This window comes from Jatrophihabitans fulvus (assembly GCF_054781375.1).
This window is the reverse complement of record NZ_BAAGUN010000001.1, coordinates 1,170,311-1,226,110: the sequence shown is the minus strand read 5'-3', so window position 1 is coordinate 1,226,110 and position 55,800 is coordinate 1,170,311. Positions and strand designations below refer to the sequence as shown.

Sequence of the window (55,800 nt, the reverse complement as noted above, 5' to 3'; positions counted from 1 at the left end):
CGATCTCGGCCGCGCCGGTGGCGAGGCTCGCCGCCGTGCCGATGCCGGGGACCGCGGCGCTCGCCCCGGACGCGCCGCCGATGCCGATGACGGTCTGCTTGTAGCGCTTCTCCAGCAGTTCGATCGTCTCGGCGGGGCTCATCCGCGGGTTCTTGTCCCGGACGCGCGCGAGGTACTTCTGCACCATGGGCTGCTGGATCTCCAGCGCCCGGTCGAGCGCGGCGTCGAGCTTCTGCTCGACCCCCTTGGGGATGGGAACGCGGGACAGCAGCGACTTCTTCTTCCGGGCCATGGTGAGGGGGTACCCATCAGACCTCGTCCTGCCGCCGCACCCAGACCTCTCTCACAAGCAGCAGCGCCGCGGCCGCGATCGGCAGGGCGAGCAGGGCACCGACGATGCCGGCCACCGCGCCGCCGACGAGCACGGCGATGATGGTGACGTACTCGGGCACGTCGACCGACGAGCGCATCACCCGCGGGTAGATCACGTAGCCCTCGAGCAGCTCGTAGACCAGGTAGAAGATCACCGCGATGACGAACGTGCTGGTCGAGTCGGCCAGCGCCACCAGGCACACCGTCGCCGCACCGAGGATGGCGCCCACCAGGGGCACCAGGTCGAGCAGTGCCACGAGGATGGCAGCGCCGCGGCGTACTCCCCCAGCCCGACGCTGAGACAGAAGATGGCCGTCACCGTGCCGGCGACGAGCGCGACGACGAACGCTCCGATCGCGTAGCGGCCGACCCGGTGCAGGATCTCGTCGCCGAGCGCGGCGACCCGCTCGCGGCGGCTGCCCGGCACCACCGAGTAGAGCGCCCGGGTGATCTGCGGACGCGCGGCGAGGAAGTAAAGCATCAGCACGTACACGACGACGGCGTTGACGGCGACGTTGACGAGCCCGAGCCCGAAGCCGAAGGCCCCGCCGAGGGCGCTGCGGACCGTCGAGGGGTTGCTGGCCTCGTCCTCGATCGTCGAGAGGATCTTGAATCGGTCGTCGAGGGACCGGACGGTCGCGTTCTCGCGCAGCCGCTTCACCAGGTCGGGCGTGTTGTCGACCAGGGACGAGATCTGCTCCTGCAACGTCGTGCCGAGCACGTAGACCACGGTGCCGAGGACGGCGACGCTGCCGATGCCGATGACGAGGACCGCCCACTGTCGCGGCACCCCTCGACGTCCGACGAAGCCGACGACCGGTTCGAGCGCGATCGCGAGAAAGGCCGCGATGAGCACGAGCACGAGCATCGCGGCGGCCGCCTGCACGGCGACGGCCACCAGCAGCGCCGCGAGGGCGCCGAGCGTCAGGAAGAACCCGCGGAAGAACGGCGAGTCGCGGTGGAGCGGACGTCCGGGCGGAACGTCGACGACCTCCTCGTACGTGTGCTCGGGCTCGTCGTGCTGCGCGGGCTCGGACACCGCCCCACCCTACGGCCGGACGCGTGGTGGGATGGGGATGTGCGTGCCCTGTTGCCCGGCCCGGTCGACGACGTCGACGTCCACGCCTACTACGCGGCGGGCTGGCTCGACCGCGCCGGCCTGCGCGTCAACTTCGTCGCCTCCGTCGACGGGGCGTCGGCGGCGGACGGGCTGTCGCGCGGCCTGCAGACACCGGGTGACAACCGCGTGTTCGCCGCGTTGCGCGACCTCGCCGACGTCGTGCTCGTCGGGTCGGGCACGGCGCGCGCCGAGGGGTACGGGCCGGTCCGCTTCGGCGACCGGCGCGCCGGCGTGCGTCGGGACCACGGCCTGCGCGAGACCGCCCCGGTGGCCGTGCTGAGCCGCTCGCTGCACCTCGACACCGACAGCGACCTCTTCACCGAGGCGTTGCCCGACGCCCGCACCCTCGTGCTCACCTGCGCCACCGCCGACGCCGAGCAGCGCCGGGTGCTCAAGCAGGTGGCCGACGTCGTCGACTGCGGCGACGAGACCGTCGAGCCGCGGCTCGTGCGCGCGGCCCTCGAGGAGCGTGGCCTCACCCGCATCCTGTGCGAGGGCGGGCCGTCGGTGTTCGGCGAGTTCGCCGAGACGAACGTGATGGACGAGCTGTGCCTCACCGTGTCCCCGGTGCTGGCCGGCCCCGGCCCCGGCCGCATCGTCGGCGGCAGCGAGTGGGGCGGCACCCGCGCGCTGACGCTCGCCGGACTGCTGGAGGAGGACGGCGCGCTGTTCTGCCGCTACCGTTCCGTGGACCCCGCGCCCGAGCGGTGACCCACGCCCTGCTGCCGCTGCTGCTCGCCGCGGCGGACGGCCGGTTCCCGGCCGAGGACGGCGGCGTCACCTGGCTGCCGGCGCCCGCGCCCGGACTCGCGGCCGCCGTCGCGTTCACCGCCCACGCCGTGATCTGCGCCGACATCGAACCGTTCGACGACCCGCCCGTCGACGGGTACGGCAGCGTCCACCGCCCGGACGTGCTGCTGCGGCTCGCCGGTGGGTTGGAGAACCCGATCGTCGGGGTGCTCGACGGCACGCTCGTGTCACGCGGCCTCGGCGGCGGCGCGCTGCCCCGCGTGCACGATCTGGACGACCACCCCCGCGTCCGCCATGCCCGAGCGATCCGCACGGACGTCCGCGTGCACGCCGACCCGCGCGGCCTGGTCACGGTCGCGCAGGGCCTCGCGGGACGGACGGAACTGTCGGTCGAGCTGGCCGACCCGTCCGCCGCGCCCGCCGGTGTCGGACGGTCACTGATCGTCGAGGCGCTGAAGCTGGTTCCCGAGGGCGATCCGGTCTTCGCCGCCGTCGCCCCCGGAAACACCCGCTCGCTGCGGGCCTTTCTCGCCCTCGGCTTCACGCCTGTCGGCAGCGAGGTGATCCTGCACTCGGGTCAGCGCGAACCCAGGCCCGGGACGATGTCGTCGAGGGCGTAGGTGAGCGGCTGCTCCAGCTGCTCGTAGGTGCACGACCCGGGCGTGCGGTCGTCGCGCCACCGCACGAAGTGCGCCAGGTGCCGGAACCGGGTGCCCTCCATGTGCTCGTACTTCACCTCGAGCACCCGTTCCGGACGCAGCGGCACGAACGAGAGGTCCTTGGTGGCGTTCCAGCGGCTGACGTTGCCGGGCAGCCGTTGGCCCTGATGGGCCTCGGAACTCGCCCACTCCTGCCACGGGTGCGTGTCGCCCTCGCCGACGAGCAGCGGTTCGAGCTCGGCGACCAGCTCGGCCCGTCGCTTGGCGGTGAACGACCCGACGACGCCGACGTGCTGCAGCGCGTTCTCGTCGTCGTAGAGGCCCAGCAGCAGCGACCCGACCAGCGGCTGCTTCTCGCTGGACGTCTTGTGCCACCGGAACCCGGCGAGCACGCAGTCGGCCGTCCGCACGTGCTTGATCTTGAACATGACCCGCTTGTCGGGCTGGTAGGTGCCGTCGAGCGGTTTGGCGATCACACCGTCGAGGTGGGCACCCTCCAACTCGACGAACCAGCGCTCGGCGACCTCGCGGTCGGTGGTCGCGGGCGTCACGTGGATGGGCGCGCGGACGTCCGCCAGTGCCGTCTCCAGCGCGGCGCGGCGCTCGGCGAACGGACGACCGGTGAGGTCGTCGTCGCCCAGCGCGAGCAGGTCGAAGGCGACGAACGACGCCGGCGTCTTCTCCGACAGCATCGTCACCCGCGACACCGCCGGGTGGATGCGCTGCTGCAGCGCCTCGAAGTCGAGCCCGTCGTCGGTGGCGATGACGATCTCGCCGTCGAGCACGCACCTCTCGGGCAGCTCCCTCTTCACCGCCTCGACCAGCTCCGGGAAGTACCGGGTCATCGGACGCTCGTTGCGGCTGCCGAACTCGACCTCGTCACCGTCGCGGAACAGCACGCAGCGGAACCCGTCCCACTTCGGCTCGTACGAGGCCCCGTCGGGGATCGTCGGCACGGACTTCGCCAGCATCGGGGCGACCGGGGGCATCACGGGCAGCTGCATCGGGTCATTCTGGCCGATCGCGGACCGTCGCCTATTCTCGTCGCGAACCGCACATCGTGAAGGGGGACGCATGGCCGCGACCGAGCCCGACGTCCCACCGGCGGTGGAGCCCCGCCGTCCCGCCCCGAATGCGATGAAGCCCCGCACGACCCTCCCGGCCCGCCGCGACCCGACCGCCGACCTCGTGAACACCGCGGGGGCCGCGATCGTCACCGTCGCCCGGGTCGGACGCCTGCTGGGCCGCTCCGGGTGGCGCATGGCCCGCCAGGTGCCCGCCGTCGCGCAGCTCGAGCGGCAGGGCCGCAAACTGGGGCACGCCGCGGCCGGCGAGCTGCAGCGGCTGCTCGAACCCGAGCAGGCACCCCCGAGCCTCGAGGAACAGCGGGCCGCGCGGCTGGCCGCGCAGGGCGCGAGCGACCCGGCCCCGTTGCGCACCGCCATGACCGAGCTGCTCGCCCGTTCCCACGAGGCCAGCGGCGCCCAGAGCCGGGAGTACCTGTTCGGCACGATCGTCAGCCAGCTCGTGCCGGACGAGGCCCGCATCCTCGCCGCTCTCGGCGACGGACGGACGTTCCCGCTCGTCGACGTCGAGGCGCGCAGCCGCTCCGGCGTCCGGCGGGTCCTCGCCGACGTGTCGCCGATCGGCGCCGCCGCGCAGGTGTCGCTGCCGGACGACACCGCCACCTACCTGTCCCGGCTCGAGGGCTACGGGTTGCTGCAGTACGGCCGCGAGGACGACCGCTTCGGCGGCGACTACCGCCGCATCGAGCACTCCGAGCAGGTGCGCTCGGCGCTGTCGGCGATCGAGCGGCAGCCCCGGGTCAACGGCCGCGTCGTCCGCCGCACGGTGGGGCTGTCGTCGCTGGGCCGCGAGTTCTGGGCCGCCTGCGCGCCGCGCCGCTGAACCGACTGTCAGGAACGGTCAGTAGCGTCGGACGGGTGATCCGCCGCCTGCGTCCCGTCGTGGGCACGATCGCCGTGCTCGTCCTCGCGGCGGCCTGCACCACCACCGACGGCAGCGGGTCGACCTCACGATCGGCCGATCCGTCGTCCGTCCCGTCCGCGGTGGCGCCGCCGAGCGGGTCCGCGGGGTCGGGAACGGGCTCCGCGCCGTCGCAGGCGCCGGCGCGTTTCACCGACTGCCGCTCCGCCTTCCGGCTCGACGCGCTGCCCTTCCCCGCCGGCCGCGCGCAGCAGCTGCAGTTCGGGTGCGCCCGCATCGACGTGCCGCTCGACTACTCGAAACCCCGCGGGCGGACGATCGCGCTGCAGCTCGTCCGCGTGCACGACCGGCGCAACACGTCCGCCGACCCGCGCAGCCTGGTGGTCAACCCCGGTGGGCCGGGTGCGTCGGGCGTCGAGCTGGCGGTGTCGCTGTCGGCACAACTGTCCGACGGCGTGCTGCGCCGGCTCGACGTCGTCGGGTTCGACCCGCGCGGCGTCAACCTGTCCAGCCCCGTCCGGTGCCTGACCGACGCACAGAAGGATGCTCAGAACGCGGCCTCGCCCGACGTGCTGACCACCGCCGGTTTCCGGCAGGCGAAGTCCCTGGCCGCGCAGACGGCAAGCGCCTGCACCCGCAAGTACGGCAGCGCGATCGCGCAGTACAACACCGTGAACACCGCCCGGGACCTCGACCGCATCCGGGCCTCGCTGGGCGACCGGCGGCTGACCTATCTCGGCTTCTCCTACGGCACCGAGCTCGGCGCGCAGTACGCGCACCTGTTCCCGTCCCGGGTCGGCGCCTTCGTGCTCGACGGCGCCGTCAACCCCGTCACCGGCGACATCGCGTCCTTCGCCAACCAGATCCAGGGCTTCGAGAACACCTTCGACCAGTTCGAGTCGCAGTGCAGCGCCCCGGCCTGCCGCGGCCTCGGCGACGCGCGCCTGCTGGTCGAGGGTCTCGCCGCGCGCACCCCGATCCCGTCCGGCACCACCGCCGACCCGCGCGAGCTCACCAGCTCGCTGCTGTTCACCGGGGTGCTGTCGGCGCTGTACTCGCAGTCGCTGTGGCCGCAGCTGGCCGAGGCGCTGACGGCGGCGCGCCAGGGGCGCGCCGAGGGTCTGCTCGCGCTCGCCGACCGCTACAACCAGCGCTACGCCGGCAAGTACACCAACATCTCCGACGCGAACACGACGATCGGCTGCAACGACCAGCGGCGCGGCCCGAGCGACGCGACCATCCGCGCGACGGCCCGCCAGTGGGTCGCCCGGTACCCGCTGTTCGGACGCTGGGCGGCCGCCGGCCTGTTCTCCTGTCAGCAGTGGCAGCCCGACCGCACCGTGCCCGCCCTGCCCACCGCCCGCGCCGCCGCGACGACGGTGCTCGTCGTCGGCAACCGCAACGACCCCGCCACTCCTTATGCCGGTGCGGTGCAACTGACCCGCACGATGGGAAAGGCCCGGTTGTTGACCTGGGACGGCGAGGGCCACACCTCGTTCCTGCAGGGCAGCGCCTGCATCGACCGATACGTGGACGCCTACCTCGAGCGCGCCACGCTGCCGCGCGAGGGAGCCGAGTGCCAGTGACCGACCCCGTCCTGTCCGTCGACCACATCCCCGACGATCCCCGGGCGGTCGCGCTGGTGCTCCACGGCGGGCGCTCGCAGAGCACCGCCGCGACGACGGCGCGGCAACTCGCGGTGCTGCGCATGCGCCCGTTCGCCACCGCGCTGACGCGCGCCGGACGCCGCCACGGGCTCGTGGTCGCGCGGCTGCGCTTCCAGGTGCGGGGATGGAACGGCGCGCAACGCTCCCCCGTCCCCGACGCCGAATGGGCCCTCGACCGGCTCGCCGAGCGGTTCCCCGGCCTGCCGGTCGGGCTGGTGGGCCACTCGATGGGCGGCCGCACCGCGCTGTTCGCCGGCGGTCACGAGGCCGTCCGCAGCGTCGTGGGACTCGCGCCGTGGATCGAGCCCGGCGACCCGTCCCGTCAGCTGGCCGGACGGCGCGTGCTGCTCGTGCACGGCGACCGCGACCGCATGACGTCCGCCCCGGCGAGCGAACGGCTCGCCCACCAGCTCGAGGGCGTCGCCGCGTCGGTGGCGTTCGTGTCCGTCGCGAACGAGGGCCACCCGATGCTGCGGCGGGCCCGGCTGTGGCACGAGCTGGCGGCCGGTTTCACCCTCGGCGCGCTGTGTGCCGTGTCGCCCGAGGGAACCGTCCGCGGCGACATCGCGAACACCGTGCAGCAGGCACTGGACGGTCGATCTCCCGTCGTAGTGTGAGCACCGGCAGCACTGATCAGGAGGAGCGCGCATGACGGCCACGCAGGATTCGGCGAAGACGGACGGCGCCGAACGCGCCGAGCGCCCGGTCGACGCCCGGCGATGGCCCGACATCGCCGCCGTGCCGCACCGTCCGGTGCGCGCCGCGATCGCCCGCCGGCTGTTCCGCCACGCGGTGCAGAAGCTGCCCCTGCGCGTGCTCGAACCGGGTGACCGCTGGAGCGGTGGTGGCACCGGCGACGACCCGGTGATGCAGCTGGTCGACCCCACCGCGTTCTTCGAGCGCGTCGGCGACACCGGCACCATCGGGTTCGGCGAGGCGTACATGGCCGGTGACTGGACCACCGACGACCTGACCGGTGTGCTGTCGGCCTTCGCGGCCAACATGAAGGACATGGTTCCGCCGGTGTTGCACAAGCTGCGCAACGCCGTGCTGAGCGTGCAGCCGTCGCGCCACGACAACACGATCGAGGGCGCGCGGGCGAACATCCACCAGCACTACGACCTCTCGAACGAGCTGTTCACCGCCTTCCTCGACGAGTCGCTCACCTACTCGTCCGCCATCTTCGACGGCGAGCCGGTCGGCAACCCCGAGTCGCTCACCGAGGCGCAGCACCGCAAGATCGACCGGCTGCTCGACCGCGCCGGCGTCGGCGAGAACACCCGTGTGCTCGAGATCGGCACCGGCTGGGGCGAGCTGGCGTTGCGCGCCGCCCGCCGCGGCGCCGACGTCACCACGCTGACGATCTCGACCGAGCAGGCCGAGCTCGCGCGGCAGCGCATCGACGCGGCGGGCATGACCGACCGCGTGCACGTGCTGCTGCAGGACTACCGCGAGGTGCAGGGCCGCTACGACGCCGTCGTCAGCGTCGAGATGATCGAGGCCGTCGGCGCGAACCACTGGAACACGTACTTCGAGACGATCGACCGCGTGCTCACGCCGGGCGGACGGGTCGGGCTGCAGGCGATCCTGCAGGACGACTACACCGTGCTCGCCACGAAGGACACCTACACCTGGATTCGCAAGTACATCTTCCCCGGCGGGCAGCTGGCGTCCGTCGAGGCGATCGAGCGCACCCTCGCCGCACACACCGACCTGCGCGTGTCGGAGCGGTTCAGCTTCGGACGGCACTACGCCGAGACGCTGCACCGCTGGCGCGCGACTTTCGAGCAGAAGGCGGACGAGATCGACGCGATCGGCTTCGACGAGACGTTCCGCCGCATGTGGTCGCTGTACCTCGCCTACAGCGAGGCGGGCTTCCGCACCGGGTACCTCGACGTCCAGCAGTTCGTGCTGACCAAGCGTTAGAGCGTCACCGCGAGACGCACCGCCGTCACCAGCATCACGACGGCGACCGACGCGTCGAGCATCCGCCAGGCCGACGGGCGGTCGAACAGCGGCGCGACCAGGGTCGCGCCGAACCCGATGGCGACGAACCAGGCGATGCTGGCGGCCATGGCCCCGGCGCCGAACCACCACCGCGCGTCGCCGTGCGAGTTCGACAGCGGCCCGACGAGGAACACGGTGTCGACGTACACACCGGGGTTGAGCCAGGTGAAGGCGAGGCACGCGGCGAGGGCGGTACGGGCCGACCCGGTGGCGCCGCCGGTGGCCGCTTCGCCGCCGGGTTTCGGTCGCCACGCCCGCCGCGCGGCGAGCGCGCCGTAGCCGAGCAGGAACGCGATGCCGACGATGCCGACGCCGACGACCAGCCACTGCCGGTCCCGCAGCAGCGCGCCGGCCCCGCCGACACCGCCCGCCATGAGCGCGATGTCGGACGCCGAGCACACCGCGACGACGAGCGCGACGTGCTCACGGCGCAGGCCCTGCCGGATGACGAAGGTGTTCTGCGGGCCGACGGCGACGATCAGCGAGAGGCCGAACAGCAGACCGGCGGCGAGAGCTGCGAACACCCCTTCACGGTGCCGTCCCCGACGGCATCAGCCAAGCTCATGATTCTTCAGGGTCATCAGTCGTGCTAATGTCACCGGATGCGGCCCGACCCGGACCAGCTCGCGGCGCTCGCCGCCGTCGTGGCCGAGGGCACCTTCGACGCCGCCGCCCACCGGCTGCACGTCACCCCGTCGGCCGTCAGCCAGCGCATCAAGGCGCTCGAGACCCAGGTCGGACGGGTGCTGGTGCGGCGCAGCAAACCGGTGTCACCGACGCCCTCGGGTGAGGCACTGCTGCGACTGGCCCGGCAGCTGCAGTCGCTGACCGCCGACACGCTGCGCGAGATCGGCGCGGACGCGAGAGTCACCGTCGTCCCGTTGGCCGTGAACGCCGACAGCCTGGACACCTGGCTGCTGCCCGCGCTCGCCGGCGCCGGCCCCGGCATCGCGCTCGACCTGCGGCGCGACGACCAGACCCGCACCGCCGACCAGCTGCGCCAGGGCACCGTCATGGCTGCCATCACCACGCTGTCGCAGCCCGTCTCCGGATGTTCGGTGCACCGCCTCGGCCGCATGCGCTACCGCGTGTGCGCCTCCCCGGAGTTCGCGCGGCGGTGGTTCCCGGACGGCCCGACCGTCGAGGCGCTCGCGTCCGCCCCGGTCGTCGTCTACGACCGCAGCGACCTGCTGCAGGACCGGTACCTGCGCCGCCGCACCCGGCGCCGGCTCGACCCGCCGCGCCACCACGTGCCCGGTTCGCACGCCTTCGCCGAGGGCGTCCGGCTCGGGCTCGGCTGGGGCATGCTGCCCGACGAGCAGACCGGCCTGCCCGACGCAGCCGGCGACCGGTTCGTCGACCTCGACCCGTCCCGGTCGGTCGACGTCACCCTCTACTGGCAGCAGTGGCGGCTGCAGTCCGCCGCCCTCGACGCCGTCGCCGAGCTCGTGCGCTCGGCCGCCGCGCGGCTGCGGTAGGTCGCGGCCGGCCTCAGGCGGACGCCTCGTCGGTCGGCTCCCACACAGTAGTCGGACGGGTGCGCCCCCGCAGGGTGACCTCGTCGACGGCGGTCCAGCGGCTGCGCTCGTCCTCGTCGGCGGCGTCGAGGGTGTCGTCGGACGCGAGCACGCGCCCGTCGCGCTGCTTGGCCAGGTCCGTGATGCGGGCGGCCTGGTTCACCGGGTCGCCGATGACGGTGTACTCGTACCGCTCGGACGTGCCCACGTTGCCGGCCACCACGGTGCCGAAGGCGACGCCGATGCCGGCGTCGAGCACGCCGCCGCGCAGCCGTTGCGCCATGTCTCGGGCGGCGGCGAGGGCGGCGGCTGCGGGACGGTCCATGGCGAGAGGCGCCCCGAACACGCAGAGCGCCGCGTCGCCGATGAACTTGTTGACCAGCCCGCCGTGGTCCTGCGTCGCACCGACGACGGCGTCGAAGAACTCGTTCAGCGCCTCGACGACCTCGCCGGGCGGACGGTCGGCCGCGAACGCGGTCGAGCCGATGACGTCGACGAACAGCGCGGCGGCGGTGCGTTCCTCACCGCCGAGGGTGACGCCCTGCTCGAGCGCCTGCCGCGCGACGTCGGTGCCCACCTGCCGTCCGAACAGGTCGCGCAGCCGCTCGCGCTCCCCCAGCCCGGCGGCCATCCGGTTGAAGCTGGCGGTCGCGTACCCGACCTCGGTCGCGTCGAACACCGGGACGGCGACGTCGTAGTCGCCGTCCTCGACCTTCTCGACCGCCGCGCGCAGGCGTTGCAGCGGGTCGGCGACGGCCCGGGCGAAACCGAGCGTGGCGCGAAGGCCGACCAGCAACGAGACGGCGCACAGCACGGCGACCGCGCGCACGAGCTCGCCGCGGTCGATGTCGGTGAAGGGGGCGAAGCCGACGAGGGCGAACACGCCGCCGAGCGGGACGACCCCCAGCGCCCAGGTGAGCAGCGCGCGCGGACGGACACCGGGCACCTCGCGAATGCGCGGCGGGGCGTCGGCGAGCACCAGCGAGATGCCGGAGCGCAACAGCAGCTGCGTGAGCTGGTAGGCCAGGCTGGCGGTCGGGATGCCGCCGAGCGCGGTGGTGATGGCGACCTCGGTCGCCCAGAGGCCGGACGTCGAGATGGCCGACAGCCCGAACACGACGGTGGCGATGCCCCACAGGGCGACCTGCAGCCACAGCAGCACGACCGGCAACCGCAGCACCGCGCGCCGGTCGTGCTCGTCGGGGTCACGGCCCGAGGCGAAGAACTCGATCACCGGACGGGCGGCCCGCAGGCCGGCCACCGTGCCGACCGCGACCGCGACGACCACGTAGGCGACCGCCCCGACCACGGCGCCCGTGCCGATGCCGAGGAAGCCTCCCGTCCGGCGGACCTCGGGCGGGCGGGGCAGGACGAAGCCGAGCAGGCCGACCACGACCACGGCGCCGATGACGTTCGCCACGACGATCGCGGCGACGATCAGGTCACGGGAGACCCGGGCGGTCTCGCGGATGCGGTCGCGCTCGACCTCACCGCGCAGCACGGCGCGGACGAGTCCCGCGCGCGACGCGTCCGGGGCGCCGCGGCGGGAGGTGGTCACGGCGGAATCCTGCCATCGCTGCGGCGCGAACCCCCGGGCGAGCACCCGTCCGACTTTCGCCAGCGACTGGAAAGAAAGACTTGCCCTGGGCTCACGCTTGCTTTACATTTCCGGAAACGATTTCGCACCCGCTCTAACTGAGAGGGAGAACTTTTCCGACATTGCCACCGTGATGTGGACAGGTTGATCGCAGCTTGGTTACACCGCCACTCGCGTGGGCATAGAGAACGCGTCATCACTCTCAGTAGTCCCCCATAACCCCCGCCACACGCCGACGGGTCCTACCCCCCACCTCGGGGCCCGGCGGCCAGTCTCACCCCCCGGAGACTCCCGATGTCCCAGCGTGACCGTGCCCTCGAGGAACTGACGTCCGAATTCCCGCTCATCTCGGCCAAGGTCGTGGTCGCGATGTTCCTGCGGTACATCGAGGCGACGGATACGCTCGCCGCCGCCGTCGCGGCGACGCGCGCCCGCATCATCGACGCCTGCGCCGTCTGCTGACCCGGCGCCCCGTCCGACTCAGTCGAGGCGGACGACCCCGCTGACCCCCACCACGGTGTCGCCGCCGACCCAGACGTCGTCGCCGACCTGCTCGACGTGCACGCGGCCACGGCGTCCCAGCACCGTGCCCTGCCGGGCCGTGTAGCGCTGCGGTGCGTACCCGGCCGCGATCAGCCACTGTCCGAGGCCGGCGTTCAGGCTGCCCGTGACCGGGTCCTCGCCGCCGACGTCCGTGGTGAAGGCGCGCACCTCGAAGTTGTCGTCGTCCCCGTCCGGGTACGCGCCGACGAGACCGATCTTGTGCTCGCCGAAGCGACCCCAGTCCGGGCGGACGTCGAGCACGGCGTCCGCGTCGCGCAGCAGCACGCCGGTCCACCCGGGTCCGTTGTCACACCACGCGGCGGCGACGACGTCGTCGCGGCCGACCCCGATCACGGCGAGGATGCGCGCCAACTCGTCCTCGGCGAGAGGTCCGCTGCGCAGCTGCGGCGGCGCCGCGAACGCCAGCCGGCCGCCGTCGTGCCGGATGCGGACGAGACCGGCGCCGCACTCCTGCACGAGGTCGTCCGCCTTCGGGTTCCCGCCGCGCGACAGCCAGGCGCGCGCCGACCCCAGCGTGGGGTGTCCCGCGAAGGGCAGCTCCCGCGCCGGCGTGAAGATGCGCAGTCGGTAGTCGGCGGACGGATCGGTGGGCGGCAGCACGAACGTCGTCTCGCTGAGGTTCGTCCAGCGGGCGAACGCCAGCATCCGGTCGTCGGGCAGCTCGGCGCCGTGCACGACCGCGACGGGATTGCCCAGGGTGAGGGTGTCGGTGAAGACGTCGACCTGGTCGAAGCCGAGCTCCGTCATCGCAACGCGCTGTAGTCGAGCCCGATCTGGCGGCGCACCTCGTCGAGCACCTCCATGATCGCCACGGTCTCGTCCAGCGGCAGCAGCGGCGACTCGGTCAGGCCCGCGCGCAGACAGCGGTGCACCTCCGCGGCCTGGTGCTCCATCCCGCGTCCGCCGGCGGGGGTCTCGTACCGCTCGATCAGCTCGCCGTCGCGGGAGGTCACCGTGAAGGTCGTCGGCGTGTAGAACCAGCCGTCGATCTCGAGTCGCGCCTCGGTGCCGTAGACGGCGGCCGGGTTGTCGGACGCCGCCGCGAGCGACGTGGTCAGCACCGCGTGCTGCCCGCCCTCGTAGCGCAGCACCATCGAGGTGGTGCCGTCGACGCCGGTGAACGCGGGCGTGGACACCGCGGTGATGTCGCTCGGCGTGCCGAACACGGAGTGGGCGAACGACACCGGGTAGATGCCGAGGTCGAGCAGCGCGCCGCCGCCCAGGGACGGCGCGAACAGACGGAACTCCGGGTCCTCGGCGAACCACTGCCCGTGCTCGGCGGTGAGGTAGACGAGGTCCCCGAGGGTGCCCGCGGCGAGGATCTCGCGGATGCGCGCGACGTGGGGCAGGAAGCGCGTCCACATCGCCTCCATGAGGAACACGCCCTTCGCGCGCGCCGCCGCGACCATCGCCCGCGACTCGGACGCGTCCATGGCGAACGGCTTCTCGCACAGCACCGCCTTGCCGTTCTCGATCGAGAGCAGCGTGGCGTCGTGGTGCCCCGGGTGCGGCGTCGACACGTAGATCACGTCGACGTCCGGGTCGGCGGCGAGATCCTCGTACGACCCGTGCCGGTGCGGCACGTCGAACTCGTCGCCGAACTCGTCGGCCTTCTGCTGGGTGCGGGACCCGACGGCCACCAGTTCGGCGTCGGGCAGGAGCTTCAGGTCGTTCGCGAAGGTGCGGGCGATACCGCCGGTCGCGAGCAGGCCCCATCGGATCGGTGTGGTCACCGACCCGATTCTGCTCCCGGTCAGTCGGACCAGTTGGCGGGGTTCTTGCGCGACGGCTGGACGCGGGGCGGCTCGCCCTCCTGCTTGGGAAAGTTCGGCGGGTAGGGCGCGTCACCGAGGCCGCGGTCGGCCTCGTCCCGCTCGGCCCACTCGAGCAGCGGCTCGATCGACCAGACCGCGTCGTCGATGCCGGCGTGCAGGTCACCCAGTTCGGCGAAGCGCGCGGGCATGGTGGCGATGGTGAAGTCGTCCATCTCGACGTCCGGGAGCTCGTCCCAGGTGACCGGGGCGGAGACCCGTCCGGCGGGCGTGCCCCGCACCGAGTACGCCGCGGCGATGGTGCGGTCGCGGGCGTTCTGGTTGTAGTCGACGAAGACGGTGCCGTCCGGCCGCTCCTCCTTCCACCACGACGTGGTGACGAGGTGCGGCACGCGCCGCTCGATCTCACGCGCGAACGCGAGTGCCGCGCGGCGCACCTCGCGGAACCCGAAACGCGGCTCGATGCGCACGTAGATGTGCACGCCCTTCGATCCGGACGTCTTCGGCCAGCCGACGGCGCCCAGCTCGTCGAGCACCTCGTGCACGGTGACGGCGACCTGCTGGCACTCGGCGAACCCGGCGCCCGGGCCGGGGTCGAGGTCGATGCGCCACTCGTCCGGCTTCTCGGTGTCGGCCCGCCGCGAGTGCCAGGGGTGGAACTCGACCGTCGACATCTGCACCGCCCACGCGATGTCGGCGGGCTTGGTGACGCACAGTTCGTCAGCCGTACGGCCGGACGGGAAGCGCACCTCGACGGTCTCGACCCACTCGGGCGCGCCCTTGGGCAACCGCTTCTGGTAGATCTTCTCGCCGTCGGTGCCGGTCGGGTAGCGGTGCAGCATGCACGGACGCTCGCGCACCGCGCGGACGATGCCGTCGGACACCGACAGGTAGTACTCGACGAGATCCATCTTCGTCTCGCCGCGCTCGCTGAAGTAGACGCGGTCGGGATTGCTGATGCGCACGGTGTGCGGCCCGACCTGGATCTCCTCCGCGGGCGATGAGGCCATGGTCGAACGCTAGCGCGAATCGCGGTCGAGGGCGCGCAGGTAGCGGTCGGTGATGCGGTCCTGGACGAAGGTGGCGACCGGCCCGCCGAGCCGCGCGTACCAGGTGGCGGGACGGGAGAACGCGGTGATGGTGAAGGTGAGCGTGCGGTCCGCCGCGCGGTCGATCACGAACGCCTCCTCCCCCGTCTCGGGGTGCCCCGGCAGCGTGCCGTAGGCGAAACCGCGGCGGTCGGGCTCGTCGATCACGTAGACGACGCGGCACGGGACCCGTACCCGGAGCGGTCCCACACCGAAGCCGGACTCGACCTCGACGCCGTCGGCCACCCGCGGTGTCGACGCCGGCGTCCGCAACCCGGCGCGACGGTGCGCCTGCCAGGTGAACAGGTCGTCGGCCGCGTCGTCGAGATCGCGCCGGTGCAGCACGCGCGAGCGACGGACGTGGCGGTATCCGGACGGCAGTGCGCCGCGGGTCGCGCCCACCTCGGCGTAGGTGAGCGTCACCGCTTGGCCCCATACGAGCGCCGCGCCGAAGATCCACTCACGACGCCCACGTGGGGCCAGGCGAGCCGGGACCACGCGAGCGTCACCGCTTGGCCCCATGCGAGCGCCGCGCCGAAGATCCACTCACGACGCCCACGTGGGGCCAAGCGAGCCGACACACAGCGTCACCGCTTGGCCCCATGCGAGCGCCGCGCCGAAGATCCACTCACGACGCCCACGTGGGGCCAAGCGGGCCGAAACACACCGTCACCCCTGCTCGCGCAGGGCGCGCAGGCCTTCCTTGAGCGAGCCCATGGTGGCGAGCACGGCCGTCGGTTCGTAGCCGCAGTGCGCCATGCAGTTGTTGCAGCGCGGGTCCTTGCCGCGGCCGTAGGCGTCCCAGTCGGTGGTCTCGAGCAGCTCGCGGTACGTCTTCACGTAGCCGTCCGCCATCAGGTAGCACGGCTTCTGCCAGCCGAGCAGCGAGTACGACGGGATGCCCCAGGCGGTGCACGCGAAGTCGCGCTTGCCCTCGAGGAAGTCGAGGAACAGCGGCGAGTGGTTGAGCCGCCAGCGCTTGCGGTTGCCGTTGCCGAACGCCTTGCGGAACAGCTCGCGGGTCTCGGTGACGCCGAGGAAGTGGTCCTGGTCGGGCGCCTTCTCGTACGCGTACGCGGGCGAGATCATCATGCTGTCGACCTCGACCTCGTCGTTGAGGAAGTTCAGCACGTCGATGATCGTCTGCGGTGTGTCGGTGTTGAAGAACGTCGAGTTCGTCGTGACCTTGAAGCCCTTGTCTTTGAGGAACCGGATGGCTTCGATCGCCTCGTCGAACACGCCCTCCTTCGAGACCGACTCGTCGTGCCGCTCGCGCAGGCCGTCGATGTGGATGGCGAACGAGAGGTACTCCGAGGGCTTGATGTCGAAGCGGTCCCAACGCTTGCGGACGAGCTCGGCGTTCGTGCAGAGCACGACGTACTTCTTGCGCTCGACGAGCGCGTCGATGATCTTGTCGATCTCGGGGTGCATGAGCGGTTCGCCGCCGGCGATGGACACCACCGGAGCGCCCGCCTCCTCGACGGCGGCGACGGCCTGCTCGACGGGCATGCGCTGGCGCAGCACGTCGTGCGGGTGCTGGATCTTGCCGCAGCCGTTGCACGCCAGGTTGCACGCGAACAGCGGTTCCAGTTCGACGACGAACGGGAACTTCTCGTTGCGCTGCACGTAGCGCTGGTTGATGCCGTACCAACCGATGCGCAGGGCCTGCTTGAGCGGGACCGCCATCTAGACCACTCCCTTCGGGAGGCTGAACGTGATCTGTTCCGTTGCGCTGACGCGCTCGTCGACGTGGACGTCGCCGAGTGCGCGCAGCGTGCCGACGATCTCGTCGACGAGGTGGGGCGGGGCGGACGCTCCCGCGGTGATGCCGACCCGCCCGGCACCCTCGAGCCAGCGCGGGTCGAGGTCGGTGGCGTCGTCGACCAGGTGGGCGGCGGCGCCCAGCCGCTCGGCCACCTCGACGAGGCGCAGCGAGTTGGACGAGTTGCGCGACCCGACGACGATCACGAGATCGCAGTCGGCGGCGATGTCGCGGACGGCCTGCTGCCGGTTCGTGGTCGCGTAGCAGATGTCGTCGGTGGCCGAGGACTGCAGCGCAGGGAACCGGCGGCGCAGCACGTCGACGGTCTCGGACGCCTCCTCGAGCGCGAGGGTCGTCTGCATCAGGAACGACACCCGCTGCGGGTCACCGACCTCGACGGTGGCCGCGTCGGCCGGCGTCTGCACGAGCTGGATGCGGCCGGGCACCTCGCCGAGCGTGCCCTCGGTCTCGTCGTGGCCGTCGTGCCCGATGAGCAGGACGGAGTCGCCGCGCCCGGCGAAGCGGCGCGCCTCGGCGTGCACCTTCGCCACCAGCGGGCAGGTGGCGTCGACGACCGACAGTTCGCGCCGCACGGCCTCGTCACGGACGGCCGGTGCCACTCCGTGCGCGGAGAACACCACGGTGGCACCGTCGGGCACTTCGTCGAGTTCCTCGACGAACACCGCGCCGCGATGCTCGAGGTCGCTCACCACGTGCGCGTTGTGCACGATCTGGCGGCGGACGTACACCGGGTGCGGGTAGCGCTGCAGCGCCCGCTCGACGATGTCGATGGCCCGCTCGACACCGGCGCAGAACGACCGGGGGGACGCGAGCAGCACCGTGCGCGGCCGCACCAGCCGCGACCAGGTCTGCAGGGCCGGTCCGAGCCGGCGCAGCGTCCGCAGCGCCCGCGCCCCGTTGGTGACGGTGGCCGGCCGCAGCAGCGGCGACGCGGCGGTGTCGACGACGACCCGCACGACCGCGGCGGGCACGCCGCGCAGTCCGCGCACGAGCGGTTCGGATTCCATGTCGACCGCCAGCGCTCCGGTCGCCGCGAGCCGGTCGCGCTCGTCCGGGTCGTCGACCAGCGTGGCGCTGGTCAGTACCGGTCCGAAGCGGACGCGCAAGCCCAGCCGCCGCAGCTCGGCGACCAGTGGTGCGGCCGCGCGCAGCAGCGTGCGCCCGCCCGGGCCGCGCACCTCGCTGGCCACCACGACGTCGCCGGGCCGCAACGACGGGTCGAGCCCGCCGGCCACGCCGGCGATCGCGACCGCGGTGGTGTCGTCGTGGCGGGCGCGCTCCGCCCAGGCCTGCGCACGGGCCGGGCCCATGCCGCAGTGCACGAGGCGCGCGTCGCCGACGCGGCCGGCGAGGGCGGCCTGCTCGGCGCGCAGCGCGGTGACGACGGTCAGACTCATCGCGCGTCCTCGCTTCGCTCCGGGCGACGCGACGAGGCACGAGGGACGCTGTGCCGTTCGTTCGCTCCGCAGGCGTCGCTCATCGGCGCCCCGACGACTCGACGTAGCGGCCGAGGGCGCTGATCGGGAACACCAGCCGGTACATCTCGTAGTTGATGTAGAAGTCGCCCGGGAAGCCGGTGCCGGTGAACTGTGGCTCGTCCCAGCCGCCGTCCTCGCGCTGCGTGTCGGACAACCAGCGGATGCCGCGCTGGACGGCCTGACCACGCTCGCCCGCCGCGAGCAGGGCGAGCAACGCCCATGCCGTCTGCGAGGCGGTCGAGTCGCCGCGTCCGATCCAGGCGTCGTCGACGTAGGAACGCAGGTCCTCGCCCCAGCCGCCGTCGGCGTTCTGGTGGTACTGCAGCCAACCGACCGCCCTGCGGATCGCGGGGTCGCGCGGGTCGACGCCCGCCGACACCAGGGCCGGGACGACCGCGCCCGTGCCGTACACGTGGTTGGCGCCCCAGCGGCCGAACCACGACCCGTCCTTCTCCTGCGCCCGCAGCAACCACTGCACGCCGCGCCGGCACTCGGCGCCGGCGGGGTCGTCGCAGCGGGCCAGCATCTCGACCGCGTGCGCGGTCACGTCCGCTGACGGTGGGTCGATGACCGCGCCGAAGTCGCAGAACGGCAGCTTCTCGACGAGGCGGCGGGTGTTGTCGGCGTCGAACGCGCCCCAGCCGCCGTCCTTGCTCTGCATGCCCTTCACCCAGGCGATGCCGCGTTCGACGGCCGACTTCACCTCGGGCATGTCGTCCTGCACGCGGTGCAGCGCGAGCACGACCTCCGCGGTGTCGTCGACGTCGGGGTAACCGTCGTTGGCGAACTCGAACGCCCACCCACCGGCGTCGAGGTGCGGGCGGCGCATGGCCCAGTCGCCGCGGCGGTCGATCTCCTCGCCGAGCATCCACGTGACGGCCCGCTGCAGCGCGGGGTCGTCGGCGGTGGCGCCCGCGTCGAGCATCGCGATCGCGGCCAGGCAGGTGTCCCACACCGGCGACTGGCACGCCTCGAGCCACCGCATCGGTCCCTCGGGGGTCTGCTCGTGCACGAGGAAGGTGTCGAGGCCGGATACGGCCTGGGACAGCACGGGATGGTCGAGCGGATAGCCGAGCAGGTGCAGCGCGAGGATCGAGTAGACCCATGGCGGCTGGATGCCTCCCCACCCGCCGTCGTCCTCCTGGCGGGCGATGATCCACTCGGCCGCCTGCCGCATCGCGACGCGGCGGCCCGGCTGCACCGGCGCCTTCTCGTACAGCTTCAGGCCCTTGTCCAGCAGGGTGAACGCGGTGCCGATCAACCCACCGCGGGACGCGCGGCGGCCCCCGGCCACGTGCAGTTCGGCAAGGGAGAAGGGCAGCGGACGGACGGGCCGCAGCGTCGCCACCACCGTGATCGGCACGATCGTCTGCCGAGCCCAGCAGCCCCAGTCGTAGACGTTCAACGGCGCCCAGGACGGCAGCAGGACGACCTCGGGCGGCATGGCGGGCAGGTCGTCCCACGACCACTCGCCGAACAGCGCGAGCCAGATGCGGGTGAACACACGGCTGGCCTCGATGCCGCCACCGGAGACGACGAACTCGCGCGCGGCGAGCATGTGCGGGGCGGACGGCTCGTCGCCGGCCAACCGCAGTGCGGCGTAGGCCTCGATCGTCGTCGAGAGGTCCCCGGGACCCCCCTCGAAGGTCGCCCAGGTGCCGTCGGCCCGCTGCTGCGAGCGGATCCAGCGGGCCGCCTGCTCGAGCTCGTCGTCGCGCAGGATGCCGAGGAACTGCCGCAGCAGCAGGTCCTCGGCGTCCATGGTGACGTTGGTCTGCAGCGTGCCCTTCCACCAACCGGCGCTCGACTGCAGCGAGACCAGGTGTTCGCGCGCCTTGCGCAGCGTCGTCGACGCGGAATTGCTCACTTTCACGACACCGGGCGTGCTCACGGTTGCGTCCCCTCGATTTGTCGCATCAGTGCTCATTCTCGTCCCGCCGTCTCACCAATTGCGGCGCACGAGGAAGCGGGCGACGTCGCGCAGGTCGGCAGCGGCGTCGGCGTCGGCCAGGTCGGCGGACTCGATGAGGTTCAGTGCCTCGGTCAGGTGCTGCTCCGCCTCTGCTCGCGCTCGGTCGAGTGCGCCCGACGCGGTGATCAGCCCGACGGCGTGCGCGACCTCGTCGTCGGTCTCGGGCGTGCGGGCGGTCAGCAGCGCGCCGAGCTGTGCGCCCGCGTCGGTGCCCGAACGCAATGCCATGACCACAGGGACGCTGCGCTTGCCCGCGCGCACGTCGGACGACGCCGACTTCCCGGTCGCGGCTGCGTCGCCGACGATGCCGAGCACGTCGTCGACGATCTGGAACGCCAGCCCGAGCCGGCGTCCGGCCTCGGTCAGCTGCTCGACCACGGGTGCGGGGGCGCCGGCGCCCGCCGCGCCGAGGGCGAGGGCGCACATGATCAGCGACGACGTCTTGCCCTCCTCCATCGAGAGCACCTGCTCGATCGACGCCGTGTCGTCGCCCTCGAGGACGATGTCGCGCGACTGGCCGCTGATGAGGTGCTGCACCGACGACAGCAGGATCGGCAGCGTGCGCGGTGCGGTCGCCGCGTCGGCGGCGAGGCTCTCGACAGCGGCCGTGAGCATCGCGGTGCCGGCGAGAATGGCCTGCCCCTCGCCGTACACGACCCACCCCGTCGGACGGTGCCGCCGCTCGACATCGCGGTCGATGATGTCGTCGTGCAGCAATGAGAAGTTGTGCACGAGCTCGACGGCCACCGCACCGGGCACGCCGGGCTGCGGGGACCCGCTCACCGCGCGGGCGGCGAGCAGCGCCAGCGCGGGTCGGACCGCCTTGCCGCGGCCCGACGCGTCGGCCTCGCCCGCCGCGTCCCAGAAACCCATCTGGTACCCGGCGATCAGGCGCATGCGCGGATCGGCGATGCCCTCGACGGCCGCACGCAACGGTGCGTCGAAGACCTCGCGGGCGGCGTCGATGGCGGCCGGTGGTCGGGTGCGGTCGAGTCCTGTGGTCATGACGGCTCCCTCAGATCCCTCAGAGCGGTTCCGGGCCGTGCCGCGTCGCGGTCGCCGGCCAGGGCCGCGGCGGCAGCTACCTCGCCGCTGCGCACGGCGCTCTCCATGGTGTCCGGCCAGCCGGTGTCGGTCCACGCCCCGGCGAGCAGCACGGCACCGAGCCCCGGGTCGGGTCCGGGGCGCAGCGCCGCGGTGCCGGCGGCCTGCCGGAACGTCGCGTGCCGCTCGCGTGTCACGAACGAGTCGAGCACCGTCGCGGGCGCGGCCGCGGGCAGCAGCGCCGCGAGTGCCTCGGTGAAACGCTTCCGCAGCACGGTCGTCGGCAGGTCGACGACGTCGTCCGCCGCCGAGACGGTGACCGCGAGGTACTGCGCGCCGGGACGCTGCCGGGCGAGCCCGGAACTCTCGGTGCGGTCGAAGAACCATTGCACCGGCGTGCCGACGCCGGCGGCGAAGGCCAGGTCGGTGACACGGCGGTCGTACACGACGTGGACGTTGACGATCGCCGACGTGGTCAGGCGTGCTGCCGCACCGGCGTCGGAGTCGGCCAGCGCCGGCAGCAGCCGGAACGCGACCCGTGGCGGCACGGCGAGCACCGTGCGTGTCGGACGCAGCACCACCTCGTCATCACTGGCCGCGGTGCGGTGCCGCGCCCGGACCTCACCGTCCGGGGCGACGGATTCGACGTGATGCGCGAGCCGGACGTCGACGCCCGCGTCGCGCAGCGATCGCTCCGCGGCGCCGTGGTGCAGGTCGCCCAGAGGCACCGTCGCGTGCCCGACGTCGCCGGCGGCGGCGTGGTCGAGCACGCCGGTGCGGAACACCTTCGCGGCGAGCGCGAGCGACGCGTGGTCCGGGTGCAGGTTGAGCGTGGCGGTGGCGAGCACGCCCCACAACGCGTCGACGACGGCGGGCGGCTGCCCGTGCCGCCGCAGGAAGTCGCCGAGCGTCTGCGTGTCGAGGCGCGGGTCGGCGGGGTCGAGCAGGCGCAGCGCGACCGCGGCCCGGGCGGCGCGTGCCCGGTCGAGCGGCGACAGCAACCGATAGCGGGCGAGCGCGGCGGTGAGGTGAGCGGGCGCGGGGACACCCGGCAGGCGCGACAGCCGTGCCGAGCGTCCGTCCGGTCGCAGCACGGGGATGTCGAGGCGGGGTTGCAGAAAGGTGCGTTCGGTGGCCCCGAGCCGTTCGAGCAGCCCGCGGTAGGCGTCGCAGCAGCGCAGGAAGACGTGCTGCCCGTTGTCGACCGTCACGTCGGCACCGGCGACCTGGCGCGCGAACGAGAACGCCCGCCCGCCGAGCCGCGGCCGGGACTCGACGAGGGTGACCCGGCGTCCCGCATCGGCGAGCCGCAGTGCGGAGGTGATGCCGGCGAGTCCCCCGCCGACGACCACGACGTCGGGCGCGGTCACGTCGTCACCCGGCTCGGGACGAACGATTGCGCGGCAACGCGCAATTTCGTGCGGACGGGCAGCGACATGCGCTCGCGCATCATCTGCGCCGGATCGGCTGCGATACGGACGAGCAGCTCGCGGTAGATGCCGGCCATCGCCCCGCAGCACGCGGCGCTGCGCCGGTCGAGCATCGGCAGCAACCGCAGCCCGCGGTCGTACCAGCCCCACGCGCGCGCGGATTCGAAGCGGACGAGTTCCGCCAGCGACCCGTCGCAGGGGTCGAGCGCCCCGTCGGCACCGATCGCGAGCCGCACCCCGAACAGCTCGAGGTCCTTGGCGGGCAGGTACACGCGGCCGATCAGCAGGTCCTCGCGCACGTCACGCAGGATGTTCGTGAGCTGCAGGGCCACGCCGAGGTCGTCGGCGAGCCGGTCCGCCTCGGCCCGCCGCGCGCTGTCGAGCTCGGGCGCGAAGACGCCGAGGGACAGCCGTCCGATGGATCCCGCGACGCACCGGCAGTACTCGACCAGGTCGTCGAGATCGCCGTAGGTGCGGCCGGTGACGTCCATCTCGCAGCCGTCGACGAGTTCGCCGAAGGCGTCGAGCGGCACGGGCAACCGGTCGGCGGCGTCGGCCAGCGCGACCGCGACCACGTCGTCCGGGTGCTCGGAGGGCCGGGTCGCCACGTGCCGGGCCTCGGCGAGCGCCGTCCGCTTCCGGTCGACGGGCAGCGTGCCGTCGCCGATGTCGTCGATGCGGCGCGCCATCGCGTAGACCGCCGACAGCGCGCGGCGCTTCGGCGTGGGCAGCAGGCGGATGCCCCACGCGAAGTTGCGCGCCTGCTCGCCGGTGATGCGCTCGCACTCGGCGTAGGCCTCGTCGACGGTCACGCTCATCGCGCCACCGCCAGTCGCAGCGCGTGCCGTGCCGTGCGTTGCTTCGACGGACGGACGTCGGTCGCCAGCACGTCGTGGGACGCGGCCTCGAGCGCGTCGGCGGTGGCCAGGCCGCCGGCCACGAACCCGGCGACGGCGACCCGGGCCCATCCGTGCAGCGAGCGGACGAGCGGACGGCCGGCCTCGAGCAGGTCGCGCGAGCGCAGCACCTGCTGCTGCACCACCGCGCGCAGTGCCGGGGTGGCGCGCTCCGCGACGAGGTCGTCGCGGGACACCCGCTGGGCCCGCAACGAGGTCGCGGGCAGGTACACGCGCCCCGCGAGCGCGTCCTCACGGACGTCCTGGCAGTGCTCGAGCACCTGCAGGGCGGCGCACACGTCGTCGGACCAGCCGATGCGCTCGGGCGTCGCCGCGGCGGCCAGGTGCAGGACGATGCGCCCGACCGGCGCGGCCGACAACGAGCAGTAGTGCATCAGCTCGCCGAACGTCTCGTGGACGGGTCGTTGCTGGTCGAGCCGGTTCGCGGCCACCAGGTCGTGCAGCGGCGGCCGCGGGACCGTGGCGTCCGCCACCATCTCGGCCAGGCCGCGCACCGGGTCGAGGCGGGCGTCGGGCAGCCGGTCGATGTCGGCGTCGATCTCGTCGAGCAGGGCGAGGCGCCGCTCGGACGGCAGGTCGTGGGCGTCGCCGACCTCGTCGACGAACCGGGCGAAACCGTAGACGGCGCTCAGCTGTGAGCGGACCTCGCGCGGCAGGACGCGCAGTGCGACCGGGAAGTTCTCGCCGCTCATGCGGGCGCCGACGGTACGGGCGAGCCGGGCGAGATCGGGCGTGCCACACGTGGTCACGCCCGCCGCCACCACCGATTCCGGCCGGCTCGTGATGTCGCTACCTCCCCGTCGGACACGTCCGGGGGAACCATGCTGGGCAAGCTCAGCATTCCCTCGGCTCCCAGGTATAGCAGATCCGGCGCCACCCTCCGGTTAGCGGCTCCGGACCCGTATCTTTCGTAGAGGCAAGCTAGTACGGGCGTGTGACAGCGACGTCTCGTCGCGCAGGAGGTGGCCGGTGGGCAGCGAGCCGTTCGACCTGCGCGCGCTGCTGGACCGGCGCGAGCCGGAACGCTACGAGCTGCAGCAGCGGTTGCTGAACCCGCAGCTGAGCGGCACGCTGCGCGCCATCGGTTTCGACAAGCACTACGTGCGCGGCGAGGGTTCCTACCTGTTCGACCGGGACGGCCGCGACTACCTCGACATGCTCAGCGGCTTCGGCGTCTTCGCCCTCGGCCGCCATCATCCGGTCGTGCGGCAGGCGCTCCACGACGTGATCGACGCCGGCCTCGGCGACCTCACCCAGTTCGACGCCCCTCCCCTCGCCGGGCCGCTGGCCGAGGCGCTGCTCGCGAAGGTGCCGCACCTCGACCGGGTCTACTTCGGCAACAGCGGCACCGAGGCGGTCGAGGCGGCTTTGAAGTTCGCCCGCTACTTCACCGGACGCAAGCGCATCGTCCACTGCGGCGGCGCCTTTCACGGCCTCACCGCCGGTTCGCTGTCGGTCAACGGCGCGTCCGACTTCCGCAAGGGGTTCGGGCCGATGCTGCCGTCGACCGCGGTGCCGTTCGGCGACGTCGACGCCCTGCGCCGGCAGCTGGTCAAGGGCGACGTCGCCGGGTTCGTGGTCGAGCCGGTCCAGGGCAAGGGCGTCGCGGTCAGCCCGCCGGGGTACCTCGCCGCCGCGCAGCAGGCGTGCCGTGAGGCGGGCACCCTGTTCATCGCCGACGAGGTGCAGTGCGGTCTCGGGCGGACGGGCGACTGGTTCGCCTTCCAGCACGACGGCGTCGAACCCGATCTCGTCGCCACCGCGAAGGCGCTGTCGGGCGGGTACGTGCCGATCGGCGCGACGCTCGGACGGGACGAGATCTTCCGGTCGGTGTACTCGTCCATGGACCGCGTGCTCGTGCACGACTCGACGTTCGGGTCGAACGCGCAGGCGATGGCCGTCGGGCTGGCCACCCTGCACGTGCTCGAGCACGAGGACGTCGTCGAGAACGCCCGCGTCACCGGCACGCAACTGAAGCAGCGCCTGGCCGACCTCGCGCAGCGCTTCGACCACGTGCACGACGTCCGCGGCCGCGGGCTGATGATCGGCATCGAGTTCGGCCCGCCGGAGAGCCGCCGGGCCCGGGCGAACTGGCGCGCGCTGCGCCTGGCCCGCAAGGGCCTGTTCGCGCAGACCGTCGTCCACGCGCTGTTCCACCGCCACCGCATCCTCACGCAGGTCAGCGGTGACCACATCGAGGTCATCAAGCTCATCCCGCCGCTGGTGATCGGTGAGCGCGAGGCCGACCGCTTCGTCACCGCGTTCACCGACGTCATGTCCGACGCGCAGCGCGGGGCCACGCTGACCCGCTCGTTCGGACGGTCACTCGTCGGGGGCACGATCTTCCGCCGCTGACCTACCCTGGGCGCGTGCGCACCGAGGACCGCGACGACGACGGCGACGTCGGCGACGTGGGCGAATGGACGTGGTCCGACCCCGCCCGCCGGCACGTCGTCGACGGGGCGTGGGGCCGCACGGCCAATCCCAACACCGCCGACGGCGAGCTGCAGAACCTCGCCGCGTTCGGCGACGGCCTCGCCCGGCTCTCGGGGCCGAAGCGCACCGCGGCCAAGATCGTCGTCTGGCTGCTGCTCATCGGCGTCGGCCTGACCATCGTCTACGGGGTCATCGGCATCGTCCGGATGTGGTGAACCGGACCGACGTCACTCTCCGGTAAGTACCAACAGCCGTCCGGACGGGACCTCCGACCGTCCGGATCCTGGTCGGTCCCCACGCACGATGGGTCGCGATCGCGGACGCCTCGGCACGAAGAAGCCGGACGTGCGCCGCGAGCACCCCGGGGGGGGGGGGGAATTCTTTGATGTCGTCGCTCCATCGCGCCCGCCTGCGCGCGCTCGTCGCCCTGATCGTGACGGCCGTCCTCGGCGTCGGCGTGTTCACCGCCGCCTCGCCCGCTTCGGCGTACACCAGTACGACGGACCTCGTGTACGTGCACGGTTACGGCGGCTGCAACGACGTGCTGGTCACCGGCGCCGGCCCGCTGCAGACCCAGTACTACTTCCAGAACCAGCCTGCGGACAAGCTGCACGCAGTCGCCTTCTACGGCTGCGACACCAACGGCGACCGCATCGTCGGCTACGGCCCGCGGAACAAGCAGTACTTCCCCAGTCCCGACAACGACGGTCTGGACACCGACATCCGCCACGTCGGGTACGAGCTCGCGTGGTACCTCTACGACAGGTTCACCGCCAAGGGGTTGCCGGTGAACCTGGTCGGCGGCTCGATGGGCGGCCTGATCATCGCGTTCGCGATGCAGCGGGTGAAGGCGCGCGACCCGCTGTTCCCGCCGCGACTTGCCGTCCGGACCGCGCTCACCTTCTCGACCCCGTTCGGGGGCGTCGACCTGCCGTGCACCCCGGCGACCGTCCAGTGCACCCAGATCCAGAAGGGCTCCCCCTTCATCAAGCAGGTGATCGCCGGCGGAGCCGCGCAGGTCGGGTCGGGGACCTTCTGGGTCGTCATCGGCAGCACCGGCTGTGACTTCGTTCCGCCGTCCTCGTCCGAAGCCCTGCCGGGCGCCGTGTGGGCCGTCGACTACACCTTCCCGTGCTACGACCACAACGGATACGTGTGGGACTCGTCGGCCGCGACGGACGCAACCGGCACCCTCAACGGATCGCCGTTCACCGGGGGCGTCCACTCGCTCGCCCTGATGCAGTGGGCGCTCCAGTAGGCAGATCGGGCGACGGTACCGACGACTGAGCCTGCGGGACCTTTGCCGCGATCCGGACAGCCCGGTCGCAACGAAGATGGAAGGGCTGAACGGGGGAACGTCCATGCACCGAACGACACCTGCGCCGAGCCGACCGCTCGACCGCCTGAGGGGCCTGCGGCGCCGCGCCGCCCTGGCCGCGCTCGCCACCACCGCCCACGCGCTCGGCGTCGTCGGCGGGCCGCCCGCCGACAACTGAAAGCGTGTCCGCTTCACCGGTGCACTGAGTACCGTTCCTGGCATGAGTCTGTTCTCCCGCCAGGAAGCCCTGCCGCCCGCGCCGGTGCAGAAGTCGGACGACGAGTGGCGGGCCGAGCTCTCGCCCGAGGAGTACGCGGTGCTGCGCGAGGCGGGCACCGAGCGGCCCTTCGTCGGCGAGTACACCGACAACCACCGCACGGGCGTGTACCGCTGCCGGGCCTGCGGCAGCGAACTGTTCCGCAGCGACCAGAAGTTCGACTCGCACTGCGGGTGGCCGAGCTTCTTCTCCCCCCTTGCGGGCGAGCGCATCATCGAGCGGCGCGACTCGAGCCTGGGCATGGTGCGCACCGAGGTCCTGTGCGCGAACTGCCACAGCCACCTCGGCCACGTGTTCGAGGGCGAGGGCTACCCGACCCCGACCGACCTGCGCTACTGCATCAACTCCATCTCGATGACCTTCGAGGAGGAGCCGGGCGCCTGAGCCCGGTTTGACGCGCGCGGGATGCGCGGAATGAATCAACACATGCCCGACGAGCCCGCCGACGCGCCCGACGACGCCACCCAGCATTTCCCGGCGCCGTCGCAACCGCAGACCGGGTGGGTGATCGGCGGGCGCTACCGCGTCACCGGCCGCCTGGGGTCCGGCGGGATGGCGGACGTCGTCCGCGCCCACGACGAGTCCCTCGACCGGGACGTCGCCGTCAAGGTGTTCCGGACGGCCGCCGCGGCCGACACCGCCGCCGGCATCGAGCGGCAGCGAGCCGAGCTCCACGCGCTGGCCCGCCTCAACCACCCCAACCTGATCACGCTGTACGACGGGTCGCTGGGCGAGCCGGGCACCGGCGAGCGCGCCTACCTGGTGATGGAGCTCGTGGAGGGCCCGAACCTCGGCGACCGGATCGACCGCGGACCGCTGCCGAGCGAACCCGAGACGCGGGTCGTCGGAGCCCAGATCGCCGACGCGATGGCCTACGTGCACGCGCAGGGCATGGTGCACCGCGACATCAAACCCGCGAACATCCTGCTCGGGGCCGGAACGGGCCCGGACGAGGTCCGCGCCCGGCTGTCCGACTTCGGCATCGTGCGATTGCTCGGCGCCGAACGCCTCACCCAGGCCGACTCCACGCTGGGCACCGCCTCGTACCTCGCGCCGGAGCAGGCCCGCGGCTCCGGCGTCGGCCCGGCGGCCGACATCTACGCGTTCGGGCTCACGCTCATCGAGGCCCTGACGGGCATCCGGTCGTTCGACGGGCCCACCCCGCTCGAGGCGGTGGTGGCCCGGCTCGACCGCGACCCGGAGATCCCCCCGAACCTGCCCGCGCCGTGGCCGGGCCTGCTGCGGGCCATGACCGCCCGCGACCCGGACGCCCGCCCCACCGCCCAGCAGGTGGCGTCCGCGCTGCGGGCGGGCACGGCCGGGTTCGCCGTCCCGCCACCGGTCGCGCCGGCGTCCGCGACCGCCGGTACGACCGTGATCCCGTCCGTGGCGCCCGCCGCCGCAGCCGTCGCGGCCGCCGGGGTGCCGCCGTCGCGGGTGTCCGAGCGGCTGCCGGTGCACGAGGAGCCCCGCCGCCGCAACGCCGGCCTCGTCGTCGGCGCGCTGCTCGTGCTGGTGTTGCTGGCGCTCGGCGCGGTCATCCTGATCGCGACGACCGGCGGCGACGACGGTCCCGGCGACACGGCCGACCCGTCCACCACGACGTCGCAGACGTCGCGCAGCACCCGCGCGCCGTCCAGCGAGCGGACGACCTCGCGCGAGTCCCGCACCCGGACGCGCAGCTCGTCGCAGAGCTCGACCGAGCGCAGCACCAGCAGTTCCGAGTCGCGCTCGAACCCGCAGCCGCCGCCCCAGACCGAGAGCTCGAGCGAGCAGACGAGCAGCTCGGCCACGGAGAACTCGTCGAGCAGCAGCTCGTCGTCGTCCGCGTCGTCCGCGTCGTCGGCGTCGTCCAGTTCGAGCCCGCAGGCGGCGGCGCCCGAGTCGAGTTCGTCGGACCCGGCCAGCACCGCACCCACGCAGTGAGCTACGGCAGCGCCTCGACCAGCTCGGCGACCGGGCGGCGCCGTCCGGTGTAGAACGGCACCTCCTCGCGCACGTGGCGCCGGGCGCCGGACCCCCGCAGGTGGCGCATCAGGTCGACGATGCGGTGCAGCTCGTCCGCCTCGAAGGCGAGGATCCACTCGTAGTCGCCCAGCGCGAAGGACGACACCGTGTTGGCGCGGACGTCCTTGTAGTCGCGGGCCATCTGGCCGTGCTCGGCCAGCAGCGCCCGGCGCTCGGCGTCGGGCAGCAGGTACCACTCGTACGAGCGGACGAACGGGTAGACGCAGACGTAGCCGCGTGCCTGCTCGTCGGCGAGGAACGCGGGCACGTGGCTCTTGTTGAACTCGGCCGGGCGGTGCAACGCCATGTTCGACCACACCGGGTCGAGGTGCCGGCCGAGCTCGGTGCGCCGGAAGCGCGAGTAGGCGTCCTGCAGCGCGTCGGCGGTCTCGGCGTGCCACCAGACCATGAGGTCGGCGTCGGCCCGCAGCGCGGACACGTCGTACGTGCCGCGCAGCACGACGTCCTTGGCCGCGAGCTGGTCGAACAGCTCCCGGACCTCACCGGCCACTGCCGTGCGATCGCCGTCGCCCAGCGGACGGGCCACCCGGAACACCGACCAGGCGGTGTAGCGCATGACGTCGTTCAGCTCGCGTGCGGTCCTGCCGTCGACCCGTCCCTCAGCCATGGGTCCATCATCCTCGCGGGTCCGGACCGGCGAGCACCTGGTCCACCGCCACCCGGGCGCTCGCGATGCAGGCGGGCACCCCGACGCCGTCGAACGCGGCGCCGCAGGCCGCCAGCCCGGGCACCGGTGCCAGCGCGGCCCGCGTCCGGGCGACGCGGTCGAGATGACCGGGCGGGTACTGGGGCAGCCCGCCGCCCCACCGGGTGACGACGGTGTCCAGCGGTGCGGACTCGATGCCGGTGAGCGCGGCGACGTCGCGTCGGACGATCTCACCCAGCTGCCCGTCGTCGAGGCGCAGCGCGTGCGGTTCGCCGAAGCGTCCGACCGACGCGCGCAGCACGGTGCGCCCGCCCGTCTCGATCGGCCACTTGCGGCTGGTCAGCGTGATCGCCTTGGTGGCGAGCCGCTCCCCCGCCGCGACGAGCAGGCCACTGCCCTGGGGTGCGAGATCGCCGGACGGGTCGTCGTAGGCGAACGACACGACGGCCATGCTGGCGTACTCGATCGCACCGAGCTCGCGAGCGGCGTCCGGGGCGACGCCGCCGAGCAGCCGAGCCGCTTTCGGGGCGGGCACCGCGACGATCACCGCGTCGGTGTCGAGCGTCTCGGACACCGGCACCGCGCCGCACTCGAGCGCGAATCCCCGCCCGGTGCGGTCGATACGTCGCACGGTCACCCCGGTGCGGACGGTGAACCGGCCCGAGGCGGCCAGCTGCTGCGGCAGCCGCCCCATGCCGCCGCGGACGGACGTGAACGGCGGGCGCGGGGCCGCAGCGGGGGCACCCGTGCCCGTGACCGAGGCGACGAGCTCGACCAGCGACCCGCCGCCGGCGAGCAGTTCGGCCAACCGCGGGACGGTGGCGCGCAGCGACAGGCCGTCGGCGCTGCCCGCGTAGACCCCGCCCAGCAGGGGGTCGACGAGCCGGTCGGCGACCTCGTCGCCGAGGCGGCTGCGGACGAGGGACCCGACGCTCACGTCCCGGGTCAGCGGCGGCAGGGGTGGCAGCGACGGCTCGGCCTCGACCACGCGCAGCGCGGCGTCCGACAGCGCGCCCGACTCGCGCAGCGCCTCGATGTCGCCGGGCACGCCGAGCAGCGTGCGCCTGGGCAGGGGGAAGAACCGTCCGCCCGCCCGCACCCGCGCGGCGGTGGTCACCGGGGCCACGGTGTCGAGACCCACCTGGCCGGCGAGGGCCACGCCCTCGGGACGGGCGGCCAGCATGGCTTCGGCGCCGACGTCGACGCTCACCCCGCCGACCTCGGCGAGCTGCAGCTTGCCCCCCACCTGCGGGGCCGCTTCGAGCACCGTGACGTCGAGACCGGCCTCGGCGGCGAACCACGCGGCGGCGAGACCGGCGACCCCGCCACCCACGACGACGAGATCGGGGCGGCTCACAGCGAGTGCACCAGCTCGACGATCCGGGTCAGGACATCGGGGTCGGTGCTCGGCGGTACCCCGTGGCCGAGGTTGAAGATGTGCCCGGCGGCGGCGCGTCCCTCGGCGACGACACGGCGGACGGCGGCCTCGACGACCGGCCAAGGCGCCCTGAGCAGGGCCGGGTCGAGGTTGCCCTGGACCACCGCCCCCGGCCCGAGCCGCCGCGCCGCCTCGTCCAGCGGAGTGCGCCAGTCGACGCCGACCACGTCGGCGCCCGCCGTCCGCATCGCGGCGAGCAGTTCGCCGGTGCCGACACCGAAGTGGATGCGCGGCACCGTGCCCGCGAGCGGTTCGAGCACGGCGCGGCTGTGCGGCAGCACGAAGGTCTCGTAGTCGGCGAGCGAGAGCGCGCCGGCCCAGGAGTCGAACAACTGGACCGCCGCCGCGCCGGCGTCGATCTGCACGCGCAGGAACGCGGCGGTGATGACCGCGAGCCGCTCGAGCAGCGCGTGCCACAGCTGCGGCTCGCCGTGCATCAGGGCCTTGGTCCGGGCGTGGTCCTTCGAGGGCCCGCCCTCGATCAGGTAGCTGGCGAGGGTGAACGGCGCGCCCGCGAACCCGATCAGCGGCGTGCCGCCCAGCTCGCCGACGAGCGCGCGCACCGCGGTGTCGACGTAGTCGACGTCGTCAGGGACCAGCGGCCGCAGCACCTCGAGGTCGGCGGAGGTGCGCACCGGGTCGGCCACGACCGGCCCGACGTTCGGGACGATCTCGACGCCCACGCCCACCGCGGCCAGGGGCACCACGATGTCGGAGAAGAAGATGGCCGCGTCGACGCCGTGACGGCGCACCGGCTGCAGCGTGATCTCGGTGATCATCTCGGGGTCACGGCACGCGTCGAGCATGGCGGTGCCCTCGCGCAGCGCGCGGTACTCGGGCAGCGAACGGCCCGCCTGGCGCATGAACCACACCGGCGGACGGGGACCCGGGTCCGCCAGCGCGGCGCGGACGAGCAACGGGTCCGCCGGCGACGGGGTGGCGGGTGCGGGCAGCGCGGACATCACCGCCATGGTCCCACGGCGCGCCTCCGACCCGCCGCCGGGCGACCGTGTCACGGTGACAACAGAAACCCGGCCTCGCGCCGGGCCCGACCTGCGGAAAGGAGCTGTCGTGGACGCCGGACCCGAGTACCTGTTCTGCCCGGCCTGCGATCGCGAGACCGCGGCCGAGACACCTCCCTGCGCCGACGGACACGGGGCCGACTGTCCCGACCGGGCGTGCGTCGAGTGCGGCACCGCGGTGCTGTTCGACGCGCTGGTGGTCCAGCTGATCCGTCCCCGCCGGCGCAGCCGGCACGCCGCCTGAGGCCCTCGAGACGACGGGATGACACTCACCTCCATGACCTCCGCGACATGACCGGCACCGTGTCCTCGCCGCCCCCGTCCGCGCCCCCGAAGCCCGACGAGCCCAAACCCGCCGTCTTCCGGGCCGCCGTCGCGGCCCTGACCGCCACCTCGGTGCGCCGCGAGGTGCGCGTCGAGCCGCTGCGCCCGCCGCAGCGGCTGGCCCCCTACAGCTATGCGTTGAGCGCCGAGGTCGCCGGCAGCGGCGACAACGCCGGGCTCGACCTGGCCACCGGCCGGCTCGTGCTGTTGCACGACCCGGGCGGCCACGACGCCTGGGACGGCGTGCTGCGGCTGGTTGCGTACGCCTCGGCCGAGCTCGACGAGGCGATGGGCGTCGACCCGATGCTGCCGACCGTCGGCTGGAGCTGGCTGACCGGCAGTCTCGAGGAGCGCGGCGCCGCGTTCCGGGCCGCGGGCGGCACGGTCACCCAGACGACGTCCACCCGCTTCGGCGACGTCGCCGGACCGGCGACCGCGGTGACGATGGAACTGCGGGCGTCGTGGACGGCCGACAACCCGCAGCTCGGGCCGCACCTGCTGGCCTTCGTCGACCTGCTCTGCACCGCCGCCGGCCTGCCACCCGAGGGTGTCTCCTTCCTGCCGACCGCCTGACGTGGCCGACCCGGCAGCAACCCCGGCCACGGACGAACCGTCGGACGTCCCGCCGGTCCCGGTCCTGCGCGAGCCGCGTGACGGCGTCCCCGAGCCGCTCACCGACCCCGCGAAACTGGCGGCGCTCGTCGAGCGCATGGCAGCGGCGCGCGGCCCGATCGCGCTCGACGCCGAACGCGCGTCCGGCTACCGCTACAGCCAGCGCGCCTATCTCGTGCAGCTGCGCCGCGCGGGCGTCGGCTCCGAGCTGATCGACCCGATCGCGTTGCCCGACCTGACCGCGCTGAACGCCGCCATCGGCGACGCCGAATGGATCCTGCACGCCGCCAACCAGGACCTGCCGTGCCTGGCGGAGCTGGGGTTGCGTCCGGCCGCGCTGTTCGACACCGAGCTGGCCGGACGGCTGCTGGGCGACGAGCGCGTGGCCCTGGGGACGATGGTCGAGAAGCACCTCGGGGTCGGCCTCGAGAAGGGCCACTCGGCCGCCGACTGGTCGACCCGTCCGCTGCCCTACGACTGGCTGGTGTACGCCGCTCTCGACGTCGAGCTGCTCGTCCCGCTGCGCGACACGCTCGCCGACCAGCTCGAGGCCGCCGGCAAGCTCGACTGGGCCCGGCAGGAGTTCGAGGCCGTCCGGCTGGCCCCGCCCGCGGCGCCGCGCCACGACCCGTGGCGGCGCACGTCCGGCATCCACAAGCTGCGCACGCGCCCGCAACTGGCCGCCGTCCGCGAACTCTGGACCGCCCGCGACGAATACGCCGCCGAGCGCGACATCGCCCCCGGACGGGTGCTGCCCGACGCCGCGATCATCGACGCCGCCCGCACGAACCCGGCCACCGCGCCCCAACTCGCCGCGCTGCCCGTCTTCGGGGGGCCGCGCCAGCGCCGCCGCCTCGACCGGTGGTTCGGCGCCCTCGAGCGCGCCCGCGCGCTCGACCCGGCCGAGCTGCCGACGCTGACCGCCGGCGGTGGCGACGGCATCCCCGCGCCGTCGCGGTGGCGCGAACGCGACCCGGCCGCTGCCGCGCGCCTGGCCGCGGCCCGGGACGTCGTGGCCGCCGCCGCCGAGCGGCACGCCGTGCTCGCGCAGAACCTGCTCGCCTCGGACGTCGTACGGCGGTTGTGCTGGGAGCCGCCGCGGCCCGCGGACGAGGACGCCGTCGCCGCCCGGTTGGCCGAACTGGGCGCCCGGCCGTGGCAGGTCGAGCTGACCGCCGCCGCACTCGCGGCCGCCCTCCAGAACGACCACTGACCGTCGATTCCCGCCCCGGGGGTTGGCGGCGGGCCACCGATCGGAGAAGGTATGCGCACGCTGTGCGCATAGGCGCACGTTCGCCCGTTCACCCGAAAGGTGTCTGATGCCCCGCATCTCCCGACTCCGTCCGACCGGCATCGCGACCGCGGCCGTCGCCCTGGCTGCCGTGCTCGCCACGACGCTGACCGCCTCGGCCGACCCGTCCCAGAAGGCCGTGCCGGCCCCGCCGACGTCCCCGACGAGCGCCGATCAGATCCAGAACATCGACCAGGTGCGGACGGCCATCAAGGGTTACTACGGCAACACCAAGGACGCCACGACCGTCAACCCGGTCACCGGCACCACGGACCTGTACACCTTCGACCCGAACGGCGCGTACGCGAACGAGGTCACGGGGATCACGACCGACGCGAAGAAGTGGCTGGACAAGTCGCTGAAGCGCTACCCGGTGCCCTCGAACGCGAAGCGCGCGATCCTGCTGGACGTCGACGACACGTCGCTGTCGACCTACAACTACGAGATCTACACGAACTTCGTCTACAACCCGACCTCGAACGCGGCGTTCGTCAACGCGGGCGTCTTCCCGGCCGTGCCGTCGATGCCGCAGCTGACGCAGTACGCGCAGAGCAAGGGCTACACGCTGTTCTTCCTCACCGGCCGGCCGGAGAGCCAGCGCAGCGGCACCGAGGAGAACCTCTCGGACGCCGGCTACTCGTTCCAGGACTCGAACGTGTACCTGAAGGACCTCACGAAGCCGATCTACTCGTCGTGCGCCCCGAGCTGCTCGACGATCCAGTACAAGTCGCTGACCCGGAAGTACATCGAGTCGCAGGGCTACGACATCACCGCCAACTTCGGTGACCAGTACAGCGACCTGACCGGCGGCTACGCCGACCGCGGGTTCAAGCTGCCGAACCCGATGTACTACCTGCCGTAGCTCAGGCGCGCGCGTCCACTCCGGCCCGCTCGGTGCGCCGGGCGGGTTCGGAGTGGTCGCGCGGGAGTTCCACCCGGATGGCCAGGCCGCCGAAGGGCGGGGCCGCAGCCTGCAGCTTGCCGCGGTGCGCCTCGACGATGAGGCGGACGATCGCCAGCCCCAACCCGGCGCCGCGGGTGGCCGTGCGCATCCGTCCGCCGCGCCGGAACGGCTCGAACAGGCGGTCGACGTCCCCGCCCGGGATGACCGTGCCGCCGTTGGCCACGTGCAGCCACACCTTGTCGGCGCTCTGACCGGTGGTGATGCGCAGCCACCCGTCCGGCACGTTGTGGCGGATCGCGTTCTCGACCAGGTTGCCGATGAGCCGCTCGAGCAGCCGCGGGTCGCCGTTGGTGAGGGCGGCGTCGACCTCGGTCTCGATGCTGATGTTCTTCTCGTCCGCCTCGGGCGCGACGGCGTGCAGCGCCGCCGGCACCAACCAGGCGAGGTCGACGGTCTCGTTGACCTCGAGCTCGCCGCCGCCCACCGCCTGCAGCCGCGCGAGGCTCAGCAGCGACGTGACGAGGCGTTGCGCCCGTTCGGTGGCGCTGGCGACGACCGAACCCATGCGCCGCAGCTCGTCGGGGTCGGCGTCCGGGTCGCCGAGCGTGACCTCGAGCTCGGTCTTGATCACCGACAGCGGGGTGCGCAACTCGTGGCTGGCGTTCGCCACGAACAGCCGCTGACTGTCGAACGCCGCGTCGAGCCGGGCGAGCATCTCGTCGAAGGTGTCGGCGAGTTCGCGCAGCTCGTCGTCCGGGCCGCCGAGGTTGATGCGCTGGTCGAGCGTCTCGGTCGACAGCGCGCGGGCGGTCTGGGTGAGCTTCGCGATCGGCCGCAGCGCCTGCTTGGCCAGCAGGTAACCACCGGTCGTGCCGATCACGACGATGATCACGAAGTACAGCAGCCCGGAGTGCAGCAGGTAGGTCAGCGCCTTGTCCTGCGCGTCCTGACCGGCCTGGTCGATCTGGATCTGCGTGTACCGGCCCGCCTGGTCGCGCGTGAAGACGGGCTGGTTCGAGTTGTAGACGGGCAGGTCGCTGATCGCGTTGTTGATCAGGATCGCGCAGGTGAACAGCAACGAGATGCCGACGAGGAAGATCAGTCCGCCGTAGAGCAGCGCCATGCGCACGCGCAGCGTCGGGCGGAAGAACCTCATCGGACGGTCACCGGTCCGAACCGGCTCCTTCGGCACCGTCGCCGAGCACGTTCGGGTCGATGCGGTACCCGGAGCCGACCACCGTGTCGATGATCGCCGGCTCACCCAGCTTGCGGCGCAGCGTCATCATCGTGACGCGCACCGTGGTGGTGAAGGGGTCGGCGTTCTCGTCCCACACGCGGTCGAGCAGTTCCTCGCTGCTCACCACGGCTCCGCCCGCGGTCATCAGCGTCTCGAGGACACCGAACTCCTTGCGGGTCAGGTCGATCAGCTCGCCGCGCCGGGTGACCGTGCGCTTGGCCGAGTCGAGCTCGATGTCGCCCGCGGTGAGCACCGGCGGGGCGGCGGGCGTGGTGCGGCGGCCGAGCGCCCGTACGCGCGCCACGAGTTCGGCGAACGCGAAGGGCTTGGCGAGGTAGTCGTCGGCGCCGATCGCGAGACCGGAGACCTTGTCCTCGACCGTGCCGCTCGCGGTCAGCATCATGACCCGCGTCAGCACACCCTCGTCGGTGAGCCGCCGACAGATCTCGTCGCCGGTCATGCCGGGCAGGTCTCGGTCGAGCACCACGACGTCATAACGAGTCAGGGCCGCCTTGCGATACCCCTCGTCGCCGTCGGTGGCCACGTCGACCGCCATGCCCTCACGACGCAGGCCGCGTGCGACCGCCTCGGCGAGCTGTACTTCGTCTTCCACGACGAGGATCCGCATCCTCGGCCTCCCGCTGTGTCACTGTCCCCCGTGATCACCGGATCGCCGCGCGGATGCGGCGTCGGCGTCGGAACTGCCGGTACTAGCCGTACTGCCGGCACTGCCGCCGGACCGGTCCGTGGTGCGGGCGGCCCATTCGACGACCCGCCGTCCGATGTCCTGGACGGTGAGCCCGACGGATGCTTTCACGTCCGCCACACTGCCGTGTTCGAGGAACCGTACCGGTATGCCGATCTCGCGTGTCGGAACATCGCATCCCGACTCGCGCAGAGTCTGCGCGAGCCGTGAGCCGACGCCGCCGGTCGCGACGCCGTCCTCGACGGTGACGACCAGCCGGGCCCCCTGGGCGAGGGTGACCAGCGCGGGGTCGACCGGCTGAACCCAGCGCGGTGACACGACCCGCGTCGACCAACCGGCGCTGCGGACGGCGGCCGCCGCCTCGATCGCATCGGCCGCGGTGGCCCCGACCCCGACGAGCAGGACGTCGACGTCGTCGTGCTCGGAGCGCTCCTCGAGCACGTCGGTGTCGCCGGTTCGGCGCACGGCCGGGAGCTCACGGCCGAGCGGGGTCTTGGGGAACCGCAGCACGGTCGGGCCGTCGGCGACGCCGACGGCCTCGCGCAGCAGCTCGCGCAGGGTCGGCTCGTCACGCGGTGCGGCCAGGCGCAGGCCCGGGACCATGCCGAGCAGGGCGAGGTCCCACATGCCGTTGTGGCTCGCACCGTCGTTGCCGGTCACGCCGGCGCGGTCGAGCACGACGGTGACCGGCAGGCGGTGCAGGGCGACGTCCATCAGCAGCTGGTCGAACGCGCGGTTGAGGAACGTCGCGTACACGGCGACGACGGGGTGCAGTCCCGCGGACGCCAGCCCCGCGGCGGACGTGATGGCGTGCTGCTCGGCGATGCCGACGTCGTAGGTGCGCTCGGGAAAACGTCGCAGGAACGCGCCGAGGCCGGTGGGCTCGCACATCGCGGCCGTGACGGCGACGACGTCGTCGCGCTTCTCGCCCAGCTCGACGAGCGTCTCACCGAACACGCTGGTCCAGGTGCGCCCGGTCGCCTTGCGCGCCAGGCCGGTGACGGGGTCGAACCCGCCCGACTGGTGCATCTGGTCGGCCTCGTCGTTCTCGGCCGGGCCGTACCCGTAACCCTTGCGGGTGGCGGCGTGGACGATGACCGGCCCGCCGAACCCGCGGGCCATGCGCAGGGCGTCCTCGAGGGCGGCGATGTCGTGGCCGTCGACCGGCCCGAAGTACTTGAGGCCGAGGTCCTCGAACATGCCCTGGGGCTGCAGCAGGTCCTTCAGGCCGCGCTTCACGCCGTGCAGCGCGTCGTAGAGGGGCTGGCCCACGACGGGCGTCCGCTCGAGGGTGCCGCGCACCTGCCTGAGCGTGCGCTCGTACCCGGGCGAGAGCCGCAGCGCGGCGAGCTGCTTGGCCAGCCCGCCCGCCGTCGGCGAGTACGAACGGCCGTTGTCGTTGATCACGACGACGACCGGACGGTCGGACGCCGCGATGTTGTTCAGCGCCTCCCAGCACATGCCCCCGGTGAGCGCGCCGTCACCGACGACGGCCACGACCGGACGGCGGTCGCCGCGCACGTCGAAGGCCTTGGCCATGCCGTCGGCGTAGGACAACGCGGTCGACGCGTGCGAGTTCTCGATCCAGTCGTGCTCGCTCTCGGCCCGGCTCGGATAGCCCGACAGGCCGCCGTTCTGTCGCAGCGTGGCCATGTCGCGCGCCCGGCCGGTGAGGATCTTGTGGACGTAGGCCTGGTGGCCGACGTCGAACAGGATCGGTTCGGTGGGCGAGTCGAAGACCCGGTGCAGGGCGATCGTGAGCTCGACCGCGCCCAGGTTGGGTCCGAGATGACCGCCGGTCCGCGCGACCGTGTGGACGAGCAGATCGCGGATCTCGGCCGCGAGCAGGCTCAGTTCGTCCGCGTTCAGTCGGCGCAGGTCGGCCGGACCGGCGATGCCGTCCAGTACCTGTGTCACGCCTTCGATCCTACGTTCCCGGAGGTCGCAGAGCCGCCACGCACTCGACGTGGTGGGTCATGGGGAAGGCGTCGAAGGCCCGTAACGACGCCAGCTCCCAGCCCAGCCCGGTGATCACCGCGACGTCGCGGGCCAGCGCTGCCGGGTCGCACGCGACGTAGCCCACGACCCGCGGGCCGAGGGCGGCGAGCGCGGTCATGACGTCGCGACCGGCGCCCGCGCGGGGCGGGTCGAGCACGACGACGTCGGGCCCGACCTCGAGCCCGGTGAGCAGCGCGGCGTCGACCCGGCCGTGGCGCACCTGCGCCTGCGGGAGGTCGGCGAGGTTGCGGGCGGCGTCGCGCACGGCCTGCGCGGACGACTCGACCCCGATGACGGCGCCCTGCTCGCCCACAGCGTCTGCCAGCGCGGCGGTGAGGGCTCCCGCGCCGGCGTACAGGTCCAGCACCCGCTCCCCCGGCTGCGGTCCGGCGGCCTCGAGCAGGGCGGCCGCGAACGTGTCGACGGCGGCCGGGTGCACCTGCCAGAACCCGCCCGACGCCACCTCGAAGTCGCGACCGAGCGCGCTGTACGTGACGGTCGCCGGGCCGGCGACGACCTCGACCCGATCCGGGGGTCGGCGACCCCGTTGCCGTCGGTCGCGCTGACGCGCGGAGGGACGGTGGGCCAGCACCGCCACCCCCTCTCTGCCGGTCCTCCTGACCTGCCTCCGCTCCGGAAGCAGGTCAGGAGGATCGGCCGGGGACCCCGTGCCGGCCACCAGCTCGACCCCGGTGGCGTCCGCCGGGAGGGTGTCGGCCGGCGGCGGGACGTCGACGCCGGGCACCCCGAGCGGGCAGCGGTCGATCGGCAGCACCGCGTGCGACGCGTGCGGGTGCAACCCCACCGTCCCGCCCCGCGACGCGTACTGCACCCGGGTGCGCCAGCCGAGCATGCCGCCGGGCAGCTCCTCGACGCCGGCGAAGCCCAGCGCGTCGACGTCCAGCCCCGCCAGCTTCGCGAACTGCTCGCGCACGACGGTCGCCTTGAGTTCACGCTGCAGGGCCGGGTCGGCGTGCTGCCAGTCGCAGCCGCCGCACCGGCCCGGTCCGGCGTGCGGGCAGGGCGGGGCGACCCGTCCGGGTGCGGCTTCGAGCACCTCGACGGCGTCGGCGAAGCAATAGGCGCCACCGCGGTCGGCGGTCACGAGGGCCCGTACCCGCTCGCCGGGCAGGGCATGGCGGACGAACACCACGCGCCCGTCCGGGTCGGGGTGGCGGGCGACGCACGAGCCGCCGTGCGCCGGGCCGCCGACCCGCAGCTCGAGGGTGGCCCCGGCGAGCGGGCCGTCGCCGCCGGCGCGCTCAGCCACGCGGTGCGGGCACGTCGCGGGAGGTGTCGCCCGGCGGCCGCTCGGCGCTGCGGGCCGTGCGGCGCGGCTGCGCCTGTCCCGGCGCGGCGCCGGGTGTGCGCACCGGCGCGCGGTTGGGCAGCGCCGCCGGGCCGTCGGGACGCAGCGGGCGGTTGGCCGCCACCTCGGACGACTGCAGCTGCCAGGGCACGCTCGTGACCATGACGCCCGGCTGGAACAGCAGTCGTCCCTTGAGCCGCAACGCGGACTGGTTGTGCAGCAACTGCTCCCACCACCGTCCGACGACGTATTCGGGGATGAAGACGCTCACGATGTCGCGCGGCCGGTCGGTGCGCAGCTGGCGGATGTAGTCGAGCACGGGACGGGTGATCTCGCGGAACGGCGACTCGACGACCGTGAGCGGGATCGGCAGGTCGTGGCGCTCCCACTCGGCCTGCAGCGCGCGGGTGGTCTCGTCGTCGACGTTGACGGTCAGCGCGGTCAGCGTGTCGGGGCGGGTGGCCTTCGCGAAGGCCAGCGCGCGCAACGTCGGCTTGTGCACCTTCGACACGAGCACGATGACGTGGTTGCGCGACGGCATGACCAGGCCGGTGTCCTCGGTGGCCAGCTCGGCCGCCACCCGCCGGTAGTGCTTGTTGATGGCGCGCATGAGCGCGTACAGGATCGGCATCGCGATCAGTACGAGGTACGCGCCCTTGGTGAACTTCGTCAGGATCACGATGACGAGCACGATCGCGCACAGCGAGGCGCCGAAGCCGTTGATGGCCCGCGAGCGGCGGATGCGGTTGCGTTCGGCCGCGTCGCGCTCGGTGCGCAGGGCCCGGTTCCAGTGCCGCACCATGCCGGTCTGGCCGAGCGTGAAGGACGTGAAGACGCCGATGATGTACAGCTGGATCAACCGCGTCACGTTGGCGTCGTAGATCCAGATGAGCAGGCCGGCGACCACGGCCAGCATCAGGATGCCGTTGCTGTAGGCGAGCCGGTCGCCGCGGTTGTTCAGCTGGGCGGGCAGGTTGCGGTCGCGGGCCAGGATCGAGCCCAGCAGCGGGAAGCCGTTGAACGCGGTGTTCGCCGCGAGCACGAGGATCAGCGCGGTGACGGCCTGGATGTAGAAGAAGCCCGGTGAGTCGGCGCCGCCGAACACGGCGCCGGCCACCTGGGCGATCACGGTGCGCTGCGGGGTGTTCTCGCAGTTGCCGGCGAACCCGGTGAGGTCGCAGCTGTTCAGGGTGTTCTCGGTGATGCGGACGTCGGAGATCAGCGCCATGGCCGTCAGCCCGGCGAACATCGACACCGCGATCGCGCCCATGGCGACGAGCGTCAGCTGCGCGTTGCGGGCCTTCGGCGGACGGAACGCGGGCACGCCGTTGGCGATCGCCTCGACGCCGGTGAGGGCGGTGCACCCGGACGAGAAGGCGCGCAGCGTGAAGAACATCAGCGCCAGCAGCCCGAGCGACCCGTACCCCTCGTGGGGCTCGATGCCGTACCGCGCACTCTCGGCCACGGGGGCGTCGCCCGCGATCGTGCGCACCAGCCCGGTGCCGATCATGACGAACACGCCGGCCGCGAACAGGTAGGTGGGCGCGGCGAACGTCAGCCCGGCCTCCTTCAACCCGCGCAGGTTGACCGCGGCGAGCAGCAGCACGAACGCCAGTGCCATGAGCACGCGGTGCTCACCGAGCGACGGGAAGGCGGAGATGACGTTGTCGACGCCGGAGCTGACCGACACCGCCACCGTCATGACGTAGTCGACGAGCAGCGCGCTGGCGACCACCACGCCGGCCGCGCGGCCGAGGTTCTTGGACGCCACCTCGTAGTCGCCGCCGCCGGTCGGGTACGCCCGCACCAGCTGGCGGTACGAGAGCACGACCGTCGACATCAGCACCACGACGGCGGCGGCGATCCACGGCGCGAGGTACAGGAACGCGGTGCCGCCGATCGTGAGCACGATCAGGATCTCCTGCGTGGCGTAGGCCACGCTCGAGAGCGCGTCGCTGGCGAAGATGGGCAGGGCCAGGCGCTTCTTCAGCAGGGTGTGACCCGCCTCGGACGACGACATCGGGCTGCCGATGACGATGCGCTTCAGCACCCGCGGTAGTACGGCCACCGCCCGCCTCCCCGGCCCTTCACTGTTGTCGTCGCCTTACCGGTTAGCCTTCGGTGTCGCTGGTGCCAGTCGCGTGCCGGTCGGATGCCGGTCGAAGCAGCGCAACGTCACTGAGGGGTGCCGTGCACATCGTAATCATGGGTTGTGGTCGGGTCGGAGCCGCGCTGTCGCTGCAGCTCGCGACGACCGACCACACGCTGGCGGTCATCGACCAGGACCCCCTCGCGTTCCGCAGGCTGGGCGAGAACTTCCCCGGACGGATGATCCGCGGCGTCGGTTTCGACCGCGAGACGCTGGTCGAGGCCGGCATCGAGGAGGCCGGCGCGTTCGCGGCCGTCAGCAGCGGTGACAACTCGAACATCATCGCCGCGCGGGTCGCCCGCGAGACCTTCGGCGTCACCCGCGTCGTGGCGCGCATCTACGACCCCCGGCGCGCCGAGGTGTACGAGCGGCTGGGCATCCCGACGGTCGCGACGGTGCCCTGGACGGCGAGCCGGCTGATGAAGACCGTCCTCGGCGAGGCGACGGCCGAGGCGTGGCGCGACCCGACCGGGCACGTGGCGCTCGTGGCCGTCGCGCCGCACGAGGGGTGGGTCGGACGTCCGCTCGCCGACCTCGAGGCCGCGACCGGCACCCGGGCCGCGCTCTACAACCGCTTCGGCACCGGCGCGCTGCCCACGCCGAGCACGCTGATCCAGTCCGGCGACAAGGTGTACCTGCTGGCCGCCGACGAGCAGGCCGCGGGCCTGCGCGACGTCGTCGGCCGCGCACCCGACGGGAGCGAGTGACATGAGGGTCGCCATCGCCGGGGCGGGGGCCGTCGGCCGCTCCATCGCCCGCGAGCTCATCGGCAAGCACCACCAGGTTCTGCTCATCGACAAGGACGTCCGCAAGATCGACCCCGAGCGGGTGCTGGGCGCCGACTGGCTGCACGGCGACGCCTGCGAGGTCGACCTGCTCGAGGACGCCCGGCTCGAGGACTGCGACGTCGTCGTCGGCGCCACCGGGGACGACAAGGTCAACCTGGTCGTGTCGCTGCTCGCCAAGACCGAGTTCGCCGTCCGACGGGTCGTCGCGCGCATCAACCACCCGGCCAACGAGTGGCTGTTCACCGACGCCTGGGGCGTCGACACCGCGGTGTCGACACCGCGGGTGCTGGCCGCCCTCGTCGAGGAGGCCGTCGAGGTCGGCGACGTCGTGCGGCTGTTCGGCATTCGCGAGGGCCAGGCCAACCTCGTCGAGCTCACCCTGCCCGACGACGCCCCGGTCTCGGGCTCGCCGGTGCGCGACCTGCAGCTGCCGCCCGACACCACGCTGGTCGCGATCGTGCGGGGCAAGCGGGTCATCACGCCCAGTGCGGACGAGCCCCTGGAGGCCGGCGACGAACTGCTGTTCGTCGCGCTGCCGGAGAACGAGGAGGCGCTGCGCGAGGCCGTGCTGCCCTAGCGGCGCCGGGCCCCGGCGACGTCAGGCCGGCTCGGGACCGGCGGCCGCGGCCAGCCGCTTCCGGGCGCGGGTCACGACCAGGAAGCTGAACCCGACCGCCGCGATGAACAGCGGGTAGCCCATCGCGATGCGCGCGAACGCCAGCCAGCCGGTGGCGTTGTCGCCGTACAGGTGCAGCTGCACGATGCCGCGCGAGAGGAACACGAGCGTCGCGGCGAGCGTCGCCCACATGTACGCGCTCAGCAGTGGACGGTGGCGGTGCCACGGCTTCTCGCCGTCGATCGGCGTCGGGTCGAGGAACTCCCACGCCAGCCCGACCAGGGGACGCCGCACCACGAGCGAGATCGCGAACGGGACCGCGTAGACGAAGCTGGTCCAGATGCCGAGCAGGAAGAACCCACGGGCCTCGCCGGTGCGGGCCGCGATGATCGCGGCCACCGCGACGCCCAGCAGGCCCGAGACGGCCTGCTGCACCGACTGCTTGCGCACCAGGCGGTAGCCGGCGAGCACCACCGCACTGCCCACGGCCGCGATGATGGCGGGCTTCAGCGTGGTCGCCACGTTGACGATGACGAAGACGGCCGTGGGGATCGCGGTGATCAGCGCGCCCTGCCAGCCGCCGATCGAGGCGATCATCTGCTGGCGGTAGGTCTCCTTGAGCGACCGCTGTTCCGCCTGCGCGGGCTCCCCCGCCTCGGCGGACGCCCCGGTGTCGGGGTCGCTCACGCGGCGGAGGTGGCCGGCAGCAGCTCGTACCACGGGTTGTAGATGGCCAGCCGGCCGTTGTGCACGCCCACGCGGCCGCGCGCCATGACGCGGCGGCCGGGCTCGACGCCGGCGATGCGCCGGCGGCCCAGCCATACCAGCTCGATCGAGTCGGACCCGTCGAACAGGTGCGCCTCGAGCGTCGGCAGCGTCTCGCTCGGCGTGTAGACGACGGACTTCAACCGTCCGACCACGCGCACGTACTTGCCGCGGCTCAGGTCGCAGACCGAGGTGCACGACCGCACCTCGACCTCGTCCTGCAGGTCGACGGCATCCAGGGATTCGGCGCTCGCGGTCAGGCGGCGCAGCAACGACGGTCGACGGCCCACGCGCCCAGGATAGGACGTGTCGCCGGGCTTCGCCGCCCGCGTCCGATGACGCTCAGCACGCCCATCGGACGGCCGTCACTCCTCGGGCAGCTCGACGCCCTCGGGCAGCTTGAGCGGGACCGGCTCGCGCACCGGCAGCGGTTCGGTGCCGCGCACGACGATGCAGTGGCGCAGCGCGTCCTCGAACGCCTCCGCCTTGGCCTCGTCGCTCGCGACCGGGCCGGCGAGCATGGCGCGCAGGAACCAGCGCGGCCCGTCGACGCCGATGAAACGCACCGGCACCGCGCCCCGGCCCGACTCGTCGGGCACGGTGCCGCGCAACTCGGTGCCGAACGGTCCCTCGGGCTGGCTGGTGCTCTTGCGACGCGCCGCCTCGAGCGACTCGGCGATCTCGGCACGCACCTCGTCCCAGATGCCCTCGTTGCGGGGGGCGGCGAACACGCCGAGCTGCATCGTGCCGTCGGGACCGGCGAGGGTCGCCGAGATCACCTGGCGCACCTCGTTGAGGTCGACGCGGACGTCGAGCCCGTCGCTCACCGGCACCTGCAACGCGCCGAGGTCGACGCGCGCGATCTCGTCCTCGGGGGCGTCGCGCTCGTCGAACGGACCGGTCGTCGCGGCCGGCTCCTCGCGGATGCGCTGCTCCCACGGCGGCGTCGCGTCGATCTTGGACGCGTCCGTGCGCCTCTGCCTGCGTCGTCCCGGCACTACCGGTCCCCTCCTTGCGTCCCCGCGGTGGTCAGTGCCGCCGCGCCCACGGTCGACCCGAGCCCGCCCGTGCCGCGCACCGATGCGGGCAGTTCGGCGACCTCGTGGAACTGCGCGTGCGCCACCTGCTGGACGACGAGTTGTGCGACCCGCTCGCCGCGGGCCAGGTGCAGCTCGCGGGCGGAGTCGTGGTTGATGACGATGAGTTTGATCTCGCCGCGGTACCCCGCGTCGATCGTGCCCGGCGCGTTGACCATGCCCAGCCCGGCGCGGGCGGCCAGTCCGGATCGCGGGTGCACGAACGCGGCATACCCGGCCGGCAGCGCGAGGGCCACGCCCGTGGGCAGCACCGCCCGCTCCCCCGGCGCCAGGACCACGTCGACCGCGGTGACGAGGTCGGCCCCGGCGTCGCCCGGCAGGGCGTACACCGGCAGCGGCACCCCCGCGTCCAGCCGCTGCACGAGGACGACCGGACGGTCGGTCACGGCCCCTGTGGAGTCGGCGGCGGACGGGTCGGGCTGCACAGCGCAGGACGTTACCCTCGCGGTGATGGACACTGCCGTGGCCTACCGGGAGACACTGCGCACGCCGTGGTGGTGGTTCGTCGTCGCCATCGGCGTCGCCGCCATCCTCGCGGCCGAATTCCGCGTCGCCGGCCTCGACGAGGCCTGGATCCCGTTCGCCGTCCTCGTCCCCCTGGCCGTCGCGGTCGTGTGGTGGTTCGGCCGCAGCACCGTCGAGGTGTCCGGCGGCGAACTGCGGGTGCGCGGCGCCCACCTGCCGCTCGAGTACGTCAGCGGCGCCGTCGCGCTCGACCAGCGGACGCTGCGTCTCGTCGTCGGCCGCGAGGGCGACCCGGACGCGTTCGTGTCCATCCGGTCGTGGGTCGGGCCGGGTGTCCAGGTCTGGGTCGACGACGAGGACGACCCCACGCCCTACTGGGTGGTCAGCACCCGCCAGCCGGACGCCCTCGTCGCGGCACTGCGAGCGCACCTCTAGGTTCGTCGTTCGTGAGCACACTCGCGGACGACTCCCACGGCCGGCGCTTCGACGGACGGGTCGCGCTGGTCACCGGCGCGAGCCGGGGCATCGGTCTCGCCGTCGCCCAGCGGCTCGTGGCCGAGGGCGCGCGCGTGGTGATCACCGCACGCAAGCCGGAGGGTCTCGCCGAGGCACTGGCGACGTTCGCCGAGGCCGACGCCGTCCGCACCGTCGCGGGCAAGGCGGACGACGACGCGCACCGCGCCGACGCGATCGCCACCGCGTTCCGCGACTTCGGCCGCCTCGACGTCCTCGTCAACAACACCGGCGTGAACCCGGCCTACGGGCCGGTCGTCGACACCGACCCGGCCGCCGCCCGCAAGATCATGGACGTCAACGTGCTCGCCGCACTGCAGTGGACCCGAGATGCGCTGGCCGCAGGGCTCGGGGCGCAGTCGCCCGCCGGCGGCGCCGCGGTCGTGAACATGGCCTCGGTGGCAGGGCTCGGCCCCTCGACGGGCATCGCCTACTACGGCGTGAGCAAGGCGGCGTTGCTGAACCTCACCGCGCAGCTGGCCGCCGAGCTCGCCCCGGCCGTCCGCGTCAACGCCATCGCCCCGGCCGTGATCAAGACCCGCTTCGCGACCGCGCTCTACGCCGACGACGAGGCCGGTGCCGCCGCGAAGTACCCGCTGGCCCGGCTCGGCGAGGTCGAGGACGTCGCGGCCGCGGCCGCCTTCCTCGCCGGACCGGACGCCGCCTGGATCACCGGGCAGACGATCGTCGTCGACGGCGGCGCGAGCCTGCGCACCACTGCCCTCTAGGTACGAGAAAGCCCGGTGCCAACTGGCACCGGGCTTCGGGTGGGGGTCGGATGGAAGTGGGGAAAAGCCGGGTCTACTGAACGTCGCGCTGGGTCGCCCTGCAGCAGTGAAGTGCCGGGGAGGCGGTCAAGCGCAGTCCTTGCACAAGAGCTGTCCGTTGCGCTCGCGCGCGAGACGGCTGCGGTGGTGGACGAGGAAGCAGGACGAGCACGTGAACTCGTCGCTCTGCTTCGGCAGCACGCGCACGGTGAGTTCCTCACCGGACATGCTGGACAGGTCCGCTCCGGGCAGTTCGAGCGACTCGGCGAGTTCGGTCTCGTCGACGTCGATCGTGCCGGACTGGGCCTCGGCGCGGCGCGCCTTCAACTCCTCGATGGAGTCCTCGTTCAGTTCGTCGACATCTCCCCGACGCGGTGCGTCGTAGTCGGTGGCCATGCTGTCAACTCCTCGGTGGGTCGCCCCACTGTCGTTCCTGCTGTCGCGTCCCGTCGTTCTTGACGTTCCGGTGGTGCTCTGGGTTCACTCGCTGCTGCGGGTGATACGGCCGATGTCACTGCGGCGGATGCGTGCCGTGACCCGCGGCTCGGTAGCGTTTTCGTGCCGAACCCGTCGGCGGTTCCAACGTCCGGGTCGGCGGGTTCATGCCCGTCCGGCCGCGGAACGGTACCGCGTCGACGTGTCCGACAAACGCGCGGCCCGCCGAACTCATTCCGGGAGTGTCCGCCGTTACCATTCGCTGCGCCGCCCGAGCAGTGGCGGACGGACCACGCACGCACCCGGAAGGACGCGGAACCGATGGCGAACAGCGCGGTGCGCCGGCCCCTGCCGGCCCTGATCGCGCTGCTGGCGCTGTTGCTGCTCACCGGCATCGTCTGGTGGCGTGTGGTCAGCCGGGACGAGGGCGATGCCCAGGCCTCCTGCCCGAGCACGCCCGCGCCGACCACGACCGCGACGCTGCCGGCCCCGTCGTCCGTGACGCTCATCGTCCTCAACGGCACGTCCCGCAGCGGGCTGGCCGGCACCGTGCGCACCGAACTGGTGCAGCGCGGCTTCCTGGTGCCCCGCGTCGCGGGGAACGACAAGAAGAAGGTGCTCGGCGTCGCCGACATCCGTTACGGCCCGAAGGGCACCGAGGCGGCCAAGCTGCTGCGCTACTACTTCCCCGGCGCCAAGCTGAGCCCGAACACGTTCACGTCCGGCACCGTGGTGGTGTCGCTCGGCGCGCGCTTCAAGGCGCTGCCCGACCCCGAGCGGGTCTCCCGGGAACTCACCTCGGACAAGATCGGCATCGCGCCGGCGTCGCCGTCCCCCACCGGGTCGGGGTCGCGTTCGTCCGCGACGTCGTCGGGGTCCTCGGCGGCCTCGCCGTCGCCCACCTGCTGAGCGCCCAACCCACCTGCCGGACCCTCACCCCGGCAGCGCGTCCGCGGCGCCGAGGGACACCAGCAACTCGAGCAGCTCGTCGGCGACATCGGCGCCGGCGGCCACCAGGAACCGTTCGAAGGCGACCCCGTCGGGGTGGGTCACCACACACCCCGCCTCGGTCGCGACGAGGGCGCCCGCCGCGTAGTCCCACGGGTTGAGACCCGCCTCGAAGTAGCCGTCCAGCCGCCCGGCGGCCAGGAAGCACAGGTCCAGAGCGGCCGACCCCAGGCGGCGCAGGTCGGCGATGCGCGGCAGCAGCGGGACGACCGCCGCCACCTGCCTCGACCGCAGGCCGGCGTCGTAGCCGAAGCCGGTGGCGATCACCGCACGCTCCAGCGGCACTCCCCGCGGACCGCCCAGCCGCTCGTCGCCGAGGAACGCGCCCGCCCCGATCCGGGCCCGGAACAGCTCGCCCGACACCGGGTTGCAGACCGCGCCGGCCACGACGGTGCCGTCGAGCTCGGCGGCCACCGACACCGCGAACTGCGGGATGCCGAGCACGAAGTTGACCGTCCCGTCGATCGGGTCCAGCAGCCACCGGACCCCGCTGGTGCCCTCGCGCCCGCCGCGCTCCTCCCCGAGCACGGCGTCGTCCGGACGGCGCTCGGACAGTTCGTCGAGCAACCACTGCTCGACGCGGCGGTCGACCTCGGTCACCAGATCGGTGCCGGTGCTCTTCGACTCGGTACCGAAACCCCGGGCCTGTCCGTCGCTGACGAGCGTCCCCGCGCGTCGGGCCAACTCCACGGTCAGGACCGCCAGCTCGTCGACCAGGGGCTCGCGTTCGGGACGGACACGGTCGCTCATGCACCCATCGCACCATGGTTCGGTCGGGCCGCGTACTAATGTCTGCGTCCATGACCGAGGCGTCCACGGCTACGACGGACTCGACGGCGGGTGACCCCGCGACGTCGGGTCCCGCGGCGTCGGGACACGCGACGCCCGACCCGTCCAGCTGGGATCCCGCGACGCACGCCTTCGGCGTCGACATCGGCGGCACGGGCATCAAGGGTGCCGTCGTCGACACCTCGACCGGCACGCTCGTGACGCCTCGCGAGCGCATCCCGACCCCGCGCCCCGCCACGCCCGCGGCCGTCGCCGAGGTCGTCGGCAGCCTCGTCGCCGGCGCCGGCTGGAGCGGCAGGGTCGGGGCCACCTTCCCCGCCGTCATCAAGCACGGGGTCGCGCAGTCGGCCGCCAACGTCGACCCGTCGTGGATCGGCACCGACGCCGACAAGGTGTTCACCGCCGCTGTCGCGGCCGCCACGGGCGAGGACTGCGACGTGTTCGTGCTCAACGACGCCGACGCCGCCGGCATCGCCGAGGACCGCTTCGGCGCGGCCAAGGGCGTGTCCGGCGTCGTGCTGATGCTGACGTTCGGCACCGGCATCGGCAGCGCGTTGCTCATCGACGGCGTCCTCGTGCCCAACACCGAGCTGGGCCACCTCGAACTCGACGGTCACGACGCCGAGACCCGCGCCGCCGCGTCCGTGCGCGACGAGCACGGCATGTCCTACAAGCAGTGGGCCAAGCGCGTGAACGCGTACATGCAGCACGTCGAGCGGCTGTTCACGCCCGACCTGTTCGTCGTGGGCGGCGGCGTGAGCAAGAAGTCCGAGAAGTGGGTGCCGCTGCTCGAGCTCAGGACGCCGGTCGAGCCGGCGCAGCTGCTCAACGACGCGGGCATCGTGGGCGCGGCCATCGCGGCCATCGAACGCCACGGCGAGTAGCGCACGTCCCCCACGTCCGGGGCGTGGGTGTGAGGCCGGGGCGAAGCGCGGCGTGTGCCCGCTCGCATTGTTCGCACCCGTCGTTACAATTGAACCCTCGAAGGGAACTGCGCACGTACTGGGCTCGAACTCGGAGCCGACCAACAGACGGCCTGCCACCCGTTCACGTTCTCGACCAGGGGTCTCCCCTACTGTCCCCGCCGCCGGTCCTCGGTCCGGCGTGTGCCTCGTCGTGAAAGGTCCTCAGTGGCTTCCAGCAGCACCACCCGCTCCTCCCGCTCCGCCGCCGCCGACAGCGGCACCGAATCCGGCACCGACGACGTGAGCGTGGGTAGCGCCCCCGTCTCCGCCGCCGCCACGGGCCGGCGCACCAGCACCGCCACCGTCGACGCCCCCGCCCCGGCGAAGAAGGCCGCCAAGAAGGCAGCCGCGAAGCCCGCCGCGAAGACGGCGAAGGCTGCGGCCAAGACCGCCACCAAGGGCGCGAAGACCGACGACGCCGAGGCCGGCCCGAAGGCCGACGACGCCGAGGGCACCGGCGACGCCGCGGCCGCCGAGGCCGGCGACTCCTCCGAGTCGTCCGAGTCGTCGAGCGAGTTCAGCTGGGACGAGGACGCCGAGGAGGAGTCCGAGGCGCTGCGCCAGGCGCGCAAGGACGCGGAGATGACGGCCTCGGCCGACTCCGTCCGCGCCTACCTCAAGCAGATCGGCAAGGTCGCGCTGCTCAACGCCGAGGAGGAGGTCGACCTCGCCAAGCGCATCGAGGCGGGCCTGTACGCCGCCGAGCGCGTCCGCCAGGCCGACGAGGCGAACGAGAAGCTGACCACCCAGATGCGGCGCGACCTGCGCTGGATCGTCCGCGACGGCGAGCGCGCCAAGAACCACCTGCTCGAGGCCAACCTGCGCCTCGTCGTCTCCCTGGCCAAGCGCTACACCGGCCGCGGCATGGCGTTCCTGGACCTCATCCAGGAGGGCAACCTCGGCCTGATCCGCGCCGTCGAGAAGTTCGACTACACCAAGGGCTACAAGTTCTCGACGTACGCCACCTGGTGGATCCGGCAGGCGATCACCCGCGCGATGGCCGACCAGGCCCGCACCATCCGCATCCCGGTGCACATGGTCGAGGTGATCAACAAGCTCGGCCGCATCCAGCGCGAACTGCTGCAGGACCTGGGCCGCGAGCCCACGCCCGAGGAGCTCGCCAAGGAGATGGACATCACCCCGGACAAGGTGCTGGAGATCCAGCAGTACGCCCGGGAGCCGATCAGCCTCGACCAGACCATCGGCGACGAGGGCGACAGCCAGCTCGGCGACTTCATCGAGGACTCCGAGGCCGTCGTCGCCGTCGACGCCGTGTCGTTCACGCTGCTGCAGGACCAGCTGCAGTCGGTGCTGCAGACGCTGTCCGAGCGCGAGGCCGGCGTGGTCAAGCTGCGCTTCGGTCTCACCGACGGCCAGCCCCGCACCCTCGACGAGATCGGCCAGGTCTACGGCGTCACGCGTGAGCGCATCCGCCAGATCGAGTCCAAGACCATGTCGAAGCTGCGGCACCCGTCCCGCTCCCAGGTCCTGCGCGACTATCTGGACTGATCCACCTCGATCAGCGATCAAGAAGAGGACGTGCACGCCCTGGTGTGCACGTCCTCTTCTCGATCACCACCGTCGTCGGCGGAGGAGCACAGAAAACGGCCCCGTCCCAGAAGGGACGGGGCCGCAGTCGTTTCGGTCGCGGGTTGCCTATCGCTCCTCGAGCGTGGCGGTGGCGGGGACGCCGCCCAGCCGGTCGCTCTCGTCGTGGATCGACACCGCGATCTCGCGAAGGCGCGCCTCGTTCTCGTGGAAGTGGTGAGCGCACATGAGCAGGTCGAACCCGGACTCCATGGTGGCGCGGACGTAGGCCTGGGCGCCGCACCGGTCGCACCGGTCGGACGCCGTCAGACCAGGGGTGGTCATCGTCGGGGTCACGGGACACCTCGTTTCTGCTGTGGCCCTTGCGGCGGGTGCCGGTCGGGCCGTCGTCATGTGCAGCAAGTCGCTCGTCGTCCAGGAAACCATCCCGCCGCCGGTCACGGTGGCGACACCCTGGAGTCGAAACCTGCTCGCAACAACCTTCGTATCGTCGGTCGTCGCCGGTTCTTGAACCTGTCGGTGAATCAGTCGTTACAAGTGTTACCAACGACTGATACCCCAGGCCGGATTCCCGAAACCCATCGCCGTGATTTCACCCACGGCGAACGCCTGATCTGTGCCGGAACGCCCGGAAGATCGCCGGGCGGATCACGTCCCGAGCAGTTCCATCAGATGGTCACGCCGGCGTTCGAGGACCTCGACGCTCGCCGCGGCCGACGCCGGACCCGGCACCGCCCGGCGGACGTCGGCGTGGATGCGGCTGTGCGGCGCGCCGGTGCGCGCCGACAGCACCGACACGAGCCGGTTGACCTCGCGCCGCAACTCCGCGCCCGCCCGCCAGGCCGCGGCCTCGGCCGACGGTGGTGCGACGCTGGCGGTGGCGGCCCGGCGGCGGGCGTGGCCGTCACGGCGGGCCAGCAGGTCGGCGGTCTGCTCCGGCGTGAGGATGCCGGGCAGACCCAGGAACTCCTCGTCGTCGTCGGTGAGGTCCGTCAGCGGGGTAGTGGGCGGTGGGGACGCGACCACCGCCCGTCCGCTGTGCAGCAGGTGGGCGAACGAGGCGTCGGCGTCGACGAGCTCGTTCAGGTCGCGCTCCCCCGGCTCGGGCTCGGGGCGCTCGACGTCCAGCAGCTCCTCGTCGCCCGTGGCGGACGGCGGCGGGATGATGTGGTTGCGTTCCTGCTCGAGCTCGGCGGCCAGGGTGAGCAGCGGGCGCACGGCCGGCAGGAATACCGTCGCCGTCTCTCCCGGCGCCCGCGAGCGGACGACACGTCCGACGCCCTGCGCGAAGAACAGCGGGGTCCGGTAGGACGTCATCCACGCCAGGCACGCCGCGCGGGGCACGTCGACGCCCTCGGACACCATGCGCACGCACACCGCGATGCGCTGGGTGCCGACCGTGAACTCGCCGATCTTCTCGCTGGCCTTCGGGTCGTCGGACAGGATCACGACGGGCTTCTCGCCGGTGACCTGCTCGACGATGCCGGCGTACGCGCGGGCGTCGTCCTGGTCGCTGGCGAGCACGAGGCCGGCGGCGTTCGGCTGGCCGGTGCGGCGCAGGTGGCTGATGCGCTCGTCCATCGCGGCGATGACGTGGGGCACCCACTTGCCGCGGGGATCGAGCGCCGTCTTCCACGCGATCGTCTCGGTCTTGCGGGTGTTCGGCTCCGACAGCGAGGCCGCGATCACCTCCCCGGCGCTGTTACGCCACCGCGACGTGCCCGTGTACGCCGCGAAGACGACCGGGCGGACGACACCGTCGGCCAGCGCCTCGCGATAGCCGTAGGTGAAGTCGGCCTCGCTGCGCCACCCGCCGTCGGCGTCCGACTCGTAGCGGACGAACGGGATGCGCTCGTCCGGACGGGTCCGGAACGGGGTGCCGGTGAGACAGAGCCGCCGCGGCGCCAGGTCGAACGCGGTGGCGACCGCATCGCCCCACGACAGGCCGTCACCGGCGTGGTGCACCTCGTCGAGGATCACCAGCGACCGCTTGGCGGACGTCCGCGCGGCATGGAGGGCCGGTTTGGCGGCCACCTGCGCGTACGTGGTCACGTAGCCGCGCAGGTCGGGGCGGACGGGCCCGACGCCGTTGCTGAGCGACGGGTCGAGCGGGATGCCGAGCCGGTCGGCGGCGTCCGCCCACTGCGTGCGCAGATGGTCGGTCGGACACACGACGATGACGCGGTCGACGACCCGGTCGGCGATGAGGGTGCGGGCCAGGGCCAGGGCGAAGGTGGTCTTGCCGGCGCCGGGCGTCGCGGTGACCAGGAAGTCGCGTCGGCGCGGTTCGCTGCGGTACTGCTCCAGCGCCGCGACCTGCCAGGCGCGCAACCGCACGTCGGACACCGGGTTCGCCAGGGGCGCGGCCAAGCACACCACCCCTTCGAACCAGCATCTGCGAACCGTCGGCACGACGATGCCCTGAGACGGACGAGCAGGTCCCAGGGCGGTCCGCCCACCTTAACGCGCGGCGCCGCGACACCCCGACGGCGGCACGCCGGTGTGTCGGCAAACGAACCCGGACCGCGCGCCGCCGACCCCATGGAGGTCCGGATGGGTGAGACTGGACCGTCGTGAGGGGTCGGCGGTGAGGCGGCTGCGCCGCGCGGGACGCACCGGAGCCCGCGCCGTGCGGCTCACCCCCGTGCTGCTCAAACGCGCCGTG

At 72.7% G+C, this 55,800-nt stretch carries 59 protein-coding genes (2 of these 59 only partly in view); 26 read left to right on the top strand and 33 right to left on the bottom strand.

Going from position 1 to position 55,800, the window contains the following annotated elements:
- The 3 genes in view from ACYVP9_RS06005 to ACYVP9_RS05995 are tightly spaced (at most 16 nt apart) and all read right to left on the bottom strand, a layout consistent with a single transcriptional unit that may run on beyond the window.
- Positions 1-292, bottom strand: partial view of a hypothetical protein gene (locus tag ACYVP9_RS06005; RefSeq protein ID WP_460603794.1) — the start only. It extends 437 nt beyond the left edge of the window; the window shows 292 of its 729 coding nt (coding positions 1-292); it begins with the start codon at positions 290-292; its stop codon lies off the left edge, out of view.
- A 16-nt stretch (positions 293-308) separates the two neighbouring features.
- Positions 309-602 (bottom strand): AI-2E family transporter, encoded by a 294-nt coding sequence (locus ACYVP9_RS06000; protein ID WP_460603793.1) that lies wholly within the window; start codon positions 600-602, stop codon positions 309-311.
- Positions 524-1,411 (bottom strand): AI-2E family transporter, encoded by an 888-nt coding sequence (locus ACYVP9_RS05995; RefSeq protein WP_460603792.1) that lies wholly within the window; start codon positions 1,409-1,411, stop codon positions 524-526. Before ACYVP9_RS05995 ends, ACYVP9_RS06000 begins: the two co-directional genes overlap by 79 nt.
- 39 nt (positions 1,412-1,450) lie before the next feature.
- Between ACYVP9_RS05995 and ACYVP9_RS05990 the strand changes: the two genes are divergently transcribed.
- Both ACYVP9_RS05990 and ACYVP9_RS05985 read left to right on the top strand, forming a co-directional pair.
- Entirely contained in the window at positions 1,451-2,203 is a 753-nt protein-coding gene (locus ACYVP9_RS05990; RefSeq protein WP_460603791.1) for a pyrimidine reductase family protein, read from the top strand.
- Positions 2,200-2,862: a hypothetical protein gene (locus ACYVP9_RS05985; protein WP_460603790.1), complete on the top strand. Its 663-nt coding sequence runs from the start codon at positions 2,200-2,202 to the stop codon at positions 2,860-2,862. The genes ACYVP9_RS05990 and ACYVP9_RS05985 overlap by 4 nt, the downstream gene beginning before the upstream one ends.
- Here ACYVP9_RS05985 and ACYVP9_RS05980 read toward each other — a convergent pair.
- On the bottom strand, positions 2,820-3,905 hold the full coding sequence (locus ACYVP9_RS05980) for an ATP-dependent DNA ligase (RefSeq protein ID WP_460603789.1): 1,086 nt from the start codon (positions 3,903-3,905) through the stop codon (positions 2,820-2,822). The two genes, ACYVP9_RS05985 and ACYVP9_RS05980, sit on opposite strands and share 43 nt — an antisense overlap.
- Before the next feature lie 70 nt (positions 3,906-3,975).
- On the opposite strand from ACYVP9_RS05980, the gene ACYVP9_RS05975 reads away from it, so the two are divergent.
- The 4 genes from ACYVP9_RS05975 to ACYVP9_RS05960 are packed head-to-tail and all read left to right on the top strand — an operon-like array spanning position 3,976 to position 8,441.
- A complete protein-coding gene (locus tag ACYVP9_RS05975) occupies positions 3,976-4,809 on the top strand; it encodes an Abi-alpha family protein (protein WP_460603788.1) in 834 nt (277 codons plus the stop codon).
- Between the two features lie 35 nt (positions 4,810-4,844).
- The gene (locus ACYVP9_RS05970; protein WP_460603787.1) at positions 4,845-6,434 is read left to right on the top strand and encodes an alpha/beta hydrolase; all 1,590 of its coding nucleotides are present in this window, start codon (positions 4,845-4,847) and stop codon (positions 6,432-6,434) included.
- Entirely contained in the window at positions 6,431-7,132 is a 702-nt protein-coding gene (locus ACYVP9_RS05965) for an alpha/beta hydrolase (RefSeq protein WP_460603786.1), read from the top strand. The genes ACYVP9_RS05970 and ACYVP9_RS05965 overlap by 4 nt, the downstream gene beginning before the upstream one ends.
- Before the next feature lie 31 nt (positions 7,133-7,163).
- On the top strand, positions 7,164-8,441 hold the full coding sequence (locus tag ACYVP9_RS05960) for a class I SAM-dependent methyltransferase (protein ID WP_460603785.1): 1,278 nt from the start codon (positions 7,164-7,166) through the stop codon (positions 8,439-8,441).
- Here ACYVP9_RS05960 and ACYVP9_RS05955 read toward each other — a convergent pair.
- Positions 8,438-9,046, bottom strand: a complete 609-nt coding sequence (locus ACYVP9_RS05955; protein WP_460603784.1) for a LysE/ArgO family amino acid transporter — start codon at positions 9,044-9,046, stop codon at positions 8,438-8,440. The genes ACYVP9_RS05960 and ACYVP9_RS05955 overlap by 4 nt on opposite strands.
- 78 nt (positions 9,047-9,124) lie before the next feature.
- Between ACYVP9_RS05955 and ACYVP9_RS05950 the strand changes: the two genes are divergently transcribed.
- Positions 9,125-10,000, top strand: coding sequence for a LysR family transcriptional regulator ArgP (locus ACYVP9_RS05950; protein WP_460603783.1), 876 nt, complete (start codon positions 9,125-9,127; stop codon positions 9,998-10,000).
- Between the two features lie 13 nt (positions 10,001-10,013).
- On the opposite strand, the gene ACYVP9_RS05945 is transcribed toward ACYVP9_RS05950, so the two are convergent.
- Positions 10,014-11,597 carry an adenylate/guanylate cyclase domain-containing protein gene (locus ACYVP9_RS05945; RefSeq protein ID WP_460603782.1) on the bottom strand — a complete coding sequence of 528 codons (1,584 nt, stop codon included), beginning with the start codon at positions 11,595-11,597 and terminating at the stop codon, positions 10,014-10,016.
- A 333-nt stretch (positions 11,598-11,930) separates the two neighbouring features.
- Between ACYVP9_RS05945 and ACYVP9_RS05940 the strand changes: the two genes are divergently transcribed.
- Positions 11,931-12,098, top strand: coding sequence for a hypothetical protein (locus ACYVP9_RS05940; RefSeq protein WP_460603781.1), 168 nt, complete (start codon positions 11,931-11,933; stop codon positions 12,096-12,098).
- 18 nt (positions 12,099-12,116) lie between these two features.
- Here ACYVP9_RS05940 and ACYVP9_RS05935 read toward each other — a convergent pair whose 3' ends face one another.
- From ACYVP9_RS05935 to hpnC, 11 genes are all read right to left on the bottom strand, one after another.
- On the bottom strand, positions 12,117-12,947 hold the full coding sequence (locus tag ACYVP9_RS05935) for a PhzF family phenazine biosynthesis protein (protein ID WP_460603780.1): 831 nt from the start codon (positions 12,945-12,947) through the stop codon (positions 12,117-12,119).
- Complete coding sequence (locus ACYVP9_RS05930; protein WP_460603779.1) at positions 12,944-13,933, bottom strand: Gfo/Idh/MocA family protein; 990 nt, start codon at positions 13,931-13,933, stop codon at positions 12,944-12,946. Before ACYVP9_RS05930 ends, ACYVP9_RS05935 begins: the two co-directional genes overlap by 4 nt.
- Positions 13,934-13,953: 20 nt before the next feature.
- Positions 13,954-14,982 (bottom strand): DNA polymerase domain-containing protein, encoded by a 1,029-nt coding sequence (gene ligD, locus ACYVP9_RS05925; protein WP_460603778.1) that lies wholly within the window; start codon positions 14,980-14,982, stop codon positions 13,954-13,956.
- A gap of 9 nt (positions 14,983-14,991) precedes the next feature.
- A complete protein-coding gene (locus ACYVP9_RS05920) occupies positions 14,992-15,483 on the bottom strand; it encodes a DUF1990 family protein (RefSeq protein ID WP_460603777.1) in 492 nt (163 codons plus the stop codon).
- A 246-nt stretch (positions 15,484-15,729) separates the two neighbouring features.
- The gene (gene hpnH / locus ACYVP9_RS05915) at positions 15,730-16,746 is read right to left on the bottom strand and encodes an adenosyl-hopene transferase HpnH (protein ID WP_460603776.1); all 1,017 of its coding nucleotides are present in this window, start codon (positions 16,744-16,746) and stop codon (positions 15,730-15,732) included.
- Complete coding sequence (gene ispH, locus ACYVP9_RS05910; protein ID WP_460603775.1) at positions 16,747-18,240, bottom strand: 4-hydroxy-3-methylbut-2-enyl diphosphate reductase; 1,494 nt, start codon at positions 18,238-18,240, stop codon at positions 16,747-16,749.
- 79 nt (positions 18,241-18,319) lie between these two features.
- Positions 18,320-20,248 (bottom strand): squalene--hopene cyclase, encoded by a 1,929-nt coding sequence (gene shc / locus ACYVP9_RS05905; protein WP_460603774.1) that lies wholly within the window; start codon positions 20,246-20,248, stop codon positions 18,320-18,322.
- Positions 20,249-20,263: 15 nt separating this feature from the next.
- Positions 20,264-21,298, bottom strand: a complete 1,035-nt coding sequence (locus ACYVP9_RS05900) for a polyprenyl synthetase family protein (protein ID WP_460603773.1) — start codon at positions 21,296-21,298, stop codon at positions 20,264-20,266.
- Positions 21,295-22,707: a hydroxysqualene dehydroxylase gene (gene hpnE, locus ACYVP9_RS05895; RefSeq protein WP_460603772.1), complete on the bottom strand. Its 1,413-nt coding sequence runs from the start codon at positions 22,705-22,707 to the stop codon at positions 21,295-21,297. Before hpnE ends, ACYVP9_RS05900 begins: the two co-directional genes overlap by 4 nt.
- Positions 22,704-23,585: an isoprenoid biosynthesis enzyme family protein gene (locus ACYVP9_RS05890; protein WP_460603771.1), complete on the bottom strand. Its 882-nt coding sequence runs from the start codon at positions 23,583-23,585 to the stop codon at positions 22,704-22,706. Before ACYVP9_RS05890 ends, hpnE begins: the two co-directional genes overlap by 4 nt.
- Positions 23,582-24,433, bottom strand: a complete 852-nt coding sequence (gene hpnC / locus ACYVP9_RS05885) for a squalene synthase HpnC (protein ID WP_460603770.1) — start codon at positions 24,431-24,433, stop codon at positions 23,582-23,584. Before hpnC ends, ACYVP9_RS05890 begins: the two co-directional genes overlap by 4 nt.
- 220 nt (positions 24,434-24,653) lie before the next feature.
- On the opposite strand from hpnC, the gene ACYVP9_RS05880 reads away from it, so the two are divergent.
- The 6 genes from ACYVP9_RS05880 (at position 24,654) to ACYVP9_RS05855 (ending at position 29,641) form a co-directional block, all read left to right on the top strand.
- Positions 24,654-26,039 (top strand): aspartate aminotransferase family protein, encoded by a 1,386-nt coding sequence (locus ACYVP9_RS05880; protein ID WP_460603769.1) that lies wholly within the window; start codon positions 24,654-24,656, stop codon positions 26,037-26,039.
- 14 nt (positions 26,040-26,053) lie between these two features.
- Positions 26,054-26,335 carry a hypothetical protein gene (locus ACYVP9_RS05875; RefSeq protein ID WP_460603768.1) on the top strand — a complete coding sequence of 94 codons (282 nt, stop codon included), beginning with the start codon at positions 26,054-26,056 and terminating at the stop codon, positions 26,333-26,335.
- A 170-nt stretch (positions 26,336-26,505) separates the two neighbouring features.
- A complete protein-coding gene (locus tag ACYVP9_RS05870; protein WP_460603767.1) occupies positions 26,506-27,378 on the top strand; it encodes a hypothetical protein in 873 nt (290 codons plus the stop codon).
- Positions 27,379-27,481: 103 nt separating this feature from the next.
- Complete coding sequence (locus ACYVP9_RS05865; protein ID WP_460603766.1) at positions 27,482-27,616, top strand: hypothetical protein; 135 nt, start codon at positions 27,482-27,484, stop codon at positions 27,614-27,616.
- Between the two features lie 42 nt (positions 27,617-27,658).
- On the top strand, positions 27,659-28,099 hold the full coding sequence (gene msrB, locus ACYVP9_RS05860; RefSeq protein ID WP_460603765.1) for a peptide-methionine (R)-S-oxide reductase: 441 nt from the start codon (positions 27,659-27,661) through the stop codon (positions 28,097-28,099).
- A 42-nt stretch (positions 28,100-28,141) separates the two neighbouring features.
- Entirely contained in the window at positions 28,142-29,641 is a 1,500-nt protein-coding gene (locus ACYVP9_RS05855) for a serine/threonine-protein kinase (RefSeq protein WP_460603764.1), read from the top strand.
- A gap of 1 nt (position 29,642) precedes the next feature.
- Here ACYVP9_RS05855 and hemQ read toward each other — a convergent pair whose 3' ends face one another.
- From hemQ to hemE, 3 genes are read right to left on the bottom strand one after another with little or no spacing between them, the layout of a single operon-like run.
- Entirely contained in the window at positions 29,643-30,350 is a 708-nt protein-coding gene (gene hemQ / locus ACYVP9_RS05850) for a chlorite dismutase family protein (protein ID WP_460603763.1), read from the bottom strand.
- Positions 30,351-30,357: 7 nt separating this feature from the next.
- Complete coding sequence (gene hemG / locus ACYVP9_RS05845) at positions 30,358-31,746, bottom strand: protoporphyrinogen oxidase (protein WP_460603762.1); 1,389 nt, start codon at positions 31,744-31,746, stop codon at positions 30,358-30,360.
- The gene (hemE, locus tag ACYVP9_RS05840; protein ID WP_460603761.1) at positions 31,743-32,798 is read right to left on the bottom strand and encodes a uroporphyrinogen decarboxylase; all 1,056 of its coding nucleotides are present in this window, start codon (positions 32,796-32,798) and stop codon (positions 31,743-31,745) included. Before hemE ends, hemG begins: the two co-directional genes overlap by 4 nt.
- A 100-nt stretch (positions 32,799-32,898) precedes the next feature.
- Here hemE and ACYVP9_RS05835 point away from each other — a divergent pair, with 100 nt between their 5' ends.
- From ACYVP9_RS05835 to ACYVP9_RS05820, 4 genes are all read left to right on the top strand, one after another.
- The gene (locus ACYVP9_RS05835) at positions 32,899-33,093 is read left to right on the top strand and encodes a hypothetical protein (RefSeq protein WP_460603760.1); all 195 of its coding nucleotides are present in this window, start codon (positions 32,899-32,901) and stop codon (positions 33,091-33,093) included.
- A gap of 47 nt (positions 33,094-33,140) precedes the next feature.
- Positions 33,141-33,746: a DUF3000 domain-containing protein gene (locus ACYVP9_RS05830; RefSeq protein ID WP_460603759.1), complete on the top strand. Its 606-nt coding sequence runs from the start codon at positions 33,141-33,143 to the stop codon at positions 33,744-33,746.
- A gap of 1 nt (position 33,747) precedes the next feature.
- Positions 33,748-34,998: an HRDC domain-containing protein gene (locus tag ACYVP9_RS05825; protein ID WP_460603758.1), complete on the top strand. Its 1,251-nt coding sequence runs from the start codon at positions 33,748-33,750 to the stop codon at positions 34,996-34,998.
- Between the two features lie 106 nt (positions 34,999-35,104).
- Entirely contained in the window at positions 35,105-35,938 is an 834-nt protein-coding gene (locus tag ACYVP9_RS05820; protein ID WP_460603757.1) for an HAD family hydrolase, read from the top strand.
- 1 nt (position 35,939) lies between these two features.
- On the opposite strand, the gene ACYVP9_RS05815 is transcribed toward ACYVP9_RS05820, so the two are convergent.
- From ACYVP9_RS05815 to ACYVP9_RS05795, 5 genes are read right to left on the bottom strand one after another with little or no spacing between them, the layout of a single operon-like run.
- Entirely contained in the window at positions 35,940-37,136 is a 1,197-nt protein-coding gene (locus ACYVP9_RS05815; protein WP_460603756.1) for a sensor histidine kinase, read from the bottom strand.
- A 7-nt stretch (positions 37,137-37,143) separates the two neighbouring features.
- A complete protein-coding gene (locus tag ACYVP9_RS05810; RefSeq protein WP_460603755.1) occupies positions 37,144-37,845 on the bottom strand; it encodes a response regulator transcription factor in 702 nt (233 codons plus the stop codon).
- A gap of 18 nt (positions 37,846-37,863) precedes the next feature.
- The gene (gene dxs / locus ACYVP9_RS05805) at positions 37,864-39,840 is read right to left on the bottom strand and encodes a 1-deoxy-D-xylulose-5-phosphate synthase (RefSeq protein ID WP_460603754.1); all 1,977 of its coding nucleotides are present in this window, start codon (positions 39,838-39,840) and stop codon (positions 37,864-37,866) included.
- A 10-nt stretch (positions 39,841-39,850) separates the two neighbouring features.
- The gene (locus ACYVP9_RS05800) at positions 39,851-41,191 is read right to left on the bottom strand and encodes a class I SAM-dependent RNA methyltransferase (RefSeq protein ID WP_460603753.1); all 1,341 of its coding nucleotides are present in this window, start codon (positions 41,189-41,191) and stop codon (positions 39,851-39,853) included.
- Positions 41,184-43,250, bottom strand: coding sequence for an APC family permease (locus ACYVP9_RS05795; RefSeq protein WP_460604304.1), 2,067 nt, complete (start codon positions 43,248-43,250; stop codon positions 41,184-41,186). The genes ACYVP9_RS05800 and ACYVP9_RS05795 overlap by 8 nt, the downstream gene beginning before the upstream one ends.
- Before the next feature lie 170 nt (positions 43,251-43,420).
- Between ACYVP9_RS05795 and ACYVP9_RS05790 the strand changes: the two genes are divergently transcribed.
- Both ACYVP9_RS05790 and ACYVP9_RS05785 read left to right on the top strand, forming a co-directional pair.
- Positions 43,421-44,086, top strand: a complete 666-nt coding sequence (locus ACYVP9_RS05790) for a potassium channel family protein (protein ID WP_460603752.1) — start codon at positions 43,421-43,423, stop codon at positions 44,084-44,086.
- Position 44,087: 1 nt separating this feature from the next.
- On the top strand, positions 44,088-44,744 hold the full coding sequence (locus ACYVP9_RS05785) for a potassium channel family protein (protein WP_460603751.1): 657 nt from the start codon (positions 44,088-44,090) through the stop codon (positions 44,742-44,744).
- A 21-nt stretch (positions 44,745-44,765) separates the two neighbouring features.
- Here ACYVP9_RS05785 and ACYVP9_RS05780 read toward each other — a convergent pair whose 3' ends face one another.
- From ACYVP9_RS05780 to dut, 4 genes are all read right to left on the bottom strand, one after another.
- Positions 44,766-45,470 carry a DUF3159 domain-containing protein gene (locus tag ACYVP9_RS05780; protein WP_460603750.1) on the bottom strand — a complete coding sequence of 235 codons (705 nt, stop codon included), beginning with the start codon at positions 45,468-45,470 and terminating at the stop codon, positions 44,766-44,768.
- On the bottom strand, positions 45,467-45,838 hold the full coding sequence (locus ACYVP9_RS05775; RefSeq protein WP_460603749.1) for an OB-fold nucleic acid binding domain-containing protein: 372 nt from the start codon (positions 45,836-45,838) through the stop codon (positions 45,467-45,469). Before ACYVP9_RS05775 ends, ACYVP9_RS05780 begins: the two co-directional genes overlap by 4 nt.
- Positions 45,839-45,913: 75 nt before the next feature.
- On the bottom strand, positions 45,914-46,546 hold the full coding sequence (locus tag ACYVP9_RS05770; RefSeq protein WP_460603748.1) for a DUF3710 domain-containing protein: 633 nt from the start codon (positions 46,544-46,546) through the stop codon (positions 45,914-45,916).
- Complete coding sequence (dut, locus tag ACYVP9_RS05765; protein WP_460603747.1) at positions 46,546-47,070, bottom strand: dUTP diphosphatase; 525 nt, start codon at positions 47,068-47,070, stop codon at positions 46,546-46,548. Before dut ends, ACYVP9_RS05770 begins: the two co-directional genes overlap by 1 nt.
- A 25-nt stretch (positions 47,071-47,095) precedes the next feature.
- Here dut and ACYVP9_RS05760 point away from each other — a divergent pair, with 25 nt between their 5' ends.
- Both ACYVP9_RS05760 and ACYVP9_RS05755 read left to right on the top strand, forming a co-directional pair.
- The gene (locus tag ACYVP9_RS05760) at positions 47,096-47,545 is read left to right on the top strand and encodes a DUF3093 domain-containing protein (protein WP_460603746.1); all 450 of its coding nucleotides are present in this window, start codon (positions 47,096-47,098) and stop codon (positions 47,543-47,545) included.
- A gap of 11 nt (positions 47,546-47,556) precedes the next feature.
- Positions 47,557-48,351: an SDR family oxidoreductase gene (locus tag ACYVP9_RS05755; protein ID WP_460603745.1), complete on the top strand. Its 795-nt coding sequence runs from the start codon at positions 47,557-47,559 to the stop codon at positions 48,349-48,351.
- A gap of 126 nt (positions 48,352-48,477) precedes the next feature.
- On the opposite strand, the gene ACYVP9_RS05750 is transcribed toward ACYVP9_RS05755, so the two are convergent.
- A complete protein-coding gene (locus ACYVP9_RS05750) occupies positions 48,478-48,786 on the bottom strand; it encodes a DUF4193 domain-containing protein (RefSeq protein WP_460603744.1) in 309 nt (102 codons plus the stop codon).
- Positions 48,787-49,146: 360 nt separating this feature from the next.
- Between ACYVP9_RS05750 and ACYVP9_RS05745 the strand changes: the two genes are divergently transcribed.
- Positions 49,147-49,734 (top strand): LytR C-terminal domain-containing protein, encoded by a 588-nt coding sequence (locus ACYVP9_RS05745; protein ID WP_460603743.1) that lies wholly within the window; start codon positions 49,147-49,149, stop codon positions 49,732-49,734.
- Positions 49,735-49,758: 24 nt separating this feature from the next.
- Here ACYVP9_RS05745 and ACYVP9_RS05740 read toward each other — a convergent pair whose 3' ends face one another.
- On the bottom strand, positions 49,759-50,583 hold the full coding sequence (locus ACYVP9_RS05740; protein ID WP_460603742.1) for an inositol monophosphatase family protein: 825 nt from the start codon (positions 50,581-50,583) through the stop codon (positions 49,759-49,761).
- A 50-nt stretch (positions 50,584-50,633) separates the two neighbouring features.
- On the opposite strand from ACYVP9_RS05740, the gene ppgK reads away from it, so the two are divergent.
- Both ppgK and ACYVP9_RS05730 read left to right on the top strand, forming a co-directional pair.
- Positions 50,634-51,506, top strand: coding sequence for a polyphosphate--glucose phosphotransferase (gene ppgK / locus ACYVP9_RS05735; protein ID WP_460603741.1), 873 nt, complete (start codon positions 50,634-50,636; stop codon positions 51,504-51,506).
- Positions 51,507-51,752: 246 nt separating this feature from the next.
- Complete coding sequence (locus tag ACYVP9_RS05730) at positions 51,753-53,096, top strand: RNA polymerase sigma factor (protein WP_460603740.1); 1,344 nt, start codon at positions 51,753-51,755, stop codon at positions 53,094-53,096.
- A gap of 147 nt (positions 53,097-53,243) precedes the next feature.
- On the opposite strand, the gene ACYVP9_RS05725 is transcribed toward ACYVP9_RS05730, so the two are convergent.
- Together ACYVP9_RS05725 and ACYVP9_RS05720 are read right to left on the bottom strand one after the other, a co-directional pair.
- Positions 53,244-53,459 carry a DUF7455 domain-containing protein gene (locus ACYVP9_RS05725; RefSeq protein ID WP_460604303.1) on the bottom strand — a complete coding sequence of 72 codons (216 nt, stop codon included), beginning with the start codon at positions 53,457-53,459 and terminating at the stop codon, positions 53,244-53,246.
- Positions 53,460-53,783: 324 nt separating this feature from the next.
- Complete coding sequence (locus tag ACYVP9_RS05720; protein ID WP_460603739.1) at positions 53,784-55,511, bottom strand: DEAD/DEAH box helicase; 1,728 nt, start codon at positions 55,509-55,511, stop codon at positions 53,784-53,786.
- Positions 55,512-55,692: 181 nt separating this feature from the next.
- Between ACYVP9_RS05720 and ACYVP9_RS05715 the strand changes: the two genes are divergently transcribed.
- Positions 55,693-55,800, top strand: partial view of a YihY/virulence factor BrkB family protein gene (locus ACYVP9_RS05715; RefSeq protein WP_460603738.1) — the 5' portion only. 1,050 nt of this gene lie beyond the right edge of the window; only the first 108 of its 1,158 coding nucleotides appear in the window; the start codon lies at positions 55,693-55,695; the stop codon falls past the right edge of the window.

Excerpts from the sequence above, each read along its gene's own strand:
- hemQ (WP_460603763.1), bottom strand. The coding sequence starts at position 30,350 with ATGGCTGAGGGACGGGTCGACGGCAGGACCGCACGCGAGCTGAACGAC.
- ligD (WP_460603778.1), bottom strand. The coding sequence starts at position 14,982 with ATGGCCTCATCGCCCGCGGAGGAGATCCAGGTCGGGCCGCACACCGTG.
- hpnH (WP_460603776.1), bottom strand. The coding sequence starts at position 16,746 with ATGGCGGTCCCGCTCAAGCAGGCCCTGCGCATCGGTTGGTACGGCATC.
- ACYVP9_RS05890 (WP_460603771.1), bottom strand. The coding sequence starts at position 23,585 with ATGAGCGTGACCGTCGACGAGGCCTACGCCGAGTGCGAGCGCATCACC.
- ispH (WP_460603775.1), bottom strand. The coding sequence starts at position 18,240 with ATGAGTCTGACCGTCGTCACCGCGCTGCGCGCCGAGCAGGCCGCCCTC.
- ACYVP9_RS05785 (WP_460603751.1), top strand. The coding sequence starts at position 44,088 with ATGAGGGTCGCCATCGCCGGGGCGGGGGCCGTCGGCCGCTCCATCGCC.
- ACYVP9_RS05865 (WP_460603766.1), top strand. The coding sequence starts at position 27,482 with ATGCACCGAACGACACCTGCGCCGAGCCGACCGCTCGACCGCCTGAGG.
- ACYVP9_RS05940 (WP_460603781.1), top strand. The coding sequence starts at position 11,931 with ATGTCCCAGCGTGACCGTGCCCTCGAGGAACTGACGTCCGAATTCCCG.
- ACYVP9_RS05855 (WP_460603764.1), top strand. The coding sequence starts at position 28,142 with ATGCCCGACGAGCCCGCCGACGCGCCCGACGACGCCACCCAGCATTTC.
- ACYVP9_RS05960 (WP_460603785.1), top strand. The coding sequence starts at position 7,164 with ATGACGGCCACGCAGGATTCGGCGAAGACGGACGGCGCCGAACGCGCC.
- ACYVP9_RS05725 (WP_460604303.1), bottom strand. The coding sequence starts at position 53,459 with ATGACCACCCCTGGTCTGACGGCGTCCGACCGGTGCGACCGGTGCGGC.
- ACYVP9_RS05810 (WP_460603755.1), bottom strand. The coding sequence starts at position 37,845 with ATGCGGATCCTCGTCGTGGAAGACGAAGTACAGCTCGCCGAGGCGGTC.
- ACYVP9_RS05820 (WP_460603757.1), top strand. The coding sequence starts at position 35,105 with ATGCCCCGCATCTCCCGACTCCGTCCGACCGGCATCGCGACCGCGGCC.
- msrB (WP_460603765.1), top strand. The coding sequence starts at position 27,659 with ATGAGTCTGTTCTCCCGCCAGGAAGCCCTGCCGCCCGCGCCGGTGCAG.
- hemE (WP_460603761.1), bottom strand. The coding sequence starts at position 32,798 with ATGGCGGTGATGTCCGCGCTGCCCGCACCCGCCACCCCGTCGCCGGCG.
- ACYVP9_RS05980 (WP_460603789.1), bottom strand. The coding sequence starts at position 3,905 with ATGCAGCTGCCCGTGATGCCCCCGGTCGCCCCGATGCTGGCGAAGTCC.
- ACYVP9_RS05815 (WP_460603756.1), bottom strand. The coding sequence starts at position 37,136 with ATGAGGTTCTTCCGCCCGACGCTGCGCGTGCGCATGGCGCTGCTCTAC.
- ACYVP9_RS05750 (WP_460603744.1), bottom strand. The coding sequence starts at position 48,786 with ATGGCCACCGACTACGACGCACCGCGTCGGGGAGATGTCGACGAACTG.
- ACYVP9_RS05870 (WP_460603767.1), top strand. The coding sequence starts at position 26,506 with ATGTCGTCGCTCCATCGCGCCCGCCTGCGCGCGCTCGTCGCCCTGATC.
- ACYVP9_RS05830 (WP_460603759.1), top strand. The coding sequence starts at position 33,141 with ATGACCGGCACCGTGTCCTCGCCGCCCCCGTCCGCGCCCCCGAAGCCC.
- ACYVP9_RS05760 (WP_460603746.1), top strand. The coding sequence starts at position 47,096 with ATGGACACTGCCGTGGCCTACCGGGAGACACTGCGCACGCCGTGGTGG.
- ACYVP9_RS05950 (WP_460603783.1), top strand. The coding sequence starts at position 9,125 with ATGCGGCCCGACCCGGACCAGCTCGCGGCGCTCGCCGCCGTCGTGGCC.
- ppgK (WP_460603741.1), top strand. The coding sequence starts at position 50,634 with ATGACCGAGGCGTCCACGGCTACGACGGACTCGACGGCGGGTGACCCC.
- ACYVP9_RS05935 (WP_460603780.1), bottom strand. The coding sequence starts at position 12,947 with ATGACGGAGCTCGGCTTCGACCAGGTCGACGTCTTCACCGACACCCTC.
- ACYVP9_RS05900 (WP_460603773.1), bottom strand. The coding sequence starts at position 21,298 with ATGACCACAGGACTCGACCGCACCCGACCACCGGCCGCCATCGACGCC.
- ACYVP9_RS05740 (WP_460603742.1), bottom strand. The coding sequence starts at position 50,583 with ATGAGCGACCGTGTCCGTCCCGAACGCGAGCCCCTGGTCGACGAGCTG.
- ACYVP9_RS05795 (WP_460604304.1), bottom strand. The coding sequence starts at position 43,250 with ATGTCGTCGTCCGAGGCGGGTCACACCCTGCTGAAGAAGCGCCTGGCC.
- shc (WP_460603774.1), bottom strand. The coding sequence starts at position 20,248 with ATGAGCACTGATGCGACAAATCGAGGGGACGCAACCGTGAGCACGCCC.
- ACYVP9_RS05745 (WP_460603743.1), top strand. The coding sequence starts at position 49,147 with ATGGCGAACAGCGCGGTGCGCCGGCCCCTGCCGGCCCTGATCGCGCTG.
- ACYVP9_RS05975 (WP_460603788.1), top strand. The coding sequence starts at position 3,976 with ATGGCCGCGACCGAGCCCGACGTCCCACCGGCGGTGGAGCCCCGCCGT.